The 56862-nt window shown below is 66.3% G+C and carries 54 protein-coding genes (1 of these 54 cut by a window edge); 28 read left to right on the top strand and 26 right to left on the bottom strand.

Annotated elements, in window-relative coordinates; translation table 11 throughout:
• The 3 genes in view from ASE86_RS08485 to ASE86_RS08475 are tightly spaced (each overlapping or abutting the next) and all read left to right on the top strand, a layout consistent with a single transcriptional unit that may run on beyond the window.
• On the top strand, positions 1–1736 hold the 3' portion of the coding sequence (locus ASE86_RS08485; RefSeq protein ID WP_056424593.1) for a TadE/TadG family type IV pilus assembly protein. The gene continues 307 nt to the left of window position 1, outside the view; 1736 of the gene's 2043 nt are visible here — the last part of the coding sequence; its start codon lies off the left edge, out of view; its stop codon occupies positions 1734–1736.
• Complete coding sequence (locus tag ASE86_RS08480; RefSeq protein WP_056424590.1) at positions 1733–2338, top strand: TadE/TadG family type IV pilus assembly protein; 606 nt, start codon at positions 1733–1735, stop codon at positions 2336–2338. The genes ASE86_RS08485 and ASE86_RS08480 overlap by 4 nt, the downstream gene beginning before the upstream one ends.
• Positions 2335–3000 carry a TadE/TadG family type IV pilus assembly protein gene (locus tag ASE86_RS08475; protein ID WP_156347076.1) on the top strand — a complete coding sequence of 222 codons (666 nt, stop codon included), beginning with the start codon at positions 2335–2337 and terminating at the stop codon, positions 2998–3000. Before ASE86_RS08480 ends, ASE86_RS08475 begins: the two co-directional genes overlap by 4 nt.
• A gap of 21 nt (positions 3001–3021) precedes the next feature.
• Here ASE86_RS08475 and ASE86_RS08470 read toward each other — a convergent pair whose 3' ends face one another.
• The 4 genes from ASE86_RS08470 to eno form a co-directional block, all read right to left on the bottom strand.
• A complete protein-coding gene (locus ASE86_RS08470; protein WP_056424583.1) occupies positions 3022–4455 on the bottom strand; it encodes a pyruvate dehydrogenase complex E1 component subunit beta in 1434 nt (477 codons plus the stop codon).
• Positions 4455–5510 (bottom strand): pyruvate dehydrogenase (acetyl-transferring) E1 component subunit alpha, encoded by a 1056-nt coding sequence (pdhA, locus tag ASE86_RS08465; RefSeq protein WP_056424581.1) that lies wholly within the window; start codon positions 5508–5510, stop codon positions 4455–4457. The genes ASE86_RS08470 and pdhA overlap by 1 nt, the downstream gene beginning before the upstream one ends.
• Positions 5511–5627: 117 nt before the next feature.
• Positions 5628–5954 (bottom strand): FtsB family cell division protein, encoded by a 327-nt coding sequence (locus tag ASE86_RS08460; RefSeq protein WP_056424578.1) that lies wholly within the window; start codon positions 5952–5954, stop codon positions 5628–5630.
• Between the two features lie 177 nt (positions 5955–6131).
• On the bottom strand, positions 6132–7412 hold the full coding sequence (gene eno, locus ASE86_RS08455; RefSeq protein ID WP_056424575.1) for a phosphopyruvate hydratase: 1281 nt from the start codon (positions 7410–7412) through the stop codon (positions 6132–6134).
• A gap of 132 nt (positions 7413–7544) precedes the next feature.
• Between eno and ASE86_RS08450 the strand changes: the two genes are divergently transcribed.
• The 5 genes from ASE86_RS08450 to ASE86_RS08430 are packed head-to-tail and all read left to right on the top strand — an operon-like array spanning position 7545 to position 9425.
• Entirely contained in the window at positions 7545–8042 is a 498-nt protein-coding gene (locus tag ASE86_RS08450) for a hypothetical protein (RefSeq protein WP_156347075.1), read from the top strand.
• A gap of 24 nt (positions 8043–8066) precedes the next feature.
• Positions 8067–8417, top strand: a complete 351-nt coding sequence (locus ASE86_RS08445; protein ID WP_056424569.1) for a phage holin family protein — start codon at positions 8067–8069, stop codon at positions 8415–8417.
• The gene (locus ASE86_RS08440; protein WP_056424567.1) at positions 8414–8728 is read left to right on the top strand and encodes a hypothetical protein; all 315 of its coding nucleotides are present in this window, start codon (positions 8414–8416) and stop codon (positions 8726–8728) included. Before ASE86_RS08445 ends, ASE86_RS08440 begins: the two co-directional genes overlap by 4 nt.
• A 24-nt stretch (positions 8729–8752) precedes the next feature.
• Positions 8753–9145, top strand: a complete 393-nt coding sequence (locus ASE86_RS08435; protein WP_056424565.1) for a hypothetical protein — start codon at positions 8753–8755, stop codon at positions 9143–9145.
• 58 nt (positions 9146–9203) lie between these two features.
• Positions 9204–9425 (top strand): DUF4170 domain-containing protein, encoded by a 222-nt coding sequence (locus ASE86_RS08430; RefSeq protein ID WP_056424562.1) that lies wholly within the window; start codon positions 9204–9206, stop codon positions 9423–9425.
• Positions 9426–9446: 21 nt separating this feature from the next.
• On the opposite strand, the gene hflX is transcribed toward ASE86_RS08430, so the two are convergent.
• From hflX to dusB, 7 genes are all read right to left on the bottom strand, one after another.
• The gene (gene hflX, locus ASE86_RS08425; protein WP_056424560.1) at positions 9447–10751 is read right to left on the bottom strand and encodes a GTPase HflX; all 1305 of its coding nucleotides are present in this window, start codon (positions 10749–10751) and stop codon (positions 9447–9449) included.
• On the bottom strand, positions 10751–11266 hold the full coding sequence (hfq, locus tag ASE86_RS08420) for an RNA chaperone Hfq (RefSeq protein ID WP_268795322.1): 516 nt from the start codon (positions 11264–11266) through the stop codon (positions 10751–10753). The genes hflX and hfq overlap by 1 nt, the downstream gene beginning before the upstream one ends.
• 129 nt (positions 11267–11395) lie before the next feature.
• The gene (locus tag ASE86_RS08415) at positions 11396–12769 is read right to left on the bottom strand and encodes a sigma-54-dependent transcriptional regulator (RefSeq protein ID WP_056424555.1); all 1374 of its coding nucleotides are present in this window, start codon (positions 12767–12769) and stop codon (positions 11396–11398) included.
• Positions 12766–15006, bottom strand: a complete 2241-nt coding sequence (locus tag ASE86_RS08410; protein WP_056426868.1) for a sensor histidine kinase NtrY-like — start codon at positions 15004–15006, stop codon at positions 12766–12768. The genes ASE86_RS08415 and ASE86_RS08410 overlap by 4 nt, the downstream gene beginning before the upstream one ends.
• Before the next feature lie 61 nt (positions 15007–15067).
• Positions 15068–16525 carry a nitrogen regulation protein NR(I) gene (gene ntrC, locus ASE86_RS08405; protein ID WP_056424553.1) on the bottom strand — a complete coding sequence of 486 codons (1458 nt, stop codon included), beginning with the start codon at positions 16523–16525 and terminating at the stop codon, positions 15068–15070.
• Positions 16522–17574, bottom strand: coding sequence for a two-component system sensor histidine kinase NtrB (locus ASE86_RS08400; protein ID WP_414881262.1), 1053 nt, complete (start codon positions 17572–17574; stop codon positions 16522–16524). The genes ntrC and ASE86_RS08400 overlap by 4 nt, the downstream gene beginning before the upstream one ends.
• The gene (gene dusB, locus ASE86_RS08395) at positions 17571–18566 is read right to left on the bottom strand and encodes a tRNA dihydrouridine synthase DusB (RefSeq protein ID WP_056424550.1); all 996 of its coding nucleotides are present in this window, start codon (positions 18564–18566) and stop codon (positions 17571–17573) included. The genes ASE86_RS08400 and dusB overlap by 4 nt, the downstream gene beginning before the upstream one ends.
• Before the next feature lie 214 nt (positions 18567–18780).
• Between dusB and ASE86_RS08390 the strand changes: the two genes are divergently transcribed.
• Genes ASE86_RS08390 through ASE86_RS08380 form a run of 3 tightly spaced genes read left to right on the top strand, consistent with a single transcriptional unit; the run spans position 18781 to position 20998 of the window.
• A complete protein-coding gene (locus ASE86_RS08390) occupies positions 18781–19926 on the top strand; it encodes a bifunctional 2-C-methyl-D-erythritol 4-phosphate cytidylyltransferase/2-C-methyl-D-erythritol 2,4-cyclodiphosphate synthase (RefSeq protein WP_056424547.1) in 1146 nt (381 codons plus the stop codon).
• A gap of 5 nt (positions 19927–19931) precedes the next feature.
• The gene (locus ASE86_RS08385; protein ID WP_056424544.1) at positions 19932–20459 is read left to right on the top strand and encodes a hypothetical protein; all 528 of its coding nucleotides are present in this window, start codon (positions 19932–19934) and stop codon (positions 20457–20459) included.
• Positions 20456–20998 (top strand): CinA family protein, encoded by a 543-nt coding sequence (locus tag ASE86_RS08380; RefSeq protein WP_056426862.1) that lies wholly within the window; start codon positions 20456–20458, stop codon positions 20996–20998. Before ASE86_RS08385 ends, ASE86_RS08380 begins: the two co-directional genes overlap by 4 nt.
• On the opposite strand, the gene ASE86_RS08375 is transcribed toward ASE86_RS08380, so the two are convergent.
• The gene (locus ASE86_RS08375) at positions 20929–21420 is read right to left on the bottom strand and encodes a type II toxin-antitoxin system RatA family toxin (protein WP_056424541.1); all 492 of its coding nucleotides are present in this window, start codon (positions 21418–21420) and stop codon (positions 20929–20931) included. The genes ASE86_RS08380 and ASE86_RS08375 overlap by 70 nt on opposite strands.
• Positions 21421–21558: 138 nt before the next feature.
• Entirely contained in the window at positions 21559–22485 is a 927-nt protein-coding gene (lipA, locus tag ASE86_RS08370; protein ID WP_056424539.1) for a lipoyl synthase, read from the bottom strand.
• Between the two features lie 111 nt (positions 22486–22596).
• Between lipA and ASE86_RS08365 the strand changes: the two genes are divergently transcribed.
• Entirely contained in the window at positions 22597–23226 is a 630-nt protein-coding gene (locus ASE86_RS08365) for a carbonic anhydrase (protein ID WP_056424536.1), read from the top strand.
• A gap of 21 nt (positions 23227–23247) precedes the next feature.
• On the opposite strand, the gene ASE86_RS08360 is transcribed toward ASE86_RS08365, so the two are convergent.
• The 5 genes from ASE86_RS08360 to carA form a co-directional block, all read right to left on the bottom strand.
• Complete coding sequence (locus ASE86_RS08360) at positions 23248–23886, bottom strand: rhomboid family intramembrane serine protease (protein WP_056424533.1); 639 nt, start codon at positions 23884–23886, stop codon at positions 23248–23250.
• Positions 23887–24010: 124 nt separating this feature from the next.
• Positions 24011–24487, bottom strand: a complete 477-nt coding sequence (gene greA / locus ASE86_RS08355) for a transcription elongation factor GreA (protein WP_056424529.1) — start codon at positions 24485–24487, stop codon at positions 24011–24013.
• A 77-nt stretch (positions 24488–24564) separates the two neighbouring features.
• A complete protein-coding gene (gene carB / locus ASE86_RS08350; protein WP_056424526.1) occupies positions 24565–27924 on the bottom strand; it encodes a carbamoyl-phosphate synthase large subunit in 3360 nt (1119 codons plus the stop codon).
• A complete protein-coding gene (locus tag ASE86_RS08345; RefSeq protein WP_056424523.1) occupies positions 27925–28362 on the bottom strand; it encodes a hypothetical protein in 438 nt (145 codons plus the stop codon).
• The gene (gene carA, locus ASE86_RS08340) at positions 28359–29540 is read right to left on the bottom strand and encodes a glutamine-hydrolyzing carbamoyl-phosphate synthase small subunit (protein ID WP_056424520.1); all 1182 of its coding nucleotides are present in this window, start codon (positions 29538–29540) and stop codon (positions 28359–28361) included. Before carA ends, ASE86_RS08345 begins: the two co-directional genes overlap by 4 nt.
• Before the next feature lie 97 nt (positions 29541–29637).
• On the opposite strand from carA, the gene ASE86_RS08335 reads away from it, so the two are divergent.
• From ASE86_RS08335 to ASE86_RS08290, 10 genes are all read left to right on the top strand, one after another.
• On the top strand, positions 29638–30090 hold the full coding sequence (locus ASE86_RS08335) for a GatB/YqeY domain-containing protein (protein WP_056424518.1): 453 nt from the start codon (positions 29638–29640) through the stop codon (positions 30088–30090).
• A gap of 41 nt (positions 30091–30131) precedes the next feature.
• Complete coding sequence (dnaG, locus tag ASE86_RS08330; RefSeq protein ID WP_056426860.1) at positions 30132–31937, top strand: DNA primase; 1806 nt, start codon at positions 30132–30134, stop codon at positions 31935–31937.
• A gap of 167 nt (positions 31938–32104) precedes the next feature.
• Positions 32105–34153 (top strand): RNA polymerase sigma factor RpoD, encoded by a 2049-nt coding sequence (rpoD, locus tag ASE86_RS08325; protein WP_056424517.1) that lies wholly within the window; start codon positions 32105–32107, stop codon positions 34151–34153.
• Positions 34154–34451: 298 nt separating this feature from the next.
• Positions 34452–35261 (top strand): PAS domain-containing protein, encoded by an 810-nt coding sequence (locus ASE86_RS08320; protein ID WP_056424515.1) that lies wholly within the window; start codon positions 34452–34454, stop codon positions 35259–35261.
• A 134-nt stretch (positions 35262–35395) separates the two neighbouring features.
• Positions 35396–36061, top strand: a complete 666-nt coding sequence (locus ASE86_RS08315) for a DUF6975 family protein (protein WP_056424512.1) — start codon at positions 35396–35398, stop codon at positions 36059–36061.
• Positions 36062–36371: 310 nt separating this feature from the next.
• On the top strand, positions 36372–37217 hold the full coding sequence (locus ASE86_RS08310) for an AAA family ATPase (protein ID WP_056424509.1): 846 nt from the start codon (positions 36372–36374) through the stop codon (positions 37215–37217).
• 102 nt (positions 37218–37319) lie between these two features.
• Complete coding sequence (locus ASE86_RS08305) at positions 37320–37853, top strand: CHAP domain-containing protein (RefSeq protein WP_200911497.1); 534 nt, start codon at positions 37320–37322, stop codon at positions 37851–37853.
• A gap of 35 nt (positions 37854–37888) precedes the next feature.
• Positions 37889–39274, top strand: a complete 1386-nt coding sequence (locus tag ASE86_RS08300; RefSeq protein ID WP_156347073.1) for a hypothetical protein — start codon at positions 37889–37891, stop codon at positions 39272–39274.
• A gap of 8 nt (positions 39275–39282) precedes the next feature.
• Entirely contained in the window at positions 39283–40461 is a 1179-nt protein-coding gene (locus tag ASE86_RS08295; RefSeq protein WP_056424500.1) for a vWA domain-containing protein, read from the top strand.
• 132 nt (positions 40462–40593) lie between these two features.
• Positions 40594–41073: a hypothetical protein gene (locus tag ASE86_RS08290; RefSeq protein ID WP_056424497.1), complete on the top strand. Its 480-nt coding sequence runs from the start codon at positions 40594–40596 to the stop codon at positions 41071–41073.
• A 287-nt stretch (positions 41074–41360) separates the two neighbouring features.
• Here ASE86_RS08290 and ASE86_RS08285 read toward each other — a convergent pair whose 3' ends face one another.
• Positions 41361–41654, bottom strand: a complete 294-nt coding sequence (locus ASE86_RS08285) for a hypothetical protein (RefSeq protein WP_056424494.1) — start codon at positions 41652–41654, stop codon at positions 41361–41363.
• Between the two features lie 85 nt (positions 41655–41739).
• Here ASE86_RS08285 and ASE86_RS08280 point away from each other — a divergent pair, with 85 nt between their 5' ends.
• Positions 41740–44028, top strand: coding sequence for a hypothetical protein (locus ASE86_RS08280; protein WP_056424491.1), 2289 nt, complete (start codon positions 41740–41742; stop codon positions 44026–44028).
• Between the two features lie 92 nt (positions 44029–44120).
• Here the strand turns inward: ASE86_RS08280 and ASE86_RS08275 are convergent, their stop codons facing one another.
• The 7 genes from ASE86_RS08275 to dapA all read right to left on the bottom strand — a co-directional run bounded on the left by ASE86_RS08275 (position 44121) and on the right by dapA (position 53126).
• The gene (locus tag ASE86_RS08275) at positions 44121–44471 is read right to left on the bottom strand and encodes a response regulator (protein ID WP_056424488.1); all 351 of its coding nucleotides are present in this window, start codon (positions 44469–44471) and stop codon (positions 44121–44123) included.
• 39 nt (positions 44472–44510) lie between these two features.
• Positions 44511–46898, bottom strand: coding sequence for a response regulator (locus ASE86_RS08270; RefSeq protein ID WP_056424485.1), 2388 nt, complete (start codon positions 46896–46898; stop codon positions 44511–44513).
• Between the two features lie 73 nt (positions 46899–46971).
• Entirely contained in the window at positions 46972–49020 is a 2049-nt protein-coding gene (locus ASE86_RS08265) for a M13 family metallopeptidase (protein ID WP_056424483.1), read from the bottom strand.
• Between the two features lie 24 nt (positions 49021–49044).
• A complete protein-coding gene (locus ASE86_RS08260; RefSeq protein WP_056424480.1) occupies positions 49045–51057 on the bottom strand; it encodes a M13 family metallopeptidase in 2013 nt (670 codons plus the stop codon).
• Between the two features lie 94 nt (positions 51058–51151).
• Complete coding sequence (locus ASE86_RS08255) at positions 51152–51700, bottom strand: DUF2062 domain-containing protein (protein WP_056424477.1); 549 nt, start codon at positions 51698–51700, stop codon at positions 51152–51154.
• Position 51701: 1 nt separating this feature from the next.
• The gene (gene smpB / locus ASE86_RS08250; RefSeq protein WP_056424473.1) at positions 51702–52184 is read right to left on the bottom strand and encodes an SsrA-binding protein SmpB; all 483 of its coding nucleotides are present in this window, start codon (positions 52182–52184) and stop codon (positions 51702–51704) included.
• 63 nt (positions 52185–52247) lie between these two features.
• Positions 52248–53126 carry a 4-hydroxy-tetrahydrodipicolinate synthase gene (gene dapA, locus ASE86_RS08245; protein ID WP_056424470.1) on the bottom strand — a complete coding sequence of 293 codons (879 nt, stop codon included), beginning with the start codon at positions 53124–53126 and terminating at the stop codon, positions 52248–52250.
• Positions 53127–53199: 73 nt separating this feature from the next.
• Here dapA and ASE86_RS08240 point away from each other — a divergent pair, with 73 nt between their 5' ends.
• From ASE86_RS08240 to ASE86_RS08220, 5 genes are all read left to right on the top strand, one after another.
• Positions 53200–55254, top strand: a complete 2055-nt coding sequence (locus ASE86_RS08240; protein ID WP_056426856.1) for a lytic transglycosylase domain-containing protein — start codon at positions 53200–53202, stop codon at positions 55252–55254.
• 13 nt (positions 55255–55267) lie between these two features.
• Positions 55268–55750 (top strand): transcription elongation factor GreB, encoded by a 483-nt coding sequence (gene greB / locus ASE86_RS08235; RefSeq protein ID WP_056424465.1) that lies wholly within the window; start codon positions 55268–55270, stop codon positions 55748–55750.
• A 52-nt stretch (positions 55751–55802) separates the two neighbouring features.
• Positions 55803–55985 (top strand): hypothetical protein, encoded by a 183-nt coding sequence (locus tag ASE86_RS08230; RefSeq protein ID WP_056424464.1) that lies wholly within the window; start codon positions 55803–55805, stop codon positions 55983–55985.
• 162 nt (positions 55986–56147) lie between these two features.
• Entirely contained in the window at positions 56148–56348 is a 201-nt protein-coding gene (locus ASE86_RS08225) for a hypothetical protein (protein WP_156347072.1), read from the top strand.
• Positions 56349–56528: 180 nt separating this feature from the next.
• Positions 56529–56807, top strand: coding sequence for an acylphosphatase (locus ASE86_RS08220; protein ID WP_200911496.1), 279 nt, complete (start codon positions 56529–56531; stop codon positions 56805–56807).
• The last annotated feature ends 55 nt before the right edge of the window (positions 56808–56862 follow it).

Here is a 56862-nt window from a genome sequence, read left to right as displayed (position 1 = left end):
GTTCGACCACGCCGGTCCGCCAGTTCACCGAGGCCGCCGGCAAGGTCACCGGCACCGCGTCGGCGACGATCCCGATGACGCTGATGCGCATCTTCGGCAAGACCGACGAAACGCTGGCGGTCACCTGCGATGCCGAGATGCGGCTGCCCAACACCGACGTCATGTTCGTGCTCGACACGACCGGATCGATGGCGGACATCCCCGCTGGCGATACCATGACCAAAATGGCCAGCCTCAAAGTCGCGGTGAAGTGCTTCTACGAGATCGTCGCACGGCTCGACACCGATGCGACCTGCACGACCGGCACGCCCAGCGGCGGCACCGGCAACCAGGTGCAGATCCGCTTCGGCTTCGTGCCCTATGCTACCAACGTCAACGTCGGGCGGCTGTTGAAGCCCGAATGGTTCGTCGATAGCTGGAATTATCAAACGCGAGAGGCACTATACACCAACCAGACGAATACATCATCGACGGGCCCATCGATCGGTCGCACGGATTTCGTCAATCAGAACCCGCTGGGCTACTACGACTATCAGGGCCTGGGATTTGGAACGGCGTCCGCCTGCTCGAATTATGCCGTCCCCCCCCAAACCGCCTTCGAAGGCATCTACGCCGAGGGCCCCCAGGTCGAGCGGACGACAACCGGCGGGAACCCGGAAACTATAACCTGGGCGACATACCAGTACGGCCGCGTCTATGCGTACAAGACGCGACGGACCAGCGGCGGCTATTGCTGGCTGCAGCGGCAGGAAATCCGCGGTGATCTCCGCCGTCAGTATTCGCAAACTGACACGACAACGACATCGACCGTCTTCAATGGCTGGCGGTATGCCGCGCTGCCGGTCAACGTCGGCCTGCTAAAGAACGGGACCACGTGGCAGGACAGTTTCCAATGGCCAATCGGTGCGAACGGGTCTGCCACTACGATCGCCTGGAAAGGCTGCATTGAAGAACGCGATACTGTCCGGCAGACAAGTTACGATCCGATTCCATCGGGCGCGAAGGACTTGGATATCGATCTCGTACCCGACAGCGCCGCGACTCGGTGGAAGCCGGCGCTGCCCGACCTGCTGTACGCCCGTGGTTCGTTCGTGGGCTGGGACGACTGGACCTTTCAATATGGCGCCGTCACCCGCTCGGCCAGCGACAATGACTATTCGCGGCCCTATTCCGCCTTTTGTCCGCAGGCAGCCAGAAAGCTGACATCCTATGAGGCAGGCAGCGATTTCGACAGCTACGTCAACTCGCTCTATCCTGAGGGGAACACCTATCACGATATCGGTCTGATCTGGGGCGCACGCCTGATGTCGCCGACCGGCATCTTCGCAAGTGAAAACGCCAAGACGGCGACAGGCGGCGACATCGAACGGCACATGATCTTCATGACCGATGGTGACGCCTGCGCACAGTCGTACGACTACACGGCCTACGGCTATAACTGGTGGGACCGGCGCCAGACGTCGGCCGACGCAGCGCCAACCGGCGGGTGCACGTCGAATAACTTCGCACTCGTTCAACAGGTAAACAAGCGGACCGAAGCGCTGTGCAGCGCCATCAAGAACAAGAACATCTCGCTGTGGGTGGTCGCGTTCGGTACACTGGCGCCTGAAACGATCACGCGCCTGACAGCTTGCGCATCTTCGGGAAAGTATTTCACCGCGAACAACGCGGCGGAACTGCAGCAGACGTTCAAGAGCATCGCCGATCAAATATCACAATTGAGGCTGACACGATGACGAGTCTGGCGCTGCTGCGTAGAGACAAGCGCGGTGCAACGATCGTCGAATTCGCGATCGTCGCGCCCGTTATGTGCATGTTGCTGATGGGAGCGTTCGACGTCAGCCACACGCTCTACACCCAGGCAGCGTTGCAGGGGATTGTCCAGAAGACTGCGCGCGACTCAACCTTGGAGGCGAGCAACGCCGCGGAAGCACAGACGCTGCTGGATGAGAAGGTCCGCGACCAGGTATCGGCGCTCTACAAGGCCGCGAACATCACGATCAGTCGCCGCTTCTACCGCAGCTTTACCGAAGCCGCCGCCGCGCGCGCGGAAACCTACACCGACACCAATGCCAACAACACCTGCGACGCCGGCGAACCGTATGAGGACACCAACGGCAATTCGGTGTGGGACCGCGACGGCGGCAATGCCGGCCAGGGCGGGGCGAAGGACGCGACACTCTACACCGTCACGTTGACCTATCCCCATGTCATGCCGGTCGCCGGTATGCTCGGCCTGGGCAACACGACCACGGTCAGTGCGAAGACGATCCTGCGCAACCAGCCTTACGGTGACCAGGACAGCTACGGCGCGATGGTCGTCAGGAACTGCACATGATGCGCTTTCCAGCCTGTGCCCGTCCCCAAACACTCCTGCGACGACTGCGTCACGACTCCCGCGGTCTGGCGCTGCTCGAATTCGCGTTCGTCCTGCCGATCTTCCTGGTGATGGCACTGACCGGCGCGGAACTGACCAACTTCGTCATCACGAAGATGCGGATAAGCCAGCTGGCCCTGCAGGTCGCCGACAATGCCGCACGCATCGGTACCGGTAGCCAGCTGCAGGCAAAGACAATTTCGGAATCGGATATCAACGATCTGCTGATCGGTGCCGGTCTTCAGGCGGGCGGGCTTCAGCTCTTCACCAACGGTCGGGTCATCATCACCAGCCTGGAGCCTGCGAGCAGTCCCAACACAAGCCCGGCGCAGTACAAGATGGGTTGGCGGCGGTGCAAGGGATCGAAGACCTACACGTCGCCCTACACCAGCGGAACCGGCAATTTCACCGGAGGTCTCGGACCGACCGGTCGGCAGGTGACGGCGCCGGACAATGGCGCGACCATGTTCGTGGAAGTCGCCTACACATATCAGCCGCTGCTGAAGACGACCCTGTTCGGCGACAACGAGATTCGCGAGGTCGCATCGATGATGGTTCGTGACCGCCGTGATACCACCACGGCGCCGAAGAACACCGAAGGTGCGCCGATCAGCAGTTGCTGACCAGCGCACCCTGACGTCCTATTAGCGATAGGTGACCTTCTTCACCGCCGCGACGACCTTGTCCGCGGTGACGAGCGCCAGCTTCTCCAGGTTCGCAGCGTAGGGCAGCGGGACGTCCTCGTTGGTGACGCGCAGCACCGGTGCGTCGAGGTCGTCGAAGCCTTCCTCCATCACGATCGCCGTGATCTCGCTGGCGATCGAGCATGTCGGCCAGCCTTCCTCGACCACCACCAGGCGGTTGGTCTTGGCGAGCGACTTGAGCACCGTCGTCTTGTCGAGCGGGCGCAGCGTACGCAGGTCGATGACCTCCGCATCGATGCCTTCCTCGGCGAGCTTGTCGGCGGCCTCGAGCGAGACGCCGACACCGATCGAATAACTGACCAACGTCACGTCCTTGCCCGGACGCATGACGCGCGCCTTGCCGATCGGCAGGACGAAATCGTCGAGCTTCGGCACGTCGAACGAGCGGCCGTACATCAACTCGTTTTCGAGGAAGACGACCGGATCTTCGATCCGGATCGCGGCCTTCAACAGGCCCTTGGCGTCCTGTGCGTCATAGGGCGCGATCACGATCAGGCCCGGGACGCTGGCGTACCACGGGCCGTAGTTCTGGCTGTGCTGCGCGCCTACACGGCTGGCCGCACCATTGGGACCGCGGAACACGATCGGGCAGCGCATCTGGCCACCCGACATGTAGTTGGTCTTCGCCGCCGAATTAATGATGTGGTCGATCGCCTGCATCGCGAAGTTGAACGTCATGAACTCGACGATCGGACGAAGGCCCGACATCGCGGCGCCCGTGCCGATACCGGCGAAGCCGTATTCGGTGATCGGCGTGTCGATGACGCGCTTCTCGCCGAACTCGTCGAGCAACCCTTGCGTCACCTTGTACGCACCCTGATACTGCGCGACTTCCTCGCCCATCACGAACACGCGCTCGTCGGCGCGCATTTCCTCGGCCATGGCGTCGCGCAGCGCTTCGCGGACGGTCGTTTTCACCATCTCGGTACCCTCGGGCACTTCGGGGTTCTCGACCTCGGCCTCGTGCGCGGCGGCCGCGAACAACTGGCGCGCGCCGGTCTCGACCTTTTCCTGCGCCGGGTGTGCGGAATCCTCGACCTTGTCGTCCTTCTTCGCGTCGGCCTTGGCCTCCGGTGCCGGCGTATCGTCCTTGGCGGCGGCAGGCGCGGCATCGGCAGCCGACGCGTCCTCACCCTCGGCCAGCAGCGTCGCGATGACGGTTCCGACCTTTACGTTATCCGTGCCCTCGGCGACCATCAGCTTGCCGATGGTGCCTTCGTCGACGGCCTCGAATTCCATCGTCGCCTTGTCGGTTTCGATCTCGGCCATGATGTCGCCGGACTTGACCGTGTCGCCTTCCTTGACCAGCCACTTGGCCAGCGTGCCCTCTTCCATCGTGGGCGACAGTGCCGGCATCTTGATCTCAATCGGCATCAGTACGACTCCACCAGCACTTCAGTGTACAGTTCGGCCGGATCCGGCTCGGGCGCGTTCTCGGCGAAATCGGCGGATTCATTGACGACCTTGCGGATCTCCTGCTCGATCCCCTTCAGGTCAGCCTCGGTCACGCCGTGACCTTCGAGCAGCTTCTTGACGTGGTCGATCGGGTCAGACTTGTCGCGGACGGCCTGGACCTCGTCGCGGCTGCGATACTTCGCCGGATCGGACATCGAGTGGCCACGATAGCGATAGGTCTTCATCTCGAGGATGATCGGCCCCTTGCCGCTGCGGACCCACTCCAGCGCCGTCTCCGCCGCGCCGCGGCTGGCGAGGACGTCCATGCCGTCGATCTGGATGCCCGGGATGCGGAACGATTCGCCACGGCGATACAACTGGTCCTCCGACGAGGCGCGGTTGACGCTGGTGCCCATGGCGTACTGGTTGTTCTCGATCACGAAGATGATCGGCAGCTTCCACAGCTCGGCCATGTTGAAGGCTTCGTAGACCTGGCCCTGGTTGGCCGCACCGTCGCCGAAATAGGCCAGCGTCACGCCGCCGTCGCCGCTGTACTTGTGCTTGAACGCCAGGCCCGCGCCCAGCGATACCTGCGCGCCGACGATGCCGTGCCCGCCGTAGAATTTATGCTCGGTCGAGAACATGTGCATCGACCCGCCCTTGCCCTTGGAGATGCCAGCGGCACGCCCCGTCAGCTCGGCCATGATAACCTTGGGATCGATGCCGTAGGCGAGCATGTGACCGTGGTCGCGGTATCCGGTGATGACCGAATCCTTGTCCCCGTCCAGCGCCGACTGCAGCCCGACCGCGACCGCTTCCTGGCCGATGTAGAGGTGGCAGAAGCCGCCGATCAGGCCCAGGCCGTACAGCTGGCCCGCCTTCTCCTCGAACCGGCGGATCAGCAGCATGTCCTTGTAGAACTGGAGCAGCTCGTCCTTGGTCGCCTCATAGGGCTTGGGGTCGGCAGGGCGCTCGCGATTGGAAATCGGCGGCGCGCCGGCGGTGTCGGTGGTGCGTGCGGGGGCTTTGGCCACGATGCTAAGAAACCTCGTTCCGAACGGAGTCAGGAAGAGGGCCTATGGCCGGAAAGTGCACCGCCTGCAACCGGTGCCAAACGGCTAAAATACCTTACGGAAACGTCAATCCGGCACTCAGTTGAGCGGGACGATGACCTCGTCCGGATGCACGACGTTCAGGTTCTTGCGCGTCATTTCATCGACCATGTCGGGATTGGCGCGCTTGGGGTCGAGCAGGGCGACGCGATTCTTGAGTTCGGTGCGCTGCTTGTCGAGCACCTCGTAATCCGCGCGGCGCTTCTCGAGCTGCCGGGAATAATCGCGGTACGACAGGATGCCGTTGGGGCCGAGCACCGCGTAATAGCCGAAAAAGCCCATCAGGATCAGCGCCGCGGCCGGCAGGCCGGCACGCCGGACGATCGCGAGAGCGGGTGTCTTGGTGCGGGTGCGGACAGCGGGCATGGCAGACTAATCGCGCATCGGCGGGCATGGGGTCAAGATATTCCGATCCTCCCCGCTCGCGGGGAGGGGACCGCCCGCGGAGCGGGTGGTGGAGGGGGCAGGCCGCAAGGTCATCGCGCGCGGAGAGCCCCCTCCACCAGCCTGCGACTGGTCCCCCTCCCCGTGCCGGGGAGGAATTTAGCGGCGGCTCAGGATATCCCGCCCCGCATAGCGGGCCGCGTCACCCAGTTCTTCCTCGATCCGGATCAGCTGGTTGTACTTCGCCAACCGGTCCGACCGCGCGAGGCTGCCGGTCTTGATCTGGCCGCAGTTCGTCGCGACCGCCAGGTCGGCGATCGTCGCGTCCTCGGTCTCGCCCGAGCGATGCGACATGACTGCGGTGTAGCGGCTGCGCTGCGCGAGGTTCACCGCCGCCAGCGTCTCGGTCAGCGTGCCGATCTGGTTGACCTTGACCAGCAGCGAATTGGCTAGACCACGCTCGATCCCGTCGGCTAGGCGCGCCGGGTTGGTCACGAACAGGTCGTCGCCGACCAGCTGGACCTTGTCGCCGATCAGGTCGGTCAGTGCCTTCCAGCCCTCGAAATCGTCTTCGCCCATGCCGTCCTCGATCGAGAAGATCGGGTAGCGACGCGTCAGGTCGGCCAGGAATTCGGCGTTCTCGTGTGGGCTCAGCGTCTTGCCCTCGCCCACCATCTTGTATGCGCCGTCACGGAAATATTCGGTCGCGGCGCAATCGAGCGCCAGCATGACGTCGTCGCCCGGCGTGTAGCCCGCCTTCTCGATCGCGGCCATGATGAAGTCGAGCGCGTCGGTGGTCGACGACAGGTTGGGCGCAAAGCCGCCCTCGTCGCCCACGCCGGTCGCCAGGCCCTTGTCGTGCAGGCCCTTCTTCAGCGTATGGAAGATTTCCGAGCCGCAGCGCACCGCCTCGACGATGTTCGCCGCGCCGACCGGCACGATCATGAATTCCTGGAAATCGATCGGGTTGTCGGCGTGCTCGCCGCCGTTGATGATGTTCATCATCGGCACCGGCAGCAGGTGAGCTGCGACGCCGCCGACGTAGCGGTAGAGCGGCAGCCCGCGCGCTTCCGCCGCCGCCTTTGCCGCGGCCAAGCTGACGCCCAGGATCGCGTTCGCGCCGAGACGCCCCTTGTTCTCGGTCCCGTCGAGTTCGATCATTCGCGTGTCGAGATCGGCCTGATCCTCGGCCTCCAGCCCCAGCACGCCCTCCGCGATCTCGCCGTTGACAGCCTCGACCGCCTTGTCGACGCCCTTGCCCAGCCACCGGCTCTTGTCGCCGTCGCGCAGCTCGACCGCCTCGTGCGCGCCGGTCGATGCGCCCGAGGGTACCGCCGCGCGGCCGAAGCTGCCGTCTTCCAGCAGAACGTCGACTTCGACCGTGGGATTGCCGCGGCTGTCGAGGATCATGCGGCCGTGGATGTCGATGATTGCGGTCACGTAACGACCTTCCTACATGTGGGGTGGGAATTGCCGGGCGCCTCTACCGGTTCGCCGTCGTTACGGCAACGCCGATGGAACCGCCCCGCCCGCGCCTTGTTGTGGAGGCGAACCGAAAGAAGGCGTCTGATCATGGCCAAAGACACTGGAACCCCCGGCACCCTGGACGTGGAATTCACGCCCGAGCCCGGTCTGGAAGAACGCTTCAGCAACCGCGATGACGAGCATGGTACCGCCACGAAGGAGAAGCTGCGCGGCGCGAAGGACCTGGTGAAGGGCGAAGCGGGCAAGCTGACCGGCCAGGCCGGCGAAAAGCTGCGCGCCCTAGCCGACGACGGCAAGGCGCGTGCGACCAGCGCACTCGACGAGCTTGCCAAGACGATCGAGGATGCTGCGGCGACCATAGACGAAAAGGTCGGCCCGCAGTTCGGTGGCTACGCCCGCTCCGCCTCGGGAGCCGTCACCAACTTCGCCGAAAATCTGCGCGGCAAGGATATCGATGATCTGGTGGACGACGCGCGGGATTTCGTGCGCAAGTCGCCCGGCGTCGCGATCGGCGCGGCAGCGGCGGTAGGCTTCGTCCTCGCACGACTCGTCCAGTCGGGCATCGATGCGAACCGCAACGCCTGACCGGCGCTGCCAGGGGGGATGGTAATGGCGAAATCGCCGAACGAGCCGGATGTGGGCACGGGCGTAGGTGATGCGATCCTCCAGGTCGCCGAGGACGCGCGGGCCTACGCACTCGCGCAGGTCGATGTGGCAAAGGCGATTGCGACCGCTCGGCTGCGCGCGGCAAAGGTCGGGATCATTCTGGGCTTTGCTGCTGTATTTCTTGCAGGATCGGCACTAACGGCGCTGCTGGTCGGGTTGATCCTCGCGCTGGCGGCGGTCACCGGGCCGCTTCTGGCGACAGCGATCGTCGCGGTCGCGGTGCTTGGGCTTGCCGGTCTGCTGGGCGCCACGGCGGCATCGCGCCTGTCGCGGGCGCTGGGGGGCGATGCATGAGCGAGGATGCCGTTGTCGTCGCCGCACGCGCCAAGGCCTTGGCAGCGCGGGCGCGACTCGATTCGTCGCTCGCCGTCGCCAGACAGCGGCTCAACCCCAAGTCGCTCGCTGCCGATGCGGTCGGCAGCGCTGCGGACAAGGCCAGCCTGGCCGCCCAGACCGGTATTCAGGCCGTTCGCGATCGCCCCGCTATCGCAGCCGCGGTCGCCGGCGCCGTCGGGCTGGCCCTCGCGCACAAGCCGTTGCTCGGATGGGCGGCATCGCTGCTGGGACGGGACGATGCAACCGCGTCGTCCGATACGAGTTCGTAAACACTCGATTTCAAGGACATCATCATGGCCGAAACCACCAAGTCCGCAAAGTCCAAGCCTGCCAAGCGCGCCAAGCTGGCCGATGCCCGCGAAGCCGCGTTCGATCGCGCGAAGGCAGCCGTTCGGGGCCTCGAATCCAATCCCGTCGGCGTTCTGGTCGGCGGCCTGACGGTCGGCCTGATCGCGGGTGCGCTGATCCCGCGTGGCGATCGCGAGAAGAAGCTGCTTGGCACTGTCGGCCAGCGGCTGGCCGAGGGTGCGACCGCTGCGGTCATCGCCGCCCGCGCGACCGGCAAGGAACAGCTGAGCAGCGCGGTCCTTGGCCGGGATGCGGCCAAGGAAAGTGCGCGCAAGGTGTTCGACAGCGCGGTGACCGCTGCCCGCGGCATCAAGAAGAAGGCGGCCGACGCGGCCTGATCGCCTTGACCCCCGGGGATGGACGGCTATCTGGGCCGCGACATCCCCGGGAGTTTTCATGAGCAAGATGCATCTGGTGTTCGGTGGCCGCGTCAGCGACCCGCGCACCCTCGATTTCGCCGATCTGTCTCAGATCGACATCGTCGGTATCTTTCCCGACTATGCGAGCGCCGAGAAGGCGTGGCGCGGCGCGGCGCAGAAGACCGTCGACGACGCCGAAATGAAATATGTGCTGGTGCACCTGCACCGCCTGCTTGAACCGGACATGCCGGCCGCATGATCGTCCCGGGCGGACGGCGGTCTACGCGCCGTCCGCCTCCGCCCGTGCCATGAACCGGTCGTGATCCTTCGGCGACAGACGCACGTCGTAGGACGCGCGGGCGCCGTCGATCGATTGGCTGACGACGTCGCCGTGCTGATGCAGCCAGGCCGCACCGGCCCCGTCGCCGGCATCCAGCGTGATCGTATAGCGGCGATGCCCCGCGGTCAGCAGGGCCGATACCGTGGCGAGCAGGTCGTCGACCCCCTCGCCGGTCAGGGCGGAGATCGGTACGACGTCGTCGCGCCGCGATGCCTCGACCAGCAGGTCGTCCCGCGCGTCGCCGTCCAGCAGGTCGAGCTTGTTCCACGCCTCGATCCGCGGAATCGCTTCCTCGACGCCGATCTCGGCCAGCACCGCCTCGACATCCGCCTTCTGCGCGGCACTGTCGGGGTGCGCCACGTCGCGGACGTGCACCAGCAGATCGGCCGACACGACCTCTTCCAGCGTCGCCTTGAACGCCGCGACCAGTTGCGTCGGCAGTTCGGACACGAAGCCCACCGTATCGGACAGGATCGCCTTGTCGACACCGGGCAGCGAAATCTGGCGAAGCGTCGGATCGAGCGTCGCGAAGAGCAGATTCTCCGCCATGACCGCGCTGCCGCTCAGGCGGTTGAACAGCGTCGATTTGCCGGCGTTCGTGTAGCCGACCAGCGCGATCACCGGCCACGGCGCACGCTGGCGCCGTTCGCGGTGAAGGCCCCGCGTGCGGCTGACCTGATCCAGCTCCCGCCGCAACCGCGCCATGCGGTCGCGGATCAGGCGGCGATCGGCCTCGATCTGCGTCTCACCAGGGCCGCCCAGGAAGCCGAAGCCGCCGCGCTGCCGCTCGAGATGGGTCCAGCTGCGCACCAGCCGCCCCGCCTGATAATCGAGGTGCGCCAGCTCCACCTGCAACCGCCCCTCGGCAGTCCGTGCGCGTTCGCCGAAGATCTCGAGGATCAACCCGGTGCGGTCGATGACCTTGCAGCCAAGCGAAGTTTCGAGATTGCGCTGCTGCACCGGGGTCAGGCCGGCATCGAACACGGCGAGCGACAGGTCGTCGGCCTTAACCATCTCCGCCAGCTGCTCGACCTGGCCACTGCCGATCAGCGTCGCCGGCTTGGGCGCGCGGACGCGGTAGGCGATCTTGTGCGCGACCTCGACGCCGATCGCCAGGGCCAGACCGGCGGTTTCCTCCAGCCTCGCCTCCGCATCTCGCGCCGCGTTGCCCTGGTCGGGCAGAACGACGACGGCGCGGGCGCCACGGGCGAAATCTTCCTGGTCGCGATCGAATCCCGTGGACATCAGGCGTCTTCAGACGCCTGTTCGTCGGCCAGGTTCAACGGATTGGCCGGCTGGACCGTCGATACCGCGTGCTTGTAGACCAGCTGGGCCATGCCCTCGCGCTGGAGCAACATGCAGAACAGGTCGAAGGCGGCGATTCCGCCCTGGAGCATCACGCCGTTGACCAGGAACATGGTAACGGTCTCTTCCTGCTTGCGCACCGCGTTGAGAAAGATTTCCTGCAAGCCCGGGTTCTTCGACGTGCCCTCACCGATCGTCTCGACGATGCCGGCAACGTCGAGCGGACCCGACGGCATGATCGTCGAAATGGCGTGCTTGTAGATCAGCTGCGACTGGCCATCGCGGCGCAGCAGGACCGAAAAATTGTCGAACCACGTGACGATGCCCTGAAGCTTCACGCCCTTGACCAGGAACATCGTCACGGGGGTCTTCGACTTGCGAAGCGCGTTGAGGAACAGGTCTTGGAGCGAAGTCTGCTTGTCGGCCATCGTCTTGGTCCTTGGTCTTGGCGGGATTTACCCGCGGGGCGCCGCTCAACCGGCGTCGTTTCCGTGATACCCCCTCGGCACCCGGCAAGGACAATCTAGGAAGCGCAGGGTTCCGCGTCCAGTTGCGACCTCGCGTCCCTACCGGCGCGCCACGACTCAATCGTCGCGCGTTTCGGTAATTCCCAGCAGCTTCAGCTTCCGGTGAAGCGCGGATCGCTCCATCCCGATGAAGCTCGCCGTGCGACTGATGTTGCCGGAAAAGCGGCGGATCTGGATACGCAGATATTCGCGCTCGAAGCTTTCACGGGCCTCGCGAAGCGGCGCGCCCATGATCGCCGCCGATCCGCCGCCCTCCCCATCCGACCGGCCGAGCACCTCGGGGGGCAGGAGGTCGAGGTCGATGCGGCCGATGCGATTGCCCGGCGCCAGGATGATCGTGCGCTCGACGACATTGCGCAGCTGCCGGACGTTGCCCGGCCATTCGTAGCTCTGGAGCGCGACCATCGCGTCGGCGGCGACCTCAGGCGTCGGCACGCGGCGTTCGGAGGCGTAATGCGCGACGAAATGATCGACCAGCGGCGGGATGTCCTCGCGCCGCTCGGCCAGCGACGGAATGACGACCGGCACGACGTTCAGGCGGTAGTAGAGGTCTTCGCGAAACCGCCCCTCGGCGATTTCATTCTGGAGGTCGCGCGCGGTCGCGGAGACGACTCGCACGTCGACCTTGACCACGCGGGTGCCGCCGACACGGGTGAAGCTCTGGTCGGTCAGCACGCGCAGGATGCGCGCCTGGGTCGCGATCGGCATATCGGCGATCTCGTCCAGGAACAACGTCCCCCCGTGCGCCTGTTCGAGCAGGCCGGGCCGGACGAGGTCGCCGCCCTCCTCCACCCCGAACAATTCCTCCTCGACGCGCTCCGGCGTCATCCGCGCAGCGCTGACGATGACGAACGGCGCATTGGCGCGGCCCGACCAACCGTGGAGCAGTCGCGCGGCGACTTCTTTGCCGACGCCGGCACTCCCCGAAATCAGCACGCGGCTGCCGGTCGAGGCGACCCGCTTCAACGTCGCGCGGACGCCGTTGATCGATGCCGAACTGCCGGTCAGGTCGTCCTCGCGCCCGGCCGACGCCCGCAGCGACGCGATTTCGCGACGGAGGCGTTCGGTTTCGGTCGCGCGTTCGACCAGCAGCAGCAGGCGTTCGGCCTCGAACGGCTTTTCGATGAAGTCCGACGCGCCGCGGCGGATGGCGGCGACCGCCGTATCGATGTTGCCGTGCCCGGAAATCACCAGCACGGGGATCGACGGGTCGCGCCGCTTGATCTCGTCGAGCAGGTCCAGCCCGTCGAGGCGCGATCCCTGCAGCCAGACGTCGAGCAGCACCAGGCTCGGCCGGCGCGTCGCGATCGCCTCCAGCGCGGCGTCGCTGTCGGCGGCCAGGCGGGTGTCATACCCCTCGTCCTCCAGCACGCCCGCGACCAGTTCGCGGATGTCGTATTCGTCGTCGACCACGAGGATGTCGATGCTCATTGGGAATTCCGATTTCGGGTCAACATGGCGGGGCTGGGGTCGGAGGCGTCGTCGGGCGCGTGCGGGTCGGCCAGGGTCGAGAGGGTCGCGGCATCGAATGCCAGCGTCACCACGGTCCCGCCGCCAGGGCGATCGGTGAAGTGCATCGTGCCGAAATGCTCCTCGACGATCTTCTTGACGATGGCGAGGCCGAGACCGGTGCCGCGGGCACGGGTGGTCATATACGGCTCGACGATGCGGTCACGTTCGACCGGCAGGCCGATGCCGTTGTCGGCGATCTGTACGCCGACGCTGCGCCCGCCGGTTAGTGCCAGCGTGATCTCGCCGACGGCCCCGTCGTCGCCCGTCCGCGCCTCGATCGCCTCGACCGCGTTCTTGACCAGGTTGGTCAGCGCCTGGCCGATCTGGCGGCGGTCGCAGACGAGGACGGGTGCCGGGTCCTGGTAGATCAGCGCGAAGCGGATCGCGGGATGCGCGACCTCGTGTAGGAAAACCGCCTGGCGGGCGAGGTCGACCAGCGATTCCTCGCGGAACACGGGCTTGGGCATTCGCGCGAACGACGAGAATTCATCGACCATCCGCCGCAGGTCGCCGACCTGCCGGACGATCGTGTCGGTGAGCCGGCCGAAGGTCGTGTCGCCTTCTGGCGCGAGCTTGCCGTAGCGCCGCTGGAGACGTTCGGCTGCGAGCTGGATCGGGGTCAGCGGGTTCTTGATCTCGTGCGCGATGCGGCGCGCCACGTCGGACCAGGCCGCGCGGCGCTGGTCGATCAGCTGCTGGGTGATGTCGTCGAAGGTCAGGACGTTACCGTCGTCGTCGCGCGTGATCTTGACTGCCAGGGTACGCGCTTCACCGCTGGCGTTGACCTGCACCACGCCTTCGCGCGCGCCGCCGGTCAGCAACGCGTCAAGTTCGGGCGAGATCGTCGCGAGCGGCTTGCCGACGACGGCCGCACCGGGCGCGATGAGCGCGAGGGCGGAACTGTTGACCAGGCGGATCGTGCGTTCGTCCCCCACCGCGACGACGCCCGCGGTCACGCCCGACATCACCGCCTCGATCAGCGCGCGGCGGCTTTCGGATTCGGCATTCGCCTCGACCAGCGCGCTCGTCTGGGCTTGCAGGCGCCCGGTCATGCGGTTGAACGCATCGCCCAAGGCGCCGACCTCATCCGCGATCGGCCCGGTCGGCACGCGCGTCGACAGATCGCCGCCGGCCACCTTTTCCGCGGCGTTGACCAGTTCGTCGATCGGCCGCACGAGACGGTCGGCGACGGCCAGCGCGATCCACGTCGCCAGCGCGACGATCAGCAATGCGACCCCGAACAGCGCGGCGTTGAATTGCAACTGTAACAGCCGCGCGCGCGACTGGAGCAGGGTGTAGTCGGACAGCAGATCGACGGCGTCCTTGCTCTGCTTGTTCAGGAAGTCGACGTTGTTCGGCGTCGCGACGTACAGGAAGATGTTGCGCGACCGGTCGACCGGCGTGACCACCCATACCAGCCGGCTGTCGAAATCGATGAAGCGGTCCTTGTCGCGCAGGACGTTCAGCGCCTGTCCGTTGACCTGTTGGGCGAAGACCGCGGCCGGCGGCACTTCATAGCCGTAGATCTGCTCGATCTGGTTACCGTCGGTGACGCGGAACAGCAGCGAATGGAACAGGTTGCGATACAAAGTCTGTTGCAGAATGAACTGCTGGAACGCCGACGAATTGCCTGGGATCGTCGGGTAGAACCGGCGGATATCCTGCGACATCTGCAGCGCCTCGTCGGTCCAGCGTTCGACGACGACATCCTGCCCCTGTTTCGCCAGCGCCAGCGTGCTGTTGAAGGCGCCCACCGCGCGCTCCGAGCCCCAGAGCTGGACGCCCGACTGGAACATCACCGATGCCGCAACGACGGTCAGTACGATCGGGATGCTGGCCATCAGCGAGAAGACAGCGACCAGCCGAACGTGCAGGCGGCCCTTGCCCGCGATCTGCGCGCGCGAGGCGCGGCGGATGGCGATACGGCGGCCGATCAGCACGATCAGCATGACCGCCGGAATCAGGTTGGCGGTCAGCATCGCGGCCGCCATCGTCGGGCTGAACAGCGATTTGGAGGCGCCGGTCGCCGCGATGATCCGCCAGCTGGCGACGGCCACTGCGATCATGACGGCGATGACGGCGAATTCGATGGCGGGTGTGACGGCGAAGCGCCGGACGGGCGCTTCGGGTTCGTCGATCGGGACCGCCGCAACCATCATCGTTGCGCGACTACACGCTCGGTGTTGCCGAGAAAACACATATTTTGCATCGAGCGTGTCAGCCGTCCTCCCTCGCGCGGATCGCGCGGCGCGTCTCGGGCACGTCGATCGCCAGTTCGTCCAGCCGCTTGCGCAGCGTGTTGCGGTTGATCCCCATCGCCCGCGCCGCGCGCAACTGGTTGCCGCCGTGCCGGTCGAGCATGGCGATGATGAGCGGGCGTTCGACTTCGGCGATGATGCGGTCATACAGCGTGCCGTCGTCCAGCGCGCCGGCCCGCTCGCTCTCGATCGCACTCAGCCGCGCCAGGACCGCCGCCTTCAGGTCCGCGGTCCTCGCGCCCGCCGCATCGCCGCTGCGACCATCGAGCATGTCGAGGATATCGGCACTGCCGATCCATTCGTCGCGGCTGAGCGCGGCCAGGCGGCGCATCAGGTTTTCCAGCTCGCGGACATTGCCCGGCCAGCCATGCGCTTCGAGCAGCGCGACGGCTGCGTCGTCGATCCGCTTGCGCGGCAGCCCATCCTCGGCCGCACGGTCGAGGAAATGGCGCGCGAGCAGCGCGATGTCCTGTCGACGCTCGCGCAACGCCGGCAGCATCACGGGCACGACGTTCAATCGGTAGAACAGGTCTTCGCGGAAGCTGCCCGACGCGACCTGCGCGGCCAGGTCCTTGTTGGTCGCGGCGACGATCCGCACGTCGGCGCGGATGGTGCGCGATCCGCCGACCGTCGTGAACTCCCCCGACTGGAGCACGCGCAGCAACCGGGTCTGCGCGTCCATCGGCATGTCGCCGATCTCGTCCAGGAACAGCGTCCCGCCCGCCGCCTGCTCGAACTTGCCGGCGACGCGGGCCGCCGCGCCGGTGAAGGCGCCGCGTTCGTGCCCGAACAGCTCGGCCTCGATCAGCTCGCGCGGGATCGCCGCCATGTTGAGCGCGACGAACGGTGCCGCCCGGCGCGCGCCCAGGTCATGGATCGCGCGCGCCACCAGTTCCTTGCCCGTCCCGGATTCGCCCGAGACGAGGACGGTCAGGTCGTTCGACACGACGCGCGCGATGACGCGGTACACACCCTGCATCGCGGGCGACCGGCCGATCAGCGGCAGCGTGTCGTCATCGACCTGTACGACCGCGCCGCCCTCACGTCGCGCACGCGCCAGCCCCCCCGCCACCGCCTGCGCCAGCACGTCCAGATCGAAGGGCTTTGGCAGATAGTCGAATGCCCCCGCCTCGGTTGCGCGGACCGCGGTCGACAGCGTGTTGCGTGCCGACAGGACAATGATCGGCAGCGCGGGATGATCGGCCAATATCTGCGGCACCATGTCGATGCCGTCGCCGTCGGGCAGTACGACGTCGGTGACCAGCACGTCGGGCAGCGCCTTGCGCAGCGCCTCGCGCGCATCGCCCAGCGTCGCCACGGTGGTCACGTCATGCCCCTTGCGCCGCAGGGCCTCGGCCACGACCGTGCGGATCGCGGAATCGTCGTCGACGACCAGAATGCGTCCGACAGCCGTCATGCCCTTGCCCTTTGCAGCAGCAGGCGGAATACCGTCCGCCGCGGATCGCCTTCGCGCGCATAGGTGACGATCCCGCCCATGTCGCGGACCAGCTTGGCGACCAGCGGCAGCCCCAGTCCCTGCCCCTCCGCCTTGCCCGACACGAACGGCTCGAACAGATGTTCGGCGATGTCGGCGGGCGCGCCAGGCCCGGTATCGATCACGCTGATCTCGATCGGCAGCGGCACGCGCGGCAGGCCCGGCGCGGCGCTGGCCGCCATGCCGTGGCGATAGGCGGTGGCGAGCAGCATGCGGCGATCGGCCACGCCCTCCAGTGCCTCGGCCGCGTTCTTGACCAGGTTGAGCAGCACCTGCGTCAGCGCCCCCGGATCGACGAGAGCCGGCGGCAACGACGGGTCGAACCGTTCGTCGATCGTCACGTCGCGAGCGAACCCGGCACGCGCGACTTCGCGGATGTGGTCCAGCAGCGGATAGACGTTGTGCGCCTCCAGCCGCAGCGGTCGCGTGTCGGTGAAATTCTGCATCCCGTCGATCAGCGCGGTGATGCGGTCGACTTCGGTGGTGATGAGCGATGTCAGCGCCTGCGATCCGCCGCCATCGCCCAGCAGTTGCGCGGCGCCGCGGATGCCCGACAGCGGGTTCTTGATCTCGTGCGCCAGCATCGACGCCGCGCCGATCGCCGCGCGCGCGCCGGCGTGCCGGTCGGGCGCACGGCCACCGGGCGTCGTGCGCAGCGTGACGATGGTCCAGCCGGGGCGTTCCGGCACGTCACACTCGATCAGGTCGGCGCGGACCCGCCCGATCCGGCCCAGGCCGATCTCGACATCATAGGCGGCAAAGGTGCGCCCCTTGCGACGATCGGCAAAGCCCGTGTCGAAGCGGACGAAGGCATCGACCTCCTGCCCCTTCATCGCGCGTTCTGAGATGTTGAGCAGCGTCTCTCCCGCCGCATTGGCAAGCGCGATGCGCCCCGCCGGATCGACCAGGAGCATCGCCACCGGCATCGCGGCGAAGAGTTCGTCGAAGCCGGGCAGGTCGGGCGGAGTCACGCGGCGGCGCGGTTCGTCCAGGGGGCGTAGAACTCTGCCAGCATCGCCTTCACCGTCGCGCCGTCCGGCACCTTGTTGACGATATTGCGGAACTCGGCCGATCCGTGGAGCCCGCGGGTGTACCAGCCGAGGTGCTTGCGCGCCATCGCGACGCCGGTGTGCTCGCCGTAGAGCGACAGCATGTCGTCGTAATGCGCGACGATCAGGCGATATTGTTCGTCGAGCGACGGGTCGGGCTGCGGATCGCGCCCTTCGAGCGAATCCATGACCTGCCGCAACAGCCACGGCTTGCCGTACGCACCTCGGCCGATCATCACCCCGTCGGCACCCGACTGGTCGAGCGCCATATGCGCGTCCTCGGGCGAGCAGATATCGCCGTTGACGATGACGGGCAGGCTGACCGCCTCTTTCACAGTGCGGACAAACGCCCAGTCCGCCGAGCCCTTGTACATCTGGTTACGGGTCCGGCCGTGGACGGTGATCAGTTTCACGCCCAGGTCTTGCGCGATCCGCGACAGTTCGGGCGCGTTCAGGCTGGCGTGGTCCCAGCCCATCCGCATCTTCAGCGTCACCGGCACTTTCACCGCGCCGACCACTGCCTTGATCAGCTCGGTCGCGAGCGGCAGGTCGCGCATCAGCGCCGACCCGGCATCGCCGTTCGTCACCTTGCGCACCGGGCAGCCCATGTTGATGTCGACGATCGCCGCGCCGCGGTCTTCGCTGAGCCTGGCCGCCTCGCCCATCTCGTAGGGCGTACAGCCGACGAGCTGCATCGACACCGGGTCCTCGATCGGATCCCACGCAAATTTCTGCAGGCTCTGGCGCGTCTCGCGGATCGCCGCCTGGCTCGCCACCATCTCGGTGACGTTGAGGCCCGAGCCATAGCCACGCACGACGCGGCGAAACGGCAGGTCGGTGACGCCCGTCATGGGCGCCAGCAATACGGGCGTGTCGATCCGGACCGGACCGATGTCGATCGGTTTGATGCGCATGATGTGTGCCTGAAATTTAGGCAGCGCATAGCGGAAAGAGGGGCGTGCGGCAAGGCTGGCGGGCGCTGTGGCGACACGGTAGGGAGCCGCTGAAACACCCCGTTCGTGCCGAGCTTGTCGACGCACCGTCCTTCGCGCCGCAAGCTGTCGGCAGGCGTACCGAAGAACGGCCCTTCGACAAGCTCAGGGCGAACGGCTTTATTCAAGGTCTGCCATGCCCTCTCCCCGCACCGCCGCCATCATCGTCGCCGCCGGCAAGGGCGAGCGCGCGGGCGGCGACCGGCCGAAGCAATTCGCCGTACTCGCCGGCAAGCCGATGATCGCGCACAGCCACGCCGCGCTGTCGGCCCATCCCGCCATCGACGAGGTGATCGTGGTCATCGGCAGCGACCAGGACGCAGACCTTCGCGAGGCCCTGGCCGACGCGCGCCACGTCACCGGCGGCGCGACCCGCCGCGAGTCGGTCCTGGCCGGCCTCGCAGCCATCGAAAAGGCAGACCGCGTCCTCATCCACGATGCCGCCCGCCCCTTCCTGTCGGCAGCGGTGATCGACCGCCTGATCGCGGCGCTGGACGACGCCCCCGGTGCGGTCCCCGTCCTGCCCGTTGCGGATACGATCGCGCGGGCCGACGCCGCACTCGGGGATACGATCGAGCGGTCGAACGTCGTGCGAGTCCAGACGCCGCAGGCGTTCCGGCTCGACGCGATCCGCGCCGCCCATGCGGCATGGCCTGCCGGCCGGGAGGCGACAGACGATGCGCAGGTCCTGCGCGCGCATGGAGGAATGGTCGTGACGGTCGAAGGCGAATCCACGCTCGAAAAGGTGACGCACCCGGCCGATTTCGCCGCGGCGGAGGCGCGCCACGCCGCCGTGATGATTTCGCGCAGCGCCAGCGGCTATGACGTCCACCGGCTGGAGGCGGGGGAGGAGTTGTGGCTTGGCGGCGTGCGCATTCCGCACGACAAGGGGCTGTCGGGACACAGCGACGCCGACGTGGCGCTTCACGCCATCACAGACGCGCTGCTCGGCACGATCGCGGCGGGCGACATCGGCAGCCATTTTCCGCCCAGCGACCCGCAGTGGAAAGGCGCCGCGTCGGACCAATTCCTCGCCCACGCCGCCTCGCTGGTCGCTGCACGCGGCGGGATCATCGATTTCATCGACCTGACGATCATCTGCGAAGCGCCCAGGATCGGCCCGCACCGCGAGCCCATTCGTATGCGTATCGCCGACATCTTGCGGTTGGACGCCAGCCAGGTAAGCGTGAAGGCGACCACCACCGAACGCCTCGGCTTCACCGGCCGCGGCGAAGGCATCGCCGCCCAGGCGGTCGCCACCGTTCGCGTACCAAGGCTGTAACCCGCATGATCCTTCGCCCCATCCTCGCCGCCGCCGCGCTGCTCTCGGCCGCTACCGCCCAGGCGCAGGCCCCGGCCTGTATCCCGCAACCCGAAGCAGAGGCGCTGTTCCTGGCGCTTGCCCCGGCGATGCTGACGAGCGTCGCGGGCACCTGCACGCCCGTCCTGCCGACCAATGCCCTGCTGCGGCGTCCAATCGGCCAGCTGATCGCCAAATACGCCTCGGACAGCGAAGCCGCCTGGCCGCGCGCGAAGGAGGGCCTGCGCAAGCTGCTCGGACCGCAGGGCGGTGCCATGGTCGACAGCGAACTCGCCCGGCCGATGGTCACGTCGATGATCGCGCCGATGCTGGCAAAGGAAGTGAAGGCAAAGGACTGCCCGAACATCGACCGCGTGCTGACGCTGATCGATCCGCTGCCGGCCAGGAACACCGCGTCGCTGGTCGTCGCGCTGATGGATATGTCGGGTGCGGCGAAGGCCAGGCCCGGTCGTCGCGCCGACTTCGTCCTGTGCCCGCGCGAGGTGCGCCCGTGACCGAGCACCGCGACACCATATTGCCAGACCGGCTGGTCGATCTGGCCCGCCGCGTCGTCGAGGCGAACCGCGCGGCCGGGCGCAGTATCGCGACCGCCGAAAGCTGCACCGGGGGCCTGGTCGCCGCCGCGCTGACCGAGATCCCGGGCTCGTCGGACGTGTTCGACGGAGCGTTCGTGACGTATTCGAACGACGCCAAGACCGCCCTGCTGAAGGTGTCCGGCGACGTGCTGGAGACGTTCGGCGCGGTGTCGGTCGCGACCGCGTGGCAGATGGCGCAGGGCGCGCTCGCCAGGACCGACTCCGATGTCGCGGTCGCCATCACCGGCGTCGCCGGACCGGGTGGCGGATCCGAGACCAAGCCCGTCGGCACCGTCGTCTTCGCCCGCGCCGAACGCGGCGGCGATCCGGACAAGGTGGTCGCCGACACGCGACAGTTCGGCGATCTCGGCCGCGGCGGCGTCCGCCTTCAGGCGGCGCTATGTGCGCTCGAACTGCTGATGCCCGAGGCCGACGAGCCGGTCGAGGAATCACCGTAGAGCTTGGCCGCGCGCTCCTCGAACGCGCCGATCATCCGGCGCAGCGCGCGATCGAAGACCTGCCCCGCGATCATCTCGAACATGCGGTTCTTGAACGCGAAATCGACGCAGAAATCGACGAGGCACCCGCCCTTGCCATCGGGACGGAAGGTCCAGTCGTTGGTAAGGTGCTGGAGCGGCCCATCGACGTAATCGACCCGGATGTGCCCCGGCCGCGTCTTCTGCACACGCGAGGTAAAGCTCTCGCGCAGACCCTTGAAGCCGACGATCATGTCCGCGACCATCTCGCGCTCGCTGTCCGATCGCACCCGGATCGCGCTGACCCACGGCAGGAATTCGGCATAGGCGCGGACGTCGGCGACCAGGTCGAACATCTGTTCCGGCGTGTAAGGAAGCTGTCGGGTTTCGGAATGCTTGGGCATATCAAATCCTCCCCGGCAAGGGGAGGTGGCAGGCCGCAGGCCTGACGAAGGGGGCTCTCCGCAAGGACGTCTCTATCGGCACGCCCCCTCCACCACCGGCTTCGCCGGCGGTCCCCCTCCCCGTTCCGGGGAGGATCATCAGAGCGCCACCTTTCCCAGCTTCGCCTCGCGGTTCGCGCGCATCTTCGCGAAGTCGTCGCCGGCGTGATAGCTCGACCGCGTCAACGGCGACGAGGCGACCAGCAGGAAACCCTTCGCCCGCCCGATCGCGGCGTAGGCGTCGAACGCCGCCGGGGTCACGAAATCCTGCACCTTGGCGTGACGCGGCGTCGGCTGAAGATACTGACCCATCGTCAGGAAATCGATGTCGGCGCTGCGCATGTCGTCCATCACCTGATGGACCTCCAGCCGCTCCTCGCCCAGCCCCAGCATGATGCCCGACTTGGTGAAGATCGACGGATCGAGCTTCTTGACCGACTCCAGCAGCCGCAGCGACGCATAGTAGCGCGCACCCGGCCGGATCGTCGGATAGAGCCGCGGCACGGTTTCCAGATTGTGGTTGTACACGTCCGGCCGCGCCGCGACGATCGCTTCGACCGCGGCTTCGTGCTTGTTGCGGAAGTCGGGCGTCAGGATCTCGATCGTCGTCGTCGGATTGGCCGCGCGCACCGCCTCGATCACCTTGACGAACTGCGACGCGCCGCCGTCCGGCAGGTCGTCACGGTCGACCGAGGTGATGACGATGTGATTGAGACCCATCTGTGCCGCGGCATCCGCGACGTTGTTGGGTTCGTTCACATCGACCTTCCGCGGCATCCCCGTCTTCACGTTGCAGAACGCGCAGGCGCGGGTGCAGGTGTCGCCCAGGATCATGACGGTCGCGTGCTTCTTCGACCAGCATTCGCCGATGTTCGGGCACGCAGCTTCCTCGCAGACCGTCGTCAGGCTCTTCGAGCGCATCAGCGCGCGGGTGGCGGCGAAGCCGGCGCTGGTCGGGGCCTTGACGCGAATCCAGTCGGGCTTGCGCTGGCGTTCCGGCCGGGGGAGCGGGCTCATCTCGTTCATGGCTCGCGAGATAGCCATCGCGCGCGCGCATCACAATGGTGGAACCGAAACGGCCAACATATGTTGCAAGCGCGAACGCGGCTTGCGGGCCGCCAATCGCAGAGGATTATCATGACCCACTTCTCCGATCTGGTCGACGGCTACTACCGGTTCCGCGGCGGCGAGTGGCTGGAGGAGCGGGAGCGCTGGAGCGAGCTCGCGACGGGCCAGGCCCCGAAGGTCATGATTATCGCCTGCTCGGACAGCCGGGTCGACCCCGCGACGATCTTTGGATCGCGCCCGGGGGAGGTGTTCGTCGTGCGCAACGTCGCCGCGCTGGTGCCGCCGTTCGATGCCTCGGGCGGCCTGCACGGTGTGTCGGCAGCTCTGGAGTTCGCGGTGACTAAGCTCAAGGTCGAGGAAATCCTGGTCCTGGGTCACGGGGCGTGCGGCGGCGTGAACGCGGCGCTGACGCAGAGCCTGGCCGACGCCAAGCCCGGCGAAGGCGGGTTCGTCGCCGAATGGATCGGCCTGCTCGACGGCGCGCGCGAGAAGGTGGTCGCGCAGCACGGCGTATCCGACGCCGGCCAGACCGCGCTGGAGCAGGAAGGCGTCCGCGTCTCGATCGAAAACCTTAAGACCTTCCCGTTCGTCCAGAAGGCGCTGGATGACGGGTCGCTCAGCATCCACGGCGCGGTATTCGCCATCGCCGACGGCAAGTTGCGCGTGCTGGAGGATGGCGATCAGTTCGTTCCCGCCTGACCGACCGGCGGGGCGTCTATGTCAGGCGCCCCGCCAATTCCACAGCAGCAGCGGCCGGCACAGCGCCAGGCCCAGCACGAAGCCGCCGATATGCGCCGCCGCCGCGATCGGCATCCCCGTCTGCGCGCTCAGCACGCCGATCGCGAGATTGAGCAGCGACCACGCGACCAGCAACCAGCCAACGTGGATCAGCCAGCCTGGCACGGGTCCGACGTCCTGCGTCTTCTGCCGTCCGTAGAGCAGCGCGTAGGCGCCGACGATCGCTGACGCCGCGCCGCTCGCACCGATCATCGGCACCGGCGATTGCGGCCCGACCACCCATTGTGCGACGCACGCAGCATAGGCGCCCAGCAGATAAAGCACCACGACCCCACGGCTCCCCAACGCGCGCTCGGTGGCGATGCCGCAATAGACCAGTGTAACGAGATTGAAGAGCAGATGGAGCGGGCCGCCGTGCACCAGGGTCGCGGTGAGTGGCGTGAGGACAACCGGCGCGAGGCCTGGGACATCGCCCGCCAGCACCAGACTGGCGCGGCCGGGGATGAACCCGGCATACAGCGTGGCCTGAGGTTCGAATCCGAACAGCGTGACGATCAGGCTGATGATGGCGGTGACGCCCGCGATAACGAACGTCGCAGGGGCGGCCTTGAAATGCGTCATGAACTCACACCGTTCGTCCTGAGCCTGTCGAAGGACCGTTCGGCGGTACGGACACGCACCGCTCGCGGCACAAAGAACGGTGCTTCGACAGGCTCAGCACGAACGGATTTTGAGAAACCTGCGCTCAGATGAACTCGATCTTGTTGACGACATAGTAACGGTCGCCCGCCGGCACCGACACTTCGACCTCGTCATCGACGCGGCGGCCGATCAGTGCGCGACCCAGCGGTGAATTATAGCTGATCCGTCCGGTCTTCGCGTCCGCCTCGGTCTGGCCGACGATCTGATACTTGATCGGCTTGTCGTCGTCGTCGAGCAGCGTGACGGTCGCGCCGAAGACGATCTTGTCGCCCGACAGATCCTTCGGGTCGATGATCTGCGCGCGGGACAGCTTGTCCTCGATGTCGGCGATATGCGCCTCGATCTGGCCCTGACGTTCCTTGGCGGCATGATATTCGGCGTTTTCGGATAGATCGCCGTGCGCGCGCGCTTCCTCGATCGCATCGACGACCTGCGGGCGTTCGATCTTCAGACGCTTCAGGTCGGCATGGAGCTTTTCATAGCCCTCTGCCAGCATCGGCATCTTCTCGACGGTCGCCATCCTTGTGTTCCTTCAACGCCCCTATCCCCAGACGACCTCCCTGAAAGACCGCCCGCACATCAACCAGCTTGTGGGGATCAGTTGTGCGACTGCGAATAATAGGACTGCAGCGGCCGTACTTCAAGGGAGGTGGTCGCCAGCGCCGCGATCGAGCGGGACGCCGCAACCGCCGCCGAAGCCGTCGTGAAGTACGGCACCTTCTGCGCCAGCGCCGACTTGCGGATTTCCTGGCTATCCTTCAGCGACTGCCAGCCCTCGGTCGTGTTGAACACCAGCGCCACGTCACCGTCGCGGATGCGATCGACGATATTGGGGCGCCCCTGCGCGACCTTCAGCACCGGCTCGACGCCCACGCCGTTCGCCAGCAGATAGTCCGCCGTTCCCGCGGTCGCGATGATGTGGAAGCCCTGTTCGGCCAGGATACGGACGCCGGGCAGGATCACCGGCTTGTCGCTGTCCTTCACGCTGACGAACACGGTACCGCCCTTGGGCAGGATCGTGCCTGCGCCCAGCTGCGCCTTGGCAAACGCGATGTCGAAATCGCGATCGATTCCCATGACTTCACCGGTCGACTTCATTTCCGGTGACAACACCGGATCGACGCCGGGAAAGCGGTTGAACGGGAACACCGCTTCCTTGACCGCGATGTGTCCCGCAGCCTTGTTGATCGCCGGCAGGTCGACCAGCTTCTCGCCCGCCATGACGCGCGACGCGATCTTGGCGACGGGCGACCCCACCGCCTTGGCGACGAACGGCACCGTCCGGCTGGCGCGCGGATTGACCTCGATCAGGTAGACCACGGGGCCTTCAGTGCCGTCCTCGCGGACACCGTCCTTCACCGCGAACTGGATGTTCATCAGCCCGACGACCGACAACGCGTGCGCCAGCGCAACCGTCTGACGCTCGATCTCGGCGATCACGTCCGCGGGCAGGCTGTACGGCGGCAGGGTGCAGGCGCTGTCGCCCGAATGGACCCCGGCCTCTTCGATATGCTGCATGACGCCGGCCACGACCACATCGGTGCCGTCGCAGATCGCGTCGACATCGACCTCGATCGCATCGCGCAGATAGCTGTCGATCAGCACCGGCGAGTCGCCCGACACCTGCACCGCGGTCTGGATATAGTTGTCGAGCTGGGCGACGGTATCGACCACCTCCATCGCGCGGCCGCCCAGCACATAGCTCGGGCGCATCAGCACCGGGTAACCGATCCGCTCGGCCACCGCGATCGCTTCCTCGCGGCTGCGCGCGATGCCGTTGGCCGGCTGCTTGAGGCCCAGCTTGGCGACCAGCGCGGCAAAGCGCTCGCGGTCCTCGGCCAAGTCGATCGCATCCGGGCTGGTGCCGAGGATCGGGATGCCGGCATCCTCCAGCGCCTTGGCGAGGTTGAGCGGCGTCTGCCCACCGAACTGGACAATCACGCCGACCAGCTCGCCCGCCTGTTGCTCGACGTGCAGGATTTCCAGCACATCCTCGGCCGTCAGCGGCTCGAAGTAGAGGCGGTCGGACGTGTCGTAATCGGTGCTGACCGTTTCCGGATTGCAGTTGACCATGATCGTCTCAAACCCTGCGTCCGCCAGCGCGAAGCACGCGTGGCAGCAGCAGTAATCGAACTCGATCCCCTGCCCGATCCGGTTCGGCCCGCCACCCAGGATGACGATCTTGCGCCGATCCGACGGCATCGCCTCGTTCTCGGGCTCGCCGAAGCTGGGCGCCTCGTAGGTCGAGTACATATAGGGCGTCCTGGCGTCGAATTCGGCCGCGCAGGTGTCGATCCGCTTGAAGACCGGACGCACGCCCAGCTTCAGCCGGTGCTCGCGCACCTCGTCCTCGGTCACGCCGCCGGTCATCGCCTTGACCGCTTCGTGGATCAGGCCGGAGCCGCGCGCGATACCGCGCTGCATGCCCCGCAGATTGGCCGACTGGAGCGCCAGCCACGCAAGGCGCTTGTCGCTGAAGCCCATCGCCTTCAGCCGGCGCATCCCCGCAGCCTCGATCGGCAGGCCGTCGGTGCAGACTTCTTTCTCGGCCGCGACGATCTCGGCGATCCGCTCCAGGAACCACGGGTCGAACTTGGCGATCGCGTGGATCTCGGCGACCGTGAAGCCCTCACGCAGCGCCTGTGCCGCAACCAGCAGGCGGTCGGGAGTCGCCACGGCCAGCGCCGCCTCGATCTCCTCACGCGTGCGGCCGGCGATGCGATCGACGGTGTTGAAGCCCGACAGGCCCGTCTCCAGACCGCGCAGCGCCTTCTGCATCGATTCGTGGATATTGCGGCCGATCGCCATCACTTCGCCGACCGACTTCATCGCCGTGCCGAGCACTTCCTCGGCACCCTTGAACTTCTCGAAGGCGAAGCGCGGGATCTTGGTGACGACGTAATCGATCGTCGGTTCGAACGACGCCGGCGTCGCGCCGGTGATGTCGTTGGTGATTTCATCCAGCGTGTAGCCGACAGCCAGCTTCGCCGCGACCTTCGCGATCGGGAAGCCGGTGGCCTTGGACGCCAGTGCCGACGACCGGCTGACGCGCGGGTTCATCTCGATGACGATCAGGCGGCCGTCCTTCGGATTGACCGAGAACTGCACGTTCGAACCGCCTGTTTCGACACCGATTTCCCGCAACACCGCGATCGATGCATTGCGCATGATCTGGTATTCCTTGTCGGTCAGCGTCAGCGCCGGCGCGACGGTGATCGAATCGCCGGTGTGGACGCCCATCGGATCGATATTCTCGATCGAACAGACGATGATGGCGTTGTCCGCGCGGTCGCGGACCACCTCCATCTCGTACTCCTTCCACCCGAGCAGCGATTCCTCGATCAGCACTTCGGTGGTCGGCGACAGGTCGAGGCCCTTGCGGACGATCTCGACGAATTCCTCGCGGTTATACGCGATGCCGCCGCCGGTGCCGCCGAGCGTAAAGCTGGGGCGGATGACCGCGGGCAGTCCGGTCTTCTCCAGTCCCTCCAGCGCCTCTTCCAGCGTGTGGGCGATGGCCGAGCGGGCGCTTTCGAGCCCGATCCTGGTCATCGCCTCCTTGAACTTCTGGCGATCCTCGGCCTTGTCGATCGCTTCGGCATCGGCACCGATCATCGTGACGCCGAACTTTTCCAGCGTGCCGTCGTGGAACAGCGCGAGTGCCGTGTTCAGCGCGGTCTGCCCGCCCATCGTCGGCAGGACGGCATCGGGCCGCTCCTTCTCGATGATCTTGGCAACGACTTCGGGCGTGATCGGCTCGACATAGGTCGCGTCGGCCAGGTCCGGATCGGTCATGATCGTCGCCGGATTGCTGTTCACCAGGACGATGCGATAGCCCTCCTCCTTCAGCGCCTTGATCGCCTGCGTGCCCGAATAATCGAACTCGCACGCCTGCCCGATGATGATCGGACCGGCGCCGATGACGAGGATGGAGGAGATGTCGGTGCGTTTTGGCATTTACTGCTCGTTCTTCGTATCGATGGAGGGAGCGGCGGGGTTGGCCAACCGAATGTTGCGAAGTGTGCCGTAACGGTCTTCCAGGCTGCAACCTTGGCGAACCGCGTCTTGGGCCGTTCTCGCTGACTGCCGCATTCCGACCAGCGCTTTTCCGTCGGCCATGATAACACTGCCCGCGGCATCGAAATCGCCCTTGCTGAATAGCGCGAGCGCTGAACTCCCATCTCCACTGACAATGGTCATTTTCGTGATGCTTTTGAGGGCGCGACTATTCTGGCCGCTGGCTTGAAAGATGAAATCCGCGGTCAGAGGCGATGTCGTGCCAGGAAATCGGTCTTCTATCCGGGCAAAACGGCTCGCGCAGTCCGACGCGCTTTCGCTGGCCGAGCAGGCGCTTAGCGTCGCGATCGCAGACGCAAGCGCTACTCCACGGCTCATGACGCAACGCCAAGCGAGCCGACAAACCGCTCGAACAGATAGAAACTATCCTGCGGCCCCGGGCTCGCCTCGGGGTGGTACTGTACCGAGAACGCCTTGCGGTCGGTCAGCTCCAGCCCGGCGTTGCTGCCGTCGAACAGCGACACATGCGTCTCTCGCGCGTTCGAGGGCAGGCTGTCGCGTGTCACCGCGAAGCCGTGGTTCATGCTCGTGATCTCGACCGCGCCGTCTTCTAGCCGCTTGACCGGGTGGTTGGCGCCGCGGTGGCCCTGGAACATCTTGGTCGTGCGCGCGCCGACCGCGAGCGCAAGCAGCTGGTGGCCGAGGCAGATGCCGAACAGCGGCTTGTCCGTCGCAAGCAGCTGCTGGATCACAGGTACGGCATATTCGCCGGTCGCAGCGGGATCGCCGGGGCCGTTCGATAGGAAGATGCCGTCGGGGTTCAGCGCCATGATCTCGTCATAGGTCGCGGTCGCCGGCACCACCGAAACCTTTGCCCCCGCCTCAACAAGATTGCGGAAGATGTTGTGCTTGCTGCCATAATCGATCGCAACAACGTGCGGGCGCTGCCCTTCGTCCGCCGCGCCATAGCCGAAGCCCAGCCGCCACACGCCGCCGGCGCGGTCATCGCCCCAGCCGCCATGCGTCTCGCGGGTCACCGCCTTGGCAAGGTCCATCCCCTCCAGCCCCGGCCATTCGCGCGCCATCTGCTGGAGCAGCGCAATGTCGAACTGCCCATCGGCCGAATGCGCGATAACGCCGTTCGGCGCGCCGCCGACCCGGATGCGGCGGGTCAGCGCGCGGGTGTCGATGCCCGACAGGCCGATCCGCGCGTGCTTCTTCATCCAGTGGTCGAGATGCTCGGCCGAGCGGAAGTTCGACGGCTCGGTGACATCCTCGCGCACGATCATGCCCAGTGCGTGCGGGTTGTCCGCCTCCACGTCATCGGGGTTTGCACCGACGTTGCCGATGTGCGGGAAGGTGAAGCAGATCATCTGGCCCGCGAACGACGGGTCGGTCATGATCTCCTGATACCCGGTCATCGCGGTGTGGAAGCACACTTCGCCGACCGCCTGGCCTTCGGCGCCGAATCCTCGGCCCCACACGACCTCGCCGGACGCGAGAACCAGGACGCCGGTGGCGCCTTCGGGCACGGCAAGGGGATCGGCGGCAGCCATGTCGGGCGGTCACTCCAGTGGTTTTCTACGATGTCGCTAAGGTGCCGCCGCTAGGCCCCCTCGCCCGATCCGTCAACCGGCGGTATGGGCTGCACCCATGATTCGTGACGACATCAAAGCCGCCCAGATCGCCGCCATGAAGGCCGGCGACAAGGAATCCCGCAACGCGATCAGCCTGATTCAGGCCGCGATCAAGAACCGCGACATCGAAGCGCGGACCGGCAAGGCGCCCGACAGCGACGACGCGCTGGTGGTCGAGGTCTTGCAGAAAATGGTGAAGCAGCGCCGCGAATCGATCGAGATGTACGAAAAGGGCGGACGTCCCGAACTGGCCGCAGCGGAAGCCGCCGAAGTCGCGGTGATCGAACGCTTCCTGCCGGCCGTCCTGTCGGATGCGGAGACGACCGCGGCGATCGAGGCGATCAAGACCGAGATCGGCGCGTCGGGCATGAAGGACATGGGCCGCGTGATGGCCGAGCTGAAGGCGCGGCACGCGGCGAACCTCGACATGGCCAAGGCGAGCGGTTTGGTGAAGGCAGCGCTCGCCTGAACCCTTCCCTCCGAGGCACCGGATGATATAAGGGGATGCGGGTGAGTCTCTCGCCTGCCTTCCTCGACGAACTGCGTCACCGCACGCTGCTGTCCGGTCTGATCGGCAAGACGACGAAGCTGCAAAAGGCCGGCCGCGAGTTCCGCGCCTGCTGCCCGTTCCATAATGAAAAGAGCCCGTCGTTCTACGTCAACGACGACAAGGGCTTCTATCACTGCTTCGGCTGCGGCGCGCACGGCGATGCGATTCGCTGGCTGACCGACAATCGCGGCCTGCCGTTCATCGACGCGGTCAGGGAACTGGCGCAGACCGCCGGGCTCGAGATGCCGGCGATGGACCGCAAGGCCGCCGAAAAAGCGGAGCGGGCCAAGGGTCTGGCCGAGGCGATGACCGATGCCGCGAGCTGGTTCACCAGCCAGTTGCAGGGCATTGCCGGCGGCGACGCGCGCGCGGTGCTCGAAAAGCGCGGCGTGAAGCCCGAGACTGCCGCCACCTTCGGCCTTGGCTTTGCGCCGGATTCGCGCGGCAAGCTGAAGGACGCGCTGAAGGACTATGGCGATCCGACGCTGGTCGAGGCCGGACTGCTGATCGCTATCGACGGCAAAACGCCCTACGATCGCTTCCGCGGTCGCCTGATGATCCCGATCCGCGACGCGCGCAGCCGCACGATCGCGTTTGGCGGGCGCATCGTCGGCGAGGGCGAGCCGAAGTACCTGAACTCGCCGGAGACGCCGCTCTTCGACAAGGGGCGCACGCTCTACAACATCGACCGCGCGCTGCCTGCTGCTCGCAAGTCTGGCCGCGTGATCGTGGTCGAAGGCTATATGGACGTCATCGCGCTGGCGCAGGGCGGCATCGACGAGGCGGTCGCTCCGCTCGGCACGGCCCTCACCGAGCATCAGATCGAACGGCTGTGGCAGATGGCCGATGTCCCGATCCTGTGCTTCGACGGCGATACCGCCGGGCAGAAGGCGGCGATCCGCGCCGCGCAGCGCGCCCTGCCGCTGTTGAAGCCGGGCAAGAGCCTGGCGTTCGCCACCCTCCCCCCCGGCCTCGACCCCGACGACGTTATCGGTGCGGGCGGGCGCAAGGCGTTCGAGGGCATCCTGAACCGGGCGCGGTCGCTCGACGAATTTCTCTGGATCAGCGAATTCGGCGCGATTTCGCCGATGGCGGGGCCGGACGAGCGCGGCAGCCTGCTCCACCGGCTGAACCAGATTGCCGATACGATCGCCGACCCGATCCTGAAATCGCAGTATCGCGATACGTTTCGCGAACGCTTCTACGGCGTGTTCGGGAGCAAGGCGCAGCGTTTCTCCGTCGTTCAGACGGCAGCTGAACCGGTCCAGCGCCCGCGTAAGGGGCTGACCTATTCGATCCAGCGGGCGGCCTTGCTTGGCCTGATGCGGTATCCTGAAGTTCTGGCGGCACGAGTCGAAGATGTCGCCGATCTGCCCTTGGCATCCCGCAGCCTCATCGAGCTGCGAGACCGGCTGGTCGAACTTGCTTTTCACAGCTCTCCGTCTGACGTAGCCGAGATCACCCATGATATTCTGGCGAAGACTTTCAACCTCGACGTGGAGCCCCGTTCGTATGTTGAAGATCTGGCGTTCAGCTTTTACTTTCAACGTGACACGTTCCCCGAAGCACGTGCCGACCTTGAACGTCTCATTGACTTGCTGATCGAGGAACAATTCGCGCGACGCGCCGCGGCTTTGATCAATGCCGATATCGAGCGCGATTTGAGCGACCACAACTTCAAAGTGCAGCAGGAAAAGAGACAGGCGGTCGATGATGCTCGGTCGCGGCTTGCGGAATGGGTCGATCAATTCCGAACCGCCGCTTGATCGCGGAAATACGCCGACCCATATCGCAACGGTCTGGTGATGCGATTGCCTTCAAAAATGTCTGATCCGTCGCCGAGAGGTGAAGTCGCGGGTTGCACGGCGCTTGCAGTCGCAGGAAAAATCTACGAATGGCGTAAAATAGCCGCCATTCCAGTCGAGGGTAATTGATGGCTAAGTCCAACGGCGGCGGCAACAGCGGCGGCGACGATATGACGATCGACACGGGCGACGCCCCGTTGATCGACCTGAACGAAGGGTCGCTCAAGAAGCTCGTCGCACGCGCCAAGAAGCGCGGGTACATCACCGTCGACCAGCTGAACGAGATGCTCCCGCAGGACCAGATGTCCAGCGAGCAGATCGAGGACGTCATGTCGGCGCTGAACGACATGGGCATCAACGTCGTCGAGAACGACGAAGCGGGTGAAGACGAACCGGCGCAGGAGGAGGAGTCCACCGACGACGCCGAGGCGTCCGATGACGGGTCCGACGGCAGCCAGACGTTCGAGGTCGCCAAGAAGAAGGAAACGGTCGATCGCACCGACGATCCCGTCCGCATGTACCTGCGCGAGATGGGAGCCGTCGAGCTGCTGTCGCGCGAAGGTGAGATCGCGATTGCCAAGCGGATCGAGGCCGGCCGCGACACGATGATCCTGGGGCTGTGCGAATCGCCGATCACGTTCAACGCGATCATCGGCTGGTCGACCGCACTCAACGAAGGCACGATGCAGCTGCGCGAGATCTTGGATCTCGACGCGATGCTGTCGAAGGGTCCGTCGGCCGAGCAGGTCGAAGGCGCCGAGGAAGACGACACCGGCGAGATCAGCGAGAAGACCGCCGGCGCCAGCTTCAAGGAAGAGGAAGAGCCTGAGGAGGCGTCCGCCGACGGCGACGAGGACGACATGACCGAGCGTCGTGCGCCGCGCCCGAGCGACGACGAGGAAGAGGACAACACCCTCAGCCTCGCGCAGATGGAAGAGACGCTGAAGCCCCAGGCGCTCGAGAAGTTCGCCAACATCACCGCGATCTACAAGAAATTCGGGAAAATCCAGGAACAGCGACTGGACGCGATGGGCGGCGGCGGCGAGCTGTCGGCGTCGGACGAACGCAAGTATCACAAGCTGCGCGAGGACCTGACCGCCGAGGTCGAGAGCGTGCAGTTCCACCAGGCGAAGATCGAGTATCTCGTCGACCAGCTCTACAGCTTCAACCGTCGCCTGACCGCGCTGGGCGGCCAGATGCTGCGTCTGGCCGAGCGCCACAAGGTGCCGCGCAAGGCGTTTCTCGACGCCTATGTCGACCACGAACTCGACGAGAACTTCCTGTCCGCCAACGCCAAGACCGACAAGAAATGGGCGGCGTTCGCTGCCAACGAAAGCACCGCCGTCGACCGCATCCGCACCGAGATCGCCGAGATCGCGCAGCAGACCGGCATGGCGCTCGGCGAGTTCCGCCGCATCGTCAACATGGTGCAGAAGGGCGAGCGCGAGGCGCGGATCGCCAAGAAGGAAATGGTCGAGGCCAACCTGCGCCTCGTGATCTCGATCGCCAAGAAATACACCAACCGCGGGCTGCAGTTCCTGGACCTTATCCAGGAGGGCAACATCGGCCTGATGAAGGCGGTCGACAAGTTCGAGTATCGCCGCGGCTACAAGTTCAGCACCTATGCGACGTGGTGGATCCGCCAGGCGATCACCCGCTCGATCGCCGATCAGGCGCGGACGATCCGCATCCCGGTCCACATGATCGAGACGATCAACAAGCTGGTCCGCACCAGCCGCCAGTTCCTGCACGAGCAGGGCCGTGAGCCGACGCCGGAAGAAATGGCCGAGCGCCTCTCCATGCCGCTGGAGAAGGTGCGCAAGGTGATGAAGATCGCCAAGGAGCCGATCTCCCTCGAAACCCCGATCGGCGACGAGGAGGACAGCCACCTGGGTGACTTCATCGAGGACAAGAATGCGGTCATCCCGGTCGATGCCGCGATCCAGGCGAACCTGAAGGAAACGGTCACCCGCGTCCTCGCCAGCCTGACCCCGCGCGAGGAGCGCGTGCTGCGGATGCGCTTCGGCATCGGCATGAACACCGACCACACTTTGGAGGAGGTCGGCCAGCAGTTCAGCGTGACCCGCGAACGCATCCGCCAGATCGAGGCCAAGGCGCTTCGAAAACTGAAGCACCCCAGCCGAAGCCGCAAGATGCGGTCCTTCCTCGACCAGTAAGCCGAAAAAGCCCGGGACATCCTCCCGGGCTTTTTTGTCGACATCGGCCGCTTCCGCAAAAACTGGGCGCGGTCGGTCGCGCCAGGACAATTACCACCCATTCTGGCGCCAATCGTTCGAGAATTAATGTGAGTTAGCGGAACTTATGCTACTCGCCGGTCGATTTCGCGGTATGTTTCTGAACAAGGACAGAACATCGTATACGAAATAGCCGGCTAAAGGGAGTGAAACTCCGACCATGGAAGCTGTGACAGCCTCTGAATTGGTAAGGCACTTCGGTGCGTGGCGCGACCGGGCGATGAACCGGCCCGTGTATATCCATCATCACGGCCGCCCGAAACTTGTCCTGACCTCGGTCGATTTCATCGAACACCTAACTGCCGGTCGCATCGGCGCCGAACCGGGCGCCGACGGACTGGGCACCTTGCTCGAGATGGTCGATTCGATCGTCCTGGTCACCGATGCCGACCTGTGTCTCGTCGGCGTCAGTCCGCCGGCCCGGCGCTTGCTGGGCAACAAGGACTGGCACGGCAAGACATTGCAGGACATGTTGCCGGACGACGTCCGCCCGTTCCTGTTACGCGCGGTCGAGGGGGTGCGCGAAAGCGGTATCCCCGATCGGCTGCAGCTACGGCTGGGCCGCGGCGGGGACCGCCGGGTCGATATCTCAATCGAGCCTTACGACGGCGGCGTATGCATCGTCGGGCAGGATCGGACGGCGCAGGACGTGGTCCTGATGGCACAGGCCCGGATGCAGGCGATCGACGACATGGTCACCCTGCTCGGCAACGTCGCTTGGCTGCGCATCAACCTGCGCGGGTATATCGTCGGTGCGTCGCGATCCTTCGAACAGATGTCGGGCTTGGTCGCGGCGGCGTATCGCAGCGTGCGACTGCCGACGCTGTTCGACCTGCCGACCCGCGTCGGCGTCGGCGACACGCTGGAACGCGTCATCGACACGATGTCGGCGCAGTCCACGCGGGCACGGCTGATCGCCCGTGACGGCGCGGCGCTGCCCGTTCGGATCGCCTTTTCGGGCGAACTGCTGCGCGTGTCGGGCGAGGTCGTGCTGGCGACGCTGTCGACCGATCCCGACCCGGCCGGCTGACGCGGTTCGTCGCGACTGGGCATGATTAAGCCGGCATCAACCGCATCTTTACGCGCTTCGGTATAGGCTTTGCCACGAAGGATGAATCCGTCCGGCACACGCCGGGAGGATTTCAGGCAAGGTGGTTTCGGTCGATGGTGTTCGCGACAACGCAGAGCGACAGGTCAGGTCAGGCGTGGACCGCACTCGCGACGCTTGTCGGCAATGACGGGAGCAGCCGCGAGGGCTTTGCCGCATCGCTGCTCCGTCCCGGCGCGCAGGCCCGCGACCTGGCCGACACCGTTCACTGCTTGTGCCTGCTGCATGGGCGCCAGCCCGGTGTCATCGACCTGACCATCGCGCGGCCGAGATCGGATGCCGTGCCCGACTGGCTGGAAGACGCCGCCACCGCCTTTGCCGAGGAACGCGCGACGCTGATCCGCCTGGTTGCCGCCGTCGGCCCCTTGCCCAGCACGCCGGGTCAGGCGGAGACGGAGGCGGCGATCACCGCGCAGCGCCACGCGCTCGACATGCTCGCCACGTCCGATCGACGCGGCTGCCCCGTCGGCGCGTCGCTGGCGCTGGTTCTCGACTGGCCAGCGGTCCGCACCGTGCTGGACGCCGCGGCCGTCCGCCTGGGGATCGACGTGCCGCCATCCTCGCTGCCCTCACGCAGCGACTGTTCGGCAATGATCGCCAGCGTGTGCGACACGCCCGCGTTCGAACGCGCGATGCTGTTCGGCGCGCAGCAACTGCTCGCCCAGCACCACGCCCTGTGGCAGTTGCTGGAAGCGCGCGCCGGAGCGCGTGACGCCGGCTGACCCTGGAGCGGTTTCCGACCAATCTGCATCATCGTGACGGAGCCGATTTTGGTTCGCGGCTAGGATCGAGAAAGGAGCGGGGCTTCGCCCCCGTGACTGACGAGCGACACCGCCACGAGGCAAAATCGGCCCGCCCCGAAGGGGTTAGTGTCAGGAAGGCCGCTGGACATCGTCGCGACGCTTGCAGGGGCAGACCGGCCCCTGCGGCGCGCCACTCCTCGCCGGCATCCTTCCTGACACAATCACGATGATGCAGATTGATCGGAAACCGCTCTAGGCCGCGGCATTGCAAGCCGCTACGTCTGCTCTCATGCGTTTCGATGGCACCAAGAGCTATGTGGCGACCGACGACCTGAAGGTCGCGGTCAATGCCGCCGTCACCCTTCGCCGGCCGCTGCTGGTCAAGGGCGAACCCGGCACCGGCAAGACCGTGCTGGCGCAGGAGATTGCGCAGGCGGTCGGCGCGCCGCTGATCGAATGGAACGTCAAATCGACGACCAAGGCGCAGCAGGGCCTCTACGAGTATGATGCGGTCGCCCGCCTGCGCGATGGCCAGCTGGGCGACCCGCGGGTCCATGACATAGGCAACTACATCCGGCGCGGCAAATTGTGGGAAGCGTTCACCAGCCCGGTCCTGCCGGTCCTGCTGATCGACGAGATCGACAAGGCGGATATCGAGTTTCCAAACGACCTGCTCCAGGAACTCGATCGGATGGAGTTTCACGTCTACGAAACGAAGGAAACCGTCCGCGCGGTCGAACGGCCGATCGTCGTCATCACGTCGAACAACGAAAAGGAGCTGCCCGACGCGTTCCTGCGCCGCTGCTTCTTCCACTACATCAAATTCCCCGATCGCGAGACGATGCAGCGAATCGTCGATGTGCATTTCCCCGGCATCCAGAAGCTGCTCGTGAACCGCGCGATGGACGTGTTCTATGAACTGCGCGACGTGCCCGGCCTGAAGAAGAAGCCGAGCACGTCGGAGCTGCTCGACTGGCTGAAGCTGCTGCTGCACGAGGACATGCCGCTGGAGGTCCTGCAGAACCGCGATTCGACCAAGGCGATCCCCCCGCTCCACGGCGCCCTGCTGAAGAACGAGCAGGACGTGATGCTGTTCGAGCGCCTGGCGTTCATGGCGCGCCGACAGGGCCGCTGACACCGGCGTCGACGCTTTCTGCACGGTTCGTCGCAGCCGCTAAGCCACGGTAACCGAATGGAAACCACCGGCCCGACATGACGGTCGGCGATGGTCGAGCGTATGTTCAAGCGAATCGGATTGGGCCTGGCGCTGGTCACGGCGCCGATGCCCGCGACCGCCTCCATCCTCGATTATGTTGGCCAGTGCGTGCCCTTCGCGCGCGCGGCGTCCGGCGTGCAGATCTACGGCGATGCGTGGACGTGGTGGGACCAGGCAGAGGGTCGCTACCCGCGCGGGCATGAACCCCGCGTCGGCGCGGTCGTGGCCTTCGCGCGGTCGGATCGGCTGCGGCTCGGCCACGTCGCGGTCGTCAGCCGCGTCGTCGAAAGCCGCGTGCTGATGCTGACCCACGCGAACTGGTCGCGCGAAGACGGCCGGCGCGGTTTCGTCGAACAGGACGTGACGCTGTTCGACGTTTCGCGCGACAACGACTGGTCGGAAGTGCGGGTGTGGTATCGGGGCGTCACGGGCCTGGGCGGCTCGACCTATCCGGTCCATGGCTTCATCTACGGCCCGAAGGGCGGGACGACGCCCGAATTGAGCGCACGCCAGCCGGACTATGTCGGATCGCTGCTCGACGCGTACGCGCAATAGCACATCGATCCCGTTTGCCGCAGGATGCCGGCACGATGACCCGCGCCGAAGCGACTCCACCCTGGCTGCTGCTGTTCGCGATCGCCGCGATCGGGCTGGCCGTGCGCGTGGCGGCGGCGCGCGGCGGACTGTGGCTGGATGAAGCATGGTCCGCGGTCTTCGCCGCCGATGTCGCGACGCCGGCCGGCGTCTTCCTGAACATCCACCACGACAATAATCACCATCTGAACACGCTGTGGCTGCAATGGGTCGGGATCGATGCCGATCCGCTCGTGCAGCGCGCGCTGTCGATCGCGACGGGGACGGCGGCGATCGTCGTCGCCGCGCTGATCGTCACCCCGCAAGGCCGCGCCGCCGCGGTCATCGCCGCGCTGGCATTCGCGCTGTCGCCGATCCTCGTCACTTATGGCAGTGAAGCCCGCGGCTATGCGCCGATGCTGCTCGCCTTGCTGATCCTGATGCTGGTCGTCGGGCGATGGCTCGACGATCCCGAGCGCCCGCCCCCCGTCATCGGCCTGACGATCGTCTGCATCCTGGGCGTGCTGGCGCAGATGACCTTCATCTTTGCTGTCGGCGTCGTCGCGGGCTGGGTCTTCCTGCGGCGAGCGGACGAGACGACGCTGCGCCGGGCGCTGATCGACACCGCGCGAGCGATGGCCGCGCCGTCCCTGGTCACGCTGGCGATGATCGCACTGATCGTTCGCTGGCTGCCGGGCGCGTCGGGCTTCACGATCGGCCATCTGACCCCGTACAGCGGCGGCGACCTGCTGACGGGCCAGAGCGCGATGCTGGCCTACACATTTGGCGCGCCGCTCGACCGCGGGTGGATGCTGTTGCCGGCCGGTGGCGTGATCGCCGCGCTTGCACTGTTGCCGCAACTGAAGGCGCGCCGCTGGTTGTATCTGCTTGCGCTGGTCGGCGTGCCGCTCGGCTGTGCGATCGCCCACCTCGGCAATGTCGCGATCCCGCGCTATTTCCTGACCGGCGCTGCCGCTGCGCTGTTGCTGGTCGCCGAGGTCGGCGCGCTTGCCCTGACGCGTGGTGGCGGCTGGCGGGGCGTCGCGGCCGCAGTGCTGCTGGTGATGGTTGTCGGGTCGGTTACCCGCGACGCGGCGCTGATCGGCAACCGTCGCGCCGACCCGTCGATCGTGGTCCGCGTGCTGCGCTCCGCCGCCCCCACCGGCAGCACCGTCTCGCTGGATCGTGAGCGGGCGGCACCCGTCATCCAGGTGGCGGCGGCGCAGGCGGCCTATCCCGTGCGGATCGTTCCGTGCGGTCGTTTCCTGTTCGTCGATCGCGATGGCGACGAACCCTTCCCCGCCGCGCCCACCCGCTGCGGCCTCGCCTATCGTCCGATCGTCGAGGCTCACCCGACCGGCCTGTCGGGCACGCACTGGACTTTGTACGAACGCCGCCCCTAGATGCGGCGATGTTCCTCGCCTTCCTGGACGAACTGCGCGCCGCCGGCATTCCGGCCAGCCTGAAGGAGCATCTGCTGCTGCTCGAAGCGCTCGACCGCGAGGTGATCGACGAGACGCCGGAGGCCTTCTACTACCTCGCCCGTGCGACGTATGTGAAGGACGAGGGGCTGCTCGACCGCTTCGACCAGGTCTTCGCCAGGGTCTTCCGCGGCGTCGTCGGCAATTCCGGCGTGCAGGGCGCCGACATCCCCGAGGACTGGCTGAAGGCGGTCGCCGAGAAATTCCTGAGCCCCGAGGAAATGGCCAGGATCGAATCACTCGGCTCGTGGGACGAGATCATGGCGACGCTCAAGCAGCGGCTGGAGGAGCAGCAGGGCCGGCACCAGGGCGGCAACAAATGGGTCGGTACCGGCGGCACGTCGCCCTACGGCAACTCGGGCTACAATCCCGAAGGCGTCCGCATCGGCGGCGAAAGCCGGCACAAGCGCGCGATCAAGGTCTGGGACCAGCGCGAATTCCGGAACCTCGACAACACGCGCGAGCTGGGGACGCGCAACATCAAGGTGGCACTCCGCCGCCTTCGCCGCTTCGCGCGCGAAGGGGCCGCCGACGAACTCGACATCGACGGCACGATCGCGGGGACGGCAAAGCAGGGGTGGCTGGACGTCCGGATGCGGCCCGAGCGGCACAATGCGGTCAAGCTGCTGCTGTTCCTGGACGTCGGCGGGTCGATGGACCCGTTCATCAAGCTGTGCGAGGAACTGTTCTCCGCCGCCACGTCCGAATTCAAGAACCTGGAATTCTTCTATTTCCACAACTGCCTGTACGAAGGCGTATGGAAGGACAACCGCCGCCGCTTTGCCGAGCGCACCCCGACCTGGGACGTGCTCCACAAATACGGCCACGACTATAAGGTCGTGCTGGTCGGCGACGCCGCGATGAGCCCGTACGAGATCAGCCACCCCGGCGGATCAGTCGAGCATATGAACGAGGAAGCCGGCGCCGTCTGGCTGAAGCGTCTGGCGACCACCTATCCCGCGACCGTCTGGCTCAATCCGACGCCCGAGGAGCATTGGGGCTATTCGCAATCGACACAAATGATCCGGCAGCTGGTCAACGACCGGATGTACCCGCTTACGCTCGGCGGGCTGGACGCGGCGATGCGCGAACTGGTGCGGAAGAATTAGGGCGTAAGCCTTTGCACGTTCGCTTTCGGCGATAGCAATGAATGGCCGATACTGGGTGGGAAGCGGATGCCACGTTGACCTACCGATTAGCCCTTTTACAAGGCGAGAGGGGTTAGTTGGGGAACGCATGGGATGAAGCTGTATCGAACTTCCGACGCAGGCACGGAATACTGGGAAACGTGGGAGGAGTCTCCCGGCCAGCATAGAGTTCACTGGGGCCAGCTAGGAACGATGGGCGAGTCCAAGGTCGTCAAATCGAGTTTTCTGCGTAAGGCCGAACATACGATACAGAAAGAAATCGATGAGCGCGTCGCGCGAGGATTTCATCCTTTGCGACCGGAAGACCATGCCGTTCTAATGATTGAATACCAAGTTGAGGGAATGGGTTCAGAGGACGACTTGGCCAAGCGTCATCAGTTGGAAGACCGGATGAATGAGACGCTAGGTTGGACCGGTCTTGGCGCTTGTGATGGTGGAAGCATCGGCAGTGGCACGATGGAGATTTGTAGCTTGGTTGTGGACTTCGATGTCGCAAAAAAGGTCATAGAACAAGATTTGGTCGACACCGATTTTGCGAACTACGCTCGCATATATCGAGAGGACAGCGAATAGAACTGTCACGCGAACGGACTGCAATTCAAATCGCCGAACCTCTCGAGGTCCGCTTTTGGGCGATAGCGGACGCGCGTTCAGTCGTTTGTTCGAGCAATGTTGGAAAACATCGCGTACAGGTCGACCACCAGCTCTTTCTCATCGCTGATTTTCTCTCGCCTGTGCCGGCTTCGCGCGGCTGCACCGGCGGTCCGTATGCAAGGAGATGAGCGATCGGCATAGCGTGACCTTTGTGTGACCTTAGCTACGCCAGCGATCGCGGACCGCCCGCTTGATGAGCCTACGACCTAGAGCCGCTCGACCGCGCGGCGCAGCTTGCGCAGCATTTCGGCATCGCCGGCGGGCGCATTGGCGGCATCGCCCGCCAGCGCCATCAGCCGTACCGCGCCGAAGCTTGCCGCGAGGCCCTTCAGCCGCAGTGCCTGGTCGATCCACTGCGCCGCGCCTTCGGCGCGGGTCAGCGCGGTCACGCCGGCCTTTGCGCTGTCGAGGAACACTTCGCGCAACTCCGCGATCAACGCGGGGTCGTCGCCCACCGCGGCGGCCAGCGTCGCGTCGATTGCACCGGGATCATATGCCATGCCCTGAAATCTATCGTCGCCTGTTTAAGGGAAGGTTGCCGCTGCCCCCTGTCATGCGTTGGAAATCGTGATAGGTGTCCCATTTATGAACGGGGGTTCGCGCATCATCGATCTGCGTCCGGCAACGGGTGAGGAACTGGCTCGGGATTTTCCGGCCCTGGCGTCGCAGGACGGGTACGTCGATGACGATCCCTATGCCGCGCTGGAGGACCCGGTCCCGCAGCGCTTCGGCTGGGCCTTGCCCGTGCTCGGATCCATCGTCTCGGCCGCCTGGATCGGCGCGATGCTGTGGTTCGCGCGCGACGCCTTTCCCCTGCCGCCGGTCGCTTTCGTCCAGTTCGCCGCCGCGCTGTGCGTCGTCCCTACCCTGGTCGCGGTGCTGTGCCTGCTGGCGCTCAGGACCAGCCGGGCAGAAGCCAACCGCTTCGGCGCGACCGCGCGGACCATGCGGGCGGAAGCCGCCAACCTGGAGCGCACCGTCGCCGCGCTGGGCGAGCGCATCGCCGCCAACCGCCAGTCGCTCGCCGAACAGGCGACGATCCTGTCGCAGATCGGCGATGCGGCGTCCGAACGGCTGCGCTCACTCGGCGGGCAGATCACTACCGAAGCGCAGTTGCTCGACAATGTCTGCGGCACGATCATCCAGGCTTCGACCAACGCCGAGCGCGCGCTGGCGAACGTGTTCGACGCGCTGCCAAAGGCCCATGCCGAATGGACCGGCATGGCGCAGTCGATCGAAGCGGTCGGTCTGAACGCGTCCACCCACGCCGCCGCGCTCGACACGCAATTGTCGGCATTGGCCGAACGCGGGCGCAGTGCGGAGGAAATCGCCTCGGGCGCCGCGGCGCGGCTGTCCGCGCATGTCCAGCGCACCGAAAGTGCGACCGAAACCGCGGCGCGGCGGCTCGACACGGCCGCGACGCAGATGAGCGAATCGGTCGACACCGTGCTCGACCGCGCGGCCGACGCGATCGACGAAGCCCGCAAGGGGATCGCCGCGCAGGGCGAAGCGATGCTCGCGATGATCGCCGCCAGCCAGGCCGCGCTGGAAAAGACCGGGCGGGACGGTGCCGACGCGCTGCAATCGCGCCTGGGCGCCGTCGAGGATGTCGTGACGCGCATCTCCGCGAAGCTCGAGGCCGAGCGGCAGCAGAGCGATGCGATGTTCGATGCGCTGGTGCTGAACGCCGATGGCGCTGCCGAACAGCTCGACCGGCTGCACGGCGACGGCATGGCCAAGAGCCAGGCACTGGCCGCCTCCATCAGCGCGCTCGCCGCCTCGACGCAAGCGATGACCGAGACGATGCGCGTCGGCGATGCGACCGCGCGCACGCTGATCGGCACGACCGAAGAATTGCTGACCGCGCTGGATGCGTCCTCGCGCGAACTGGACGAGACTCTCCCCGACGCGATCGCCCGGCTCGACCAGCGGATCGTCGATACGCGCCGCCTGGTCGGTGCGGCCAAGCCGGAGCTGCTAGCGCTCGTCACTGCGGCCGAAAGCACGCATGTCGCGGTCGAGGCGGTCAATTCGCTGGTCACTGCCGAACGCGAGAAGCTGGCCGAGATCACCGCGACGCTGACCGAGGCGCTCGATATCGGCCAGGACAAGGCGCTGACGATGGACAGCGTGGTCGGCGACGCCATCGCCAAGACGCGCCGCTTCGCCGAGGACGCCGCACCGCAACTGGTCGAGGCGCTGTCGCGCATCCGCGAAACGGCGGATCGCGCCGCGGACAGTGCGCGGGCCGTCCTGACGCGGGTCATCCCCGACGCCGCGACCGCGATCGAGACGGCGAGCGCGGCAGCCGTCCGCGATGCCTTTGCGCGCGCCCTGCCCCAGCCCATCGCCGAACTGCGCGACGCGTCGGAAGGCGCGGTGGAGGCCGCAACCCGCGCATCCGAACGCCTGTCGCAGCAACTGATGACGATCGCCGAATCGACCGCCGCTATCGAGGCGCGGATCGACGCCGAACGCGCCGACCGCGAAGCGAGCAATCAGGATAATTTCGCGCGCCGCGTGTCGCTGCTGATCGAAGCGCTGAATTCCTCGTCGATCGACATTACCAAGACCTTCTCGCACGAAGTCGCCGACAGCGCGTGGTCGGCGTATCTTAAGGGCGACCGCGGCGTTTTCACCCGCCGCGCGGTCCGCCTGCTCGATGCGGGCGAAGCGCGCGAGATCGCACGACTGCATCAGGACGACCCGGATTTCCGCGAGCACGTCAACCGCTACATCCACGATTTCGAAGCGATGCTGCGTCAGATCCTGACCCAGCGCGACGGATCGCCGCTCGGGGTGACATTGCTGTCGTCCGACATGGGCAAGCTGTACGTCGCGCTGGCGCAGGCGATCGAGCGGTTGCGGGCGTAGCGCTTCACGTGCTCCCGCGAAGGCGGGAGCCCAGGGTCACGTAAATCATAGCTTGCGGCTCTAGGCTCCCGCCTCCGCGGGAGCACCGGGCATTACAGCGCCGCCAGCGCCTTCTCGATCCCGTCCATCGTGAACGGCTTGGCCAGCACCGGCCGGCCCCTGTGTGCGTCGGCGATCGCGCCGTCGCCGCCACCGGTCGCCAGCACGAACGGCACGCCCGCCTGCGCCAGTGCATCCGCGACCGGCCAGCTCTGTTCGCCACCACGCAGGTTCACGTCGAGGATCGCGGCGTCGATGCCGCCGGCTTCGATCAATTCCAACGCGGCGGGGACGCTCTCGGCGGTGCCGGCGACATCCTTGTCCAGTGCATCGAGGAAATCCTCGAGCATCATGGAGATGAGCGGTTCGTCTTCGACGATCAGGATACGCGAACGGTCTGACATGCAACGCCCATATGCAAAGATTGTGGGTACGGCCAAGCGCTATTTCGCGGCGAGCGCGTCCCGAACCGCTTCACCAAGCTGTTGAACCGAAAAGGGCTTGGGTAGAAATGCGACGTTCGGCAGGTCGATCGACTTGCGCAACTGCTCCTCGGCATAGCCAGACATGAACAGGATCGGCACGTCGGGAAAGCGTGCGCGGACGCGGCGGGCCATGGTCGGGCCGTCCATCGACGGCATCACGACATCGGACACCAGCAGGTCCGGCGCCGGACCATCGCCCAGCACGTCCAGCGCGACTTCGCCGTTCTCCGCAGTGCGCACGCTATAGCCCTGGCGCGTCAACGCGCGTTCGGCGACGGCGCGGACCATGTCCTCGTCCTCCACCAGCAGGATCGAGCCCGAGCCCCAGGTGTCGCCGGCTTTTGGCTTGGCGGGCACCTTCTGCGGCACCGCGCCGCTCGCGGCGGAATGGACCGGCAGGTAGATGGTGAACGACGCCCCGCCCCTCGGCACGTTCTCGGCAAAGATGTAGCCGCCCGATTGCTTGACGATGCCATACACGGTGGACAGGCCCAGGCCCGTCCCCTTGCCGACTTCCTTGGTGGTGAAGAACGGCTCGAAGATCTTGGGCAGCACATCGGCGGGGATGCCGGTGCCGGTGTCGGTAATCCGGAGCGCGGTATAGTCGCCGACCGGCAGGACGTCGTGGTCCATCCGCCGGCTCTCGGCGGCAGTCATCGCCAGCGTCTCGATCGTCAGCACGCCGCCGCCGTTGGGATGGCTCGCCAGCATCGCGTCGCGCGCATTGACCGCCAGATTGACGACGACCTGTTCGAGCTGTCCCGGATCGGCCCGGACAGGCCCCAGGTTGCGGCCGTGCTGGACCACCAGTTCCAGCGTCTCGCCCAGCAGGCGCTTCAGCAGGTTCGACACTTCGGAGATCACGTCGGGCAGTTGCAGCACCTGCGGCCGCAGCGTCTGCTGGCGCGAGAAGGCGAGCAGCTGGCGGGTCAGCCCGGCCGCGCGGTTGGAGTTGGTCTTGATCTGCTGGATGTCGTCGTAATCGCTGTCGCCGGGCGTGTGGCGCATCAGCATCAGGTCGCAGTGGCCGATGATCGCGGTCAGGATGTTGTTGAAGTCGTGCGCGACGCCGCCGGCCAACTGGCCGACCGCCTGCATCTTCGTCGCCTGCGCGACCTGATGCTTCAGCCGGCCTTCCTCGCTGTTGTCCTTGATCGCCATCAGGACGGCCGCGTCGCCAAGGCCGCGGGCACCGGTCAGCGATACCTGCACCGGTTCGTCGGGCCGCTCGGCAAAGCGCACGGGCAGCTGCGTGGCATAGCCCCCGCCCCCGCCGAACCGGCGGATCGCATCGGCCAGCGCGCCCTTGTCCTCGCGCACGACCAGATCGCCCGGGTAGAGCGGCGGCGCCGTGACATCGACCGCGGCGGCGCGCTGGAACGCGTCGTTCATGTGGACGAACCGGCCATCGCGGTCGATCAGCGCCAGCGGCACCGGCAGCAACGCGACCAGGCTGCGGACATGGCTTGCCGCACTCGATCCGATCGCCGGCACCGGGATCGGGATTTCCTCGTCGAGCAGCGCGACCAGCATCGGCGCGTCGTCGGTCTGCAGCAGCGGGAGTTGCAGGACGCGCAGCGGATTGCCCGACAGGCCTTCGCGTTCGAACCGCACGAAGCCGGCCGCGTCGGTGATCAGGAACCGCGCGAAGTCCCGTCCCTCGATTGCACCCTCGTCATGGCCCATCGCGCGGGTGCGCAGCACGCGGTTCGCCATGCGGACGCGGCCATCTGGCGACAGCAATGCGGCCATGACGCCTGCCTCTCCCAGCCGGTCGCCCTCGGGTCCCGACAGCATCGCAGTGGTCGTCGCGATCACATCGGCGCTGTCCCGCGCGGCGAAGCGCCACAGCAGCATGGTGTCGCCGATGCGCCGGATCGTCACGTCGACCCGTACACCGCTGACGAGGATGGTCGCGACCGCATCGCCGTCGCGCCACGCCGCGCGTCCGGCCTGGCCGAGCCGCTCGGTTTCGGCGGCGTCGACGGGCAAGTTCGGCGGGACAGGGTATCCGCGGAAGAGTTGGTCGTAGCGGTCGTTCGCGCAGGTCAGGCGCCCAGCGCGATCGGTCAACGCGACGGCATCGGCCGCCACCGCGGCGATCGCATTGGCGACGGTCCAGTCCGGCTCGGCAATGTCCGATGCGCGGGGCGGGAACAGCATCCGGACCGCGACGGCGCCTCCGGCGATCACCAATGCCGCTGCGGCGAAGCCTGCCGCCACCACGGTCAGTCCGACCAGCCACAGGATCAGCAGCGCAGCCGCCAGGCCACACCCCGCGGCGACGGCGATGATCCGCCAGTGGGACGGGACGGCGGGAACGGAAACATCGGCGATGGAAGCCATCCACCACCCATGTCCGTCCCCTGCCCCGAGCGTCAAGGGCCGCGCGTGCCGCTCGGCCCCCAACGGGCTCGAATCACCAGATGCGGACGCGCTGTTCCGGCGTCAGGTACAGCTTCTGGCCAGGCTTGGGCGCGAATGCCGCATACCAGGGGTCGAGGTTGCGGACGACCCAGACGCGCTGCTGCGACGGCGAATGCGGGTCGGTCAGCAACTGATTGCGCAGTGCCGCCTCGCGATAGTTGCGCCGCCAGACCTGCGCCCAGCCGAGGTAGAAGCGCTGGTCGCCGGTGAAGCCGTCGATGACCGGCGCCGCCTTGCCGCCGAGCGACATCTTGTAGGCGTCGTAGGCCGCGCTGAGGCCGGCCAGATCAGCGGTGTTTTCCCCGAGCGTCAGGCCGCCCTTGACGTGGAAGCCGGGCAGCGGCTCGTACGCGTCATACTGCGCGACCAGCGCATCGGTGCGCTGCTTGAACGCGGCGACGTCGGCGGACGTCCACCACTGGGTCAGCTTGCCGGTGATGTCGAACTTAGATCCCTGGTCGTCGAAATGGTGGCTGATCTCATGCCCGATGACCGCGCCGATGCCGCCATAGTTGATCGCCGGATCGGCCTTCGGGTCGAAAAACGGCGGTTGCAGGATCGCCGCCGGGAAGGTGATTGCGACCAAAGTCGGATTGGCCTGCGCGTTCACCGTCATCGGGGTCATGCCCCATTCCCAGCGATACACGGGCTTGCCGAGCTTGGCGGTGTTGTAGTCGTGCGACCATTGCGATGACCGCAACTGGTTGCCGAAGGCGTCGCCCGGCACGATCCGCAAGCTCGCATAGTCGCGCCACTTGTCGGGATAACCGATTCGCGGCGTAAAGGCGTCGAGCTTGGCCACCGCCTTGGTCCGCGTCTCCGGTGTCATCCAGTCGAGCTTGGCGACGCGCGCCTTCATCGCGGTGATGACGTTCTTCACCAGCGCGTCGGCGGCCGCCTTCGTCTCCGGCGGGAAATACCGCGCGACGTAGATCTTGGCGATGTCGTCGGTCAGCGCGCCCTGAGTAAAGGCGACCGCGCGCTTCCATCGTTCCTGCTGCTGCGGCACACCGGTCAGTGTCGTGCCGAAGAAGGCGAAGCGTTCCTGGTCGAACGCCGTCGGCAGGACCGCGGCGAAGCCGTCGAGCGAGCGGATCAGCAGCTGATCCTTCAGCACCGCCACCGGTGCTGCGCCGATCAGTGCCGCCATGCCGGTAAAGGCGCTGGGCTGGCGGACGATGACCGTCTGCGTCGGCATACCGACCGCCTTCAGATAGGCGGCGAAATCGAAGCCTGGGGCGAGCGTCGCCAGCTCGGCCACCGTCATCTTGTTATACGCCTTGTCGGCGTCGCGGCTCTGGATACGAGTCCAGTGCTTGCCGGCGATCTGCGTCTCGAAATCGACGACAGCCTTGGCGCGCGCGTCGGCATTCGCTTCGCCGGCCAGCGTGAACATTCTGGCGATATGCGCCTGATACGCGGTCTTGACCGCTGCGAGCTTCGGATCGGCGCTCAGATAATAGTCGCGGTCGGGCATCCCCAGCCCACCCTGGCTCATCCCGACCGTATAAGTGTTCGGGTCTTTCGCGTCGGCGCTGACGCCGGCGTTGAACGGCACCGACACGCCGTTGCGATCGGCCTCCGCCAGCAGGCGGACGTAGCCCGCCTTGTCCGACACGCCCTTGATCCGGTCGAGCCACGGCTTGACCGGGGCCAGCCCCTTCTTCTCGATCGCGGCGGTGTCGAGATAGGCGTTGTACGCCGAGCCGATCCTGGAATTTGACGTCTTGGCCTGTTCCTCGATCAGGGCACGCGTGCGCAGTTCCGACTGGTCGGACAGCGCGTTGAACATGCCGTAGCTCGACTTGTCGACGGGAATCGCCGTGCGCTTCAGCCAGTCGCCGTTGGCAAAGGCGTTGAAGTCATCGCCCGGCTGGACCGAGCGGTCCATGCCGGCCTCGTCGAAGCCGAAGCGGCCATAGGTCGGACCATCGGTCTTCGCGGGCACTGCGGGGGCGGCCGACGGCACGTCCTGCTGGGCGTGCAGCGCGGTCGCGCCGAGGACCGCGGCGGATGCGAGAATGAGGATGCGGGTGCGCATGTTACGCCTCTCCTGTTCTTGTCTTTACCAGATGCGGACGCGGTCGGCCGGGCTGAGGTACAGCGCATCGCCGTCCTTCACGCCGAACGCCGCGTACCAGGGGTCGAGATTGCGAACCATCGCGACGCGCTGGGCGCCGGGCGAATGCGGGTCGGTCAGCAGAGCCTGACGCAGGGACTGCTCACGCTGCTTGCTGCGCCACACCTGCGCCCAGCCGAGGTAGAAACGCTGGTCGCCGGTCATGCCGTCGATGACAGGGGCAGGCTTGCCGTTCAGCGACTTCTTGTACGCCTCGTACGCGACCGTCAGGCCGGCGAGGTCGGCGATGTTCTCGCCCAGCGTCAGCGACCCGTTGACCTTCTGGCCCGGCAGCGGCTCGTACAGGTTGTACTGCGCGACCAGCTTGTCGGTGAAGGTCTTGAACCGCGCGACGTCCTCGGCCGTCCACCATTCGGCGAGCTTGCCGGTCGGGTCATACTTGCGGCCCTGGTCGTCGAAATGGTGGCTCAGCTCATGACCGATCACCGCGCCGATGCCGCCGTAGTTGATCGCCGGATCGGCCTTCGCATCGAAGAACGGCGCCTGCAGGATCGCGGCTGGGAACACGATCTCGTTCATCGGCGGGTTGGCATAGGCGTTGATCGTCATCGGCGTCATGAACCATTCGGTCCGGTCGATCGGCTTGCCGAGCTTGTTCAGGCCACGCCGGAACTCAAACTCGCTGGAACGCGCGACGTTGCCGACCAGGTCATCGCGGCTGACCGCCAGCGCCGAATAATCGCGCCACCGGGTCGGGTAACCGATCTTAGGCGTGAAGGCGGCGAGCTTCGCCAGCGCCTTCTGCTTGGTTTCCGGCGCCATCCACGTGAGGCCAGCGAGACGATCGTGCATCGCCGCGCGGACGTTGACGACCAGCTTGTCCATCTCCGCCTTCGATGCCGGCGGGAAATAGCGCGCGACATACAGCTTGCCGACTTCCTCGCCCAGCGAAGCGCTGGTCATCGACACCGCGCGCTTCCAGCGCGGTTGCTGCTGCGGAACACCCGACAGGACGGTGCCGGTAAAGGCGAAGTCGGCCTGTTCGAACGGCTTGGGCAGGACGCTGGCGTAGCTCTTCAGCACGCGCAGCATGTAATAGTCCTTCAGCACCGACAGCGGCGCATCGGCATAGGCCTTGGCCTCGCCGGTTAGCGCGCTCGGTTGGCGAATAATATACGCCGCCTGGCGCGGCACGCCCATCGCGGACTGCCACTGCGCCCACGGATAGCCCGGCGCCTTCGCTTCGAAATCAGCGAACGTCCATTTGTTGTAGGTCTTGTCGGCGTCGCGGTTTTCGACGCGGGTCCAGTGCGCAGTCGCCAGCGCCTTTTCGAATTCGAACACCGCGGTCGCACGCGCCTGCGCGTCCGGCTCGCCAGCCAGCGTCAGCAACTGCGTCAGATAGGCTTGGTACGCGGTGCGGATCGTCGCCAGCTTGGCGTCGTCCTTGAGGTAGAAATCGCGGTCGGGCAGCGAGATGCCGGACTGACCGGCAGTCACGACATAGGTGTCGGGCGCCTTGCTGTCCTGGGTCACGCCCATGCCGAACAGGCCGCCGACGCCCTTCACCTGCAACTTGCCCGCCTCGACCGCCAGCACGGTCTTGTCCCTGGCCGACGCGATCGCGGTCAGCCACGGCTTGACCGGCGCGATGCCCTTCTTGGCGATCGTCGCCTCGTCCATGTAGGACGCGTAGAAATCGCCGATCTTGGTGCCCGGACGCTTGGCCGATTGCTGGAGGATAGCATGGGTTTGCTCCAGCGACTGGTCCTGCAGGACGTGGAACATGCCCCACGACGCGCGGTCGGCGGGGATTTCGGTCGTCTTCTCCCACGTACCGCTGGCGTATGTGTCGAAATCGGCGCCCGGCTTGACCGATGTGTCCATGCCCTTGGTGTCGAAGCCGTACGTGCCGAGTCGCGGCCCGTCCTGCGCGGACAGCGCGGTAACGGCGATGGTGGTGGCGAGGAAAGTGGAGACGAGACGCGAGAAGCGCATGGGCGTCCTTTCAGCCTGAAGGGAGGGCCCGACGGGACGTCGAGCAATGCCGCTTCGTAACCGACTGATAGGGATCGTCAATTCCGCGTAAGCGTCACGCGCCCCGATTGTGACGATTACGCCACTTGGCAGCGATCCAAAGGCGCCAGCCGAGCGCGGTCAGGCCATAGCCGAGCACCGCGAAGACGATCGTCAGCACCAGCAGCCCGACGATGATCGCCGGTCCAGCTTCGGCATAGACCCACTGGAGCCAGCCCATGTTCTCACGCACCACATCGCGCACCGGCGATCCCGGCACCACCGTGTCGAGCCGCAGCACCTTGCGCCCGACCCAATAGGCCGCACCCCACAGGATGGGGGTCGTGAAGGGATTGGTGAAGAACGTCGTCAGCGCTGCCGCCGGGATGTTCGCGCGCAACGGCAGCGCCAGGACGGCGGACGCCGGTATCTGTCCCATCGGCACCAAGATGCCCGTCACCATGCCGAGCGCGACGCCGCGGGGCACGCTGCGCCGGGTGAAGCGCCACAGGGCGGGCGCCAGTACCCGGTGCGCGATCGGACGCAGGATCCGGCTCTGCTCCATGCTCTCACGCGTAGGCAGATTGCGGTGCGCCCATGCGATGAACCGACCCCACACGCCCATCTCAGCCCCGATCGCGGAGGATGCGGCCCTGTTCGCGCTTCCAGTCGCGCTCGCGGATCGTGTCGCGCTTGTCATGCGCCTTCTTGCCCTTGGCGAGCGCGAGCTCGACCTTGGCCCGACCGCGCGAATTGAAATAGACGGTCAGCGGGATCAGCGTCATGCCGTCCCGCGCCACCGCACCGTGCAGCCGGTTTATCTCGCGTTCGTGAAGGAGCAATTTACGCGGGCGCTTCGGTTCATGGTTGAACCGGTTGCCGTGGCTGAATTCGGGGATGTTCGCGTTGACCAGCCACGCCTGCTCGTCGCGCACCTCGGCATAGGCCTCCGCGATCGAGCCTTCGCCGAAACGCAGCGACTTCACTTCGGTGCCGGTCAGCGCGATTCCGGCTTCATAGACCGTGTCGATGAAATATTCGAAGCGCGCACGCCGGTTCTCGGCGACGACCTTGGTTTTCTCGAACTGCGGGGGTTTGGGACGGGGCATCGTCGCGCGATGTAAGCGCGCCGTCAGCGGAAAGGAAGCCGCCCCTCGAAAACATCCGCCGCGTCAGGTCAATCCGGCGTGCGCCAGCGCGGCATCGACCGCCGCGCGGCTCGCTTCGCTAGGCGGCGTCATCGGCAGGCGCAGATCGGCCGACCATTCGGGATGCAGCCGGTTGAGCGCATATTTGACCGGCCCGGGCGACGCATCGCTGAACAGCGCGGCGTGCAACGGATAGAGCTTGTCGTTGATCTCAAGCGCGCGCGCGTAATCCTCGGCGAGCGTCGCTGCCTGGAATTGCGCGCACAGGCCGGGCGCCACATTCGCCGTCACCGAGATGCAGCCACGCCCGCCCATCGCATTGAACGCCAGTGCCATGTCGTCGTTGCCCGATAGCTGGACGAAGCCATCGCGCGCACCGCCGCGGTGGGCCGACACGCGCGGCAGGTCGCCGCTTGCGTCCTTGATCGCGACGATGCGGTCGAACGCGTTGGCGAGGCGCACGACCGTCTCGGGCTTGATGTCGGTCACCGTCCGGCCGGGGACGTTGTAGAGCACGATCGGCAGGTCGCACGCCGCGACGATGGCTTCGAAATGCGCGAAGATCCCGTCCTGGTTCGGACGATTATAGTACGGAGGCACCATCAGCGCGGCATCGGCGCCGGCGGCCTGCGCGGCGCGGATGTTCTGGATCGCGACCTGGGTGTCGTTCGAGCCTGCACCGGCGATGACCGGCACGCGGCCCTTCACTTGATCGACGCAGGTCCGGACGACATGGAAATGCTCGTCATAGGTCAGCGTGGCCGACTCCCCCGTCGTGCCGCAGGGGACGAGCCCGGTCGACCCTTCGGTCAGCTGCCATTCAACGAAGGCGCGGTATGCCTCCTCATCGAAGCTGCCGCCCGTGAAGGGCGTGACGAGCGCGGGAATGGAGCCGGAGAACATATTGCGACGAACAGCCTCATCAGAGCGATTTTCCGTGATGGCCGATACGGCGCGAGCAGGTATCATGTCCAGTATGCAGGGTATGTTGCGTAAATCAGGCCTGTTGGCCGTTCTGGTGGGCGTCTCCGGTGTGGCGATGGCCGCGACGATGGGACAGGCGCACGTCGCCTGGGTGAGCGCGCAGGTGCAGCAGGCCTGGCCGCCCTATGTCCCGGCGCGGCCGATGGTCCAGCCGCTGCCCGCACAGCCGCAGCCCTATCAGCCGGTGGCGGTCGATCCGTTCAGCTACACGATCGATCAGTGGCGCCGGTTGCAGCAGTCCGACAATCTGCCGTTTTCGAGCTATGCCGACTTCCTGCTCGCCCACCCCGGCTGGCCGGGCGAGACAACCCGGCGCGCGGCGGCCGAGACGGTCGCCGACGCATCGGTGTCGCCCGCTCAGGCGCTGCGCTTCTTCGACCGCTTCCCGCCGATCACCGCCGCCGGCCGCGTCCGCTATGCCGAGGCTCTGGCGATGAGCGGCCAGGCCGACCGCGCCGCCGACCAGGCGCGGCGCGCGTGGCGGATGGGCGTGCTGCGTCCGGCCGACGAGAGCAAGGTGCTGGCCCTCTTCCCCGCCGCGCTGGCGCCCGCCGATCACGACGCGCGGATCGACATGCTGTTGTGGCAGGGGAATACTGGCGCGGCATTGCGCTGGCTCGGCTTCGCCAGCCCCGATCGCCGGGCGATCTTCGACGCTCGTATCGCCTATCGCACGCGTGCGGTCGATGCGGCGTCGCGTGGCGCGGCAGTGGAGGCTTACGCACTGACCGACGCCGGCTTCCTGGCCGACCGCGCGAACTGGTACCGCGACAACGGCGCGTCGCCGACCGCGCGCGCACAGCTTGCCCGCCCGCATACGCTCGCGACCCCACCGGGATCGGCCGAGAAATGGTACGAGGTCCTGCTGACCAACGCGCGCGGCGCGTCGGCGGACGGCCAGCATACGGTCGCTTACGACATCGCACGCCAGGTCGACGACGCGTACTTGCCGGGCACCGACGTTTCGACCCGCCCGCTGGGCGAGCGCGACGATTACACCAGCCTGGTCTGGCTGGCCGGCACGACCGCGATGAAGCAGCTGGGGCGCCCGCGCGACGCGATCGGCATGTTCGACCGCTATTCGCGCGGATCGAAGACGCCGACGACCCAGTCGAAGGGACTGTATTGGGCAGGTCGCGCGGCGGAGGCCGCCGGCGACCAAGCCGCGGCGCAATCCTATTTCGCGCGCGCCGCAGGATTTGGCGATCTCTATTACGGGCAACTCGCCAGCGAACGGCTGGGCCAGCCGCTGCGGCGCCCGACCCCGGTCAACACCGCAACGATCGCCCCCGCCGCGCGCGCCGCCTTCGCCAACCGCGATGTCGTCCGCGCCGCCCGCCTGCTCGGGGCGCAGGGGAATGCACGCGAACAGGGCATGTTCATCCGCCAGATCGCGATGGATGCGACGAGCGATGTCGATCATGCGCTGGCGACCGAGTTTTCCGCGCAGATCAATCGCCCGGATCTGGGCGTGCTGGTCGGCAAGAGTGCGCTCCAGAACGGCCTCAGCGATTTCACGGCGGCGGGCTATCCCAGTGTCCGCGTGCCGGCGGCGGCCAATGACAGCTGGACGATGGTCCACGCCATCGCACGCCAGGAAAGCCAGTTCGATCGCAACGCGGTCAGTCAGGCCGGCGCGCGGGGGCTGATGCAGCTGATGCCGGGCACCGCGCGCGATGTCGCGGGCAAGCTGGGCCTGGGCTACGACGTGTCGCAGCTCAACGCGAACACGGACTACAACATCCAGCTCGGATCGCACTACTTCGAAAAGATGTTCGCGCTGTACGGCAGCTACCCACTGGCCGTTGCCGCCTACAACGCCGGGCCCGGCAACGTGAACAAATGGCTGCGCGCGAACGGCGATCCCCGAACGGGGCAGGTCGATGTCATCGAATGGGTCGAGGCGATCCCGTTCTTCGAAACCAAGAACTACGTCCAGCGCGTGCTGGAAAATGCCGTCGTCTACGATCTGATGAACCCCGACCGGGCGCGCTCGCGGGGCCCGAACAACATCAGCTGGTATCTCGGCAAGCGCAATCCCGGCTGATAGGGCGGCGGTCATGGATCGCCCGAACTATATCACGCCTGCTGGATACGCCGCGTTGCGGCAGGAGTACGAAGCGCTGTTCGCCGGCGAGCGGCCGAAGCTGGTCGACACCATTGCCTGGGCCGCGGGCAACGGAGACCGGTCGGAGAACGGCGACTATATCTACGGACGCAAGCGGTTGCGTGAGATCGACCGCCGCCTGGGCTTCCTGTCGAAGCGGATGAAGGCGGCCAAGGTCGTCGACCCCCGCGCTCAGGAAGACCGCAGCCGCGTGTGGTTCGGCGCGACGGTGACGATCGCGGACGAGGACGACGCCCATCGGACGCTGACCCTGGTCGGCGATGATGAGGCGGAGGCCGGCGCTGGTCGTGTCGGCTGGAACTCTCCCATCGCGCGGGCTCTCCGCGGCGCCGCGGTCGGCGACTTGCGCCGCGTCGTGCTGCCCGCCGGCGAGCGCGAGTACGAGGTTCTGGCGATCGACTATCCGGGGGACTGACGGAACGCCGCCGCCGCTCCGGGGATTTCCTGTCGAAACGAGGAGATGACCGATGAGCGACCTGCGAAGTGACCGCGAACCCGACACGCAACCCGATGCGATCGCGCCACCCAAGACGGACGCTCCGGCGACGCCGACCGAGGCCGGCGAAGATGATGTGCGCGGGCCGGAGAGCGAATCACCCGATGCCGGGATCGGCGAGGCGGGCAACCGCGCCGGGTCGTCGGACCTGTAACGGAAGCGGCTGAATTACATCGGAATCCCGCGGGTTACGTGGAGCCAAACCGGCGTCAGCACGTTGTCATATTCCGGGGCAAGCTGCTGCGGCGGCTGACGAAAGGGCCGGATCTGGAGAAGGTGCGGTGGCGCGAGCTGCGGGCGCCGTGTGGAGTGTATCGTGGGTAACGCGTCCGTGGATTTCGACTATTACCAGCGCCGGGCCGAAGCGCAGCTGGAACTGGCGCAGAAGAGCATCGAACCCGCGGCCGTCGCGGCCCATGTCACCATCGCCGAACGGTATCTCGAACTTTGCGAGCCCGCCCGTCTCGCCGAAGTCGCCGAGCACGATGGGCCACGTCTGAGCCCGATCGCAGCCTGAGGACGAGTTGAGCGCGACACAGCGCTCCCCTTATCGCAAGCGCCTAACGCCTCGCGCCGGATACTGCTTTACGTGCGGTGGAATTGCCTGGCAGCGCTCGCGCAAAGACGCACCGCATGGTTATGCCGGCGGAAAGACGAGCGGTGCCGGGCCGACTCGTCCAATCAGGGAATGAAACACATGGGTGTCATGCAGCGCGTGCTGGTGAGTGGCCGCGTGCAGCAGGTCGGCTACCGCGATTATGTCGTGCGCCAGGCGCAGAAGCTGGGCGTTAAGGGATGGGTCCGCAACCTGAGCGACGGTCGTGTCGAACTGCTCGCCGATGCCGATTCGATGGTGCTCGACGAATTCCTTGCGAAATGCCGCGAAGGACCGCGACTTGCCCGGATCGACGACATCACCGCCGTCCCGGTCGAAGAACGGCCGGTCATGGGCTTCACCAAACGCTTCACGCCGTAGGGTCTGTACTCAATCAGGACGGGGATCGCGATCGCCCGCAGGAAGGCGCTGGCGA

Source organism: Sphingomonas sp. Leaf33 (genome assembly GCF_001421785.1).
In the GTDB taxonomy this organism is placed as follows: Bacteria; Pseudomonadota; Alphaproteobacteria; order Sphingomonadales; family Sphingomonadaceae; genus Sphingomonas.
Note: the sequence above shows the minus strand (reverse complement) of the source record. Positions and strands in the feature narration are given on the sequence as shown.

Coding starts and splice junctions, on each gene's coding strand:
- ASE86_RS08480 (WP_056424590.1), top strand. CDS start 1,733: ATGACGAGTCTGGCGCTGCTGCGTAGAGACAAGCGCGGTGCAACGATC.
- ASE86_RS08475 (WP_156347076.1), top strand. CDS start 2,335: ATGATGCGCTTTCCAGCCTGTGCCCGTCCCCAAACACTCCTGCGACGA.
- ASE86_RS08470 (WP_056424583.1), bottom strand. CDS start 4,455: ATGCCGATTGAGATCAAGATGCCGGCACTGTCGCCCACGATGGAAGAG.
- ASE86_RS08460 (WP_056424578.1), bottom strand. CDS start 5,954: ATGCCCGCTGTCCGCACCCGCACCAAGACACCCGCTCTCGCGATCGTC.
- ASE86_RS08450 (WP_156347075.1), top strand. CDS start 7,545: ATGGCCAAAGACACTGGAACCCCCGGCACCCTGGACGTGGAATTCACG.
- ASE86_RS08445 (WP_056424569.1), top strand. CDS start 8,067: ATGGCGAAATCGCCGAACGAGCCGGATGTGGGCACGGGCGTAGGTGAT.
- ASE86_RS08440 (WP_056424567.1), top strand. CDS start 8,414: ATGAGCGAGGATGCCGTTGTCGTCGCCGCACGCGCCAAGGCCTTGGCA.
- ASE86_RS08435 (WP_056424565.1), top strand. CDS start 8,753: ATGGCCGAAACCACCAAGTCCGCAAAGTCCAAGCCTGCCAAGCGCGCC.
- ASE86_RS08430 (WP_056424562.1), top strand. CDS start 9,204: ATGAGCAAGATGCATCTGGTGTTCGGTGGCCGCGTCAGCGACCCGCGC.
- hflX (WP_056424560.1), bottom strand. CDS start 10,751: ATGTCCACGGGATTCGATCGCGACCAGGAAGATTTCGCCCGTGGCGCC.
- ASE86_RS08415 (WP_056424555.1), bottom strand. CDS start 12,769: ATGAGCATCGACATCCTCGTGGTCGACGACGAATACGACATCCGCGAA.
- ASE86_RS08410 (WP_056426868.1), bottom strand. CDS start 15,006: ATGGTTGCGGCGGTCCCGATCGACGAACCCGAAGCGCCCGTCCGGCGC.
- ntrC (WP_056424553.1), bottom strand. CDS start 16,525: ATGACGGCTGTCGGACGCATTCTGGTCGTCGACGACGATTCCGCGATC.
- dusB (WP_056424550.1), bottom strand. CDS start 18,566: ATGCGCATCAAACCGATCGACATCGGTCCGGTCCGGATCGACACGCCC.
- ASE86_RS08390 (WP_056424547.1), top strand. CDS start 18,781: ATGCCCTCTCCCCGCACCGCCGCCATCATCGTCGCCGCCGGCAAGGGC.
- ASE86_RS08385 (WP_056424544.1), top strand. CDS start 19,932: ATGATCCTTCGCCCCATCCTCGCCGCCGCCGCGCTGCTCTCGGCCGCT.
- ASE86_RS08375 (WP_056424541.1), bottom strand. CDS start 21,420: ATGCCCAAGCATTCCGAAACCCGACAGCTTCCTTACACGCCGGAACAG.
- lipA (WP_056424539.1), bottom strand. CDS start 22,485: ATGAACGAGATGAGCCCGCTCCCCCGGCCGGAACGCCAGCGCAAGCCC.
- ASE86_RS08365 (WP_056424536.1), top strand. CDS start 22,597: ATGACCCACTTCTCCGATCTGGTCGACGGCTACTACCGGTTCCGCGGC.
- ASE86_RS08360 (WP_056424533.1), bottom strand. CDS start 23,886: ATGACGCATTTCAAGGCCGCCCCTGCGACGTTCGTTATCGCGGGCGTC.
- greA (WP_056424529.1), bottom strand. CDS start 24,487: ATGGCGACCGTCGAGAAGATGCCGATGCTGGCAGAGGGCTATGAAAAG.
- carB (WP_056424526.1), bottom strand. CDS start 27,924: ATGCCAAAACGCACCGACATCTCCTCCATCCTCGTCATCGGCGCCGGT.
- ASE86_RS08345 (WP_056424523.1), bottom strand. CDS start 28,362: ATGAGCCGTGGAGTAGCGCTTGCGTCTGCGATCGCGACGCTAAGCGCC.
- carA (WP_056424520.1), bottom strand. CDS start 29,540: ATGGCTGCCGCCGATCCCCTTGCCGTGCCCGAAGGCGCCACCGGCGTC.
- ASE86_RS08335 (WP_056424518.1), top strand. CDS start 29,638: ATGATTCGTGACGACATCAAAGCCGCCCAGATCGCCGCCATGAAGGCC.
- rpoD (WP_056424517.1), top strand. CDS start 32,105: ATGGCTAAGTCCAACGGCGGCGGCAACAGCGGCGGCGACGATATGACG.
- ASE86_RS08320 (WP_056424515.1), top strand. CDS start 34,452: ATGAACCGGCCCGTGTATATCCATCATCACGGCCGCCCGAAACTTGTC.
- ASE86_RS08315 (WP_056424512.1), top strand. CDS start 35,396: ATGGTGTTCGCGACAACGCAGAGCGACAGGTCAGGTCAGGCGTGGACC.
- ASE86_RS08310 (WP_056424509.1), top strand. CDS start 36,372: ATGCGTTTCGATGGCACCAAGAGCTATGTGGCGACCGACGACCTGAAG.
- ASE86_RS08305 (WP_200911497.1), top strand. CDS start 37,320: ATGTTCAAGCGAATCGGATTGGGCCTGGCGCTGGTCACGGCGCCGATG.
- ASE86_RS08300 (WP_156347073.1), top strand. CDS start 37,889: ATGACCCGCGCCGAAGCGACTCCACCCTGGCTGCTGCTGTTCGCGATC.
- ASE86_RS08295 (WP_056424500.1), top strand. CDS start 39,283: ATGTTCCTCGCCTTCCTGGACGAACTGCGCGCCGCCGGCATTCCGGCC.
- ASE86_RS08290 (WP_056424497.1), top strand. CDS start 40,594: ATGAAGCTGTATCGAACTTCCGACGCAGGCACGGAATACTGGGAAACG.
- ASE86_RS08285 (WP_056424494.1), bottom strand. CDS start 41,654: ATGGCATATGATCCCGGTGCAATCGACGCGACGCTGGCCGCCGCGGTG.
- ASE86_RS08280 (WP_056424491.1), top strand. CDS start 41,740: ATGAACGGGGGTTCGCGCATCATCGATCTGCGTCCGGCAACGGGTGAG.
- ASE86_RS08275 (WP_056424488.1), bottom strand. CDS start 44,471: ATGTCAGACCGTTCGCGTATCCTGATCGTCGAAGACGAACCGCTCATC.
- ASE86_RS08270 (WP_056424485.1), bottom strand. CDS start 46,898: ATGGCTTCCATCGCCGATGTTTCCGTTCCCGCCGTCCCGTCCCACTGG.
- ASE86_RS08265 (WP_056424483.1), bottom strand. CDS start 49,020: ATGCGCACCCGCATCCTCATTCTCGCATCCGCCGCGGTCCTCGGCGCG.
- ASE86_RS08260 (WP_056424480.1), bottom strand. CDS start 51,057: ATGCGCTTCTCGCGTCTCGTCTCCACTTTCCTCGCCACCACCATCGCC.
- ASE86_RS08255 (WP_056424477.1), bottom strand. CDS start 51,700: ATGGGCGTGTGGGGTCGGTTCATCGCATGGGCGCACCGCAATCTGCCT.
- smpB (WP_056424473.1), bottom strand. CDS start 52,184: ATGCCCCGTCCCAAACCCCCGCAGTTCGAGAAAACCAAGGTCGTCGCC.
- dapA (WP_056424470.1), bottom strand. CDS start 53,126: ATGTTCTCCGGCTCCATTCCCGCGCTCGTCACGCCCTTCACGGGCGGC.
- ASE86_RS08240 (WP_056426856.1), top strand. CDS start 53,200: ATGCAGGGTATGTTGCGTAAATCAGGCCTGTTGGCCGTTCTGGTGGGC.
- greB (WP_056424465.1), top strand. CDS start 55,268: ATGGATCGCCCGAACTATATCACGCCTGCTGGATACGCCGCGTTGCGG.
- ASE86_RS08230 (WP_056424464.1), top strand. CDS start 55,803: ATGAGCGACCTGCGAAGTGACCGCGAACCCGACACGCAACCCGATGCG.
- ASE86_RS08220 (WP_200911496.1), top strand. CDS start 56,529: ATGGGTGTCATGCAGCGCGTGCTGGTGAGTGGCCGCGTGCAGCAGGTC.